The sequence below is a fragment of the Sphingobacterium sp. MYb388 genome, from assembly GCF_037479535.1.
GTDB classification, from domain to species: domain Bacteria; phylum Bacteroidota; class Bacteroidia; order Sphingobacteriales; family Sphingobacteriaceae; genus Sphingobacterium; species Sphingobacterium anhuiense.
The window spans coordinates 922,741-980,411 of record NZ_JBBGYV010000001.1 but is presented as its reverse complement, the minus strand read 5'-3'; the positions used below and the strand labels follow the sequence as shown (position 1 = coordinate 980,411).

The following is a 57,671-nucleotide window of genomic DNA, read 5'->3' as shown; positions in this document are numbered from 1 at the left end:
ACTGATTTACTCACAACTTTAATTGTCACAGCGCAACTTGGTTACTCCTTCACTGTTTTCATCCTGGGCAGCCCAATCTCATGTTCTTGTGGGTAAGGAGCTCTAAAAGTCATGCTGACATCTTCTCTCATACGTTCCTGCACTTCATACTTCTTTTCCTCATCATGTGAGTAACGTGGATCAGGAATAAAAGGCATCTTTGCCATCTTCGTTATGGTTATGGTCGGAAAATGGAAGTCCACTTCTACCGTTCCTAAGAGTAAATAGCATCCGCCCCCTTGAAAAGGATACCGTTCCAGACAGTCCGGAAAATGAGCCGTATCAAAATAATCACCATTGTTGTCCACCCAGGTTCCGAAATACATGATTCCCCTTTTTGTAGGTACATGCTTCCGTGAGATCAGATAAGCAAGCATTTTGACCTCCTTTTTATGATGTTGGATTAGATCTTTAGCCATCACTGTTCCCCTATACTTTGTCTGCAGCAGATCGAAGGGTGTACATGAGACCGGAAAACTTAAGATTTCTATCTCGTCAAAAGCATCCTCAAAGATGTTGCGTTTCAATTCCGGAAATTTAAAATGCTTGACAGGCTCCTCAAATAGGGTTTCAGCGCGACGTCCAGGTTTAAAATCACCGAGCAGCACCCTAGATTTTAACAATAGCTCATTTTTGGGCACACCGCTGAACCGAAAAGCTCCAATAAAGATCAAAATCTGCAAGGTTTCAATACCGATCGGAATACGTTTAATAAAATCTTCCAAAGAGCGATACTCCCCATTTCTGATCCTTTCTTCAGGAATCAACCGGCCAAGTTTCGCTTCCACTTTCTCCAGATGCATAAATCCCAGATAAATCTCATCACCATAGATGGTAGTCTGCTGCTCACTCCTGTTCACGCATGGATTCAGGATCTTGGCGCCAGACATCCGGGCCTCATGGATGTACACTTCCGTTCTGTAGAAACCGCCCATATTATTGATGACAGATACCATAAATTCAAGAGGATAATAGAGTTTGAGGTATAAGCTCTGGTAACTCTCCACGGCATAAGAAGCAGAATGCGCCTTACAGAATGAATATCCAGCAAAAGATTCAATCTGCCGGTAGATTTCTGTACTCAGTTCTTCCGGATGCCCCTGTTGCCTGCAAGATTCAAAAAAATCATCCTTTACTTTTTGAAGCGCCTTACGCGATCTGCCTTTTCCACTCATGGCCCTACGCAATATATCACCATCAGCAGCAGAAACCCCGCCATAATGGAGTGCAATTTTAATCACATCTTCCTGATAAACCATAATACCATAGGTGTCACCGAGCTGTTCTTCAAATATCGGATGAAAATATTCAAACTGATCTGGATTATTATGCCTAAAAATATATTCCCGCATCATACCACTTTGCGCTACACCGGGACGTATAATCGATGATGCCGCCACCAGCACCTTATAATTATCACATTTCAATCTTCGCAGCAGACCGCGCATCGCAGGACTTTCAATATAAAAACATCCGATCGTTTTCCCCCGGCTTAAAAATTCATTACATAGAGCTTCATCCTTGGAAAGCGTCGTATCCCTAATGTTTACTTTAATTCCCCGTTTTTCTTCCAATAGTTTCACCGTATCATTGATAGTCCCGAGTCCACGTTGCGACAGAATATCAAATTTATCAAAACCGATATCCTCCGCAACATGCATATCCCACTGCACGATCGGAAAACCTTTGGGAGGCATTTCAAGAACCGTAAAATTGGTAAGCGGTTCCTCAGAGATAATAATCCCACAGGCATGCATGCTGCGCTGATTGGGAAACTTTTCCAATAACTTTCCATACTCCTGCACTTTCTGGACCACCTGATCTTTAAAAATTTTTTCCGGATTTTTGGTCAGTTCATCGAGCTCCTCTTTCGGTAAACCAAATACCTTACCCATCTCACGAATAATGGAACGGTACTTAAATTCGACATTCGTACCACAAAAAGCAACATGGTTTTTTCCATAACGGTCAAAGATATATTTCAATATCATATCCCGCTCCTGCCAGCTCCAGTCAATATCAAAATCGGGCGGACTTTTTCGGTTTAAATTTAGAAATCGCTCGAAGTAAAGATCCAGTTCCAAAGGACAGATATCCGTTATGCCCAAGCAATATGCAACTATGCTGTTGGCTCCGCTTCCCCTACCCACATGCATAAAACCCATGTTGTTGCTATAGCGGATGATATCCCAAGTAATGAGAAAATAACCGCTGAAATTTAATTCATCGATCACCTGAAGTTCCTTTTCAACACGCTGTTTCGCTATTGCATGATCCTTGCCATAGCGTCTTTCCAGTCCTGTATAAGCCAGTGCTGTTAATTTATTGATATCGTGCTCCTTTGATCCTTTGTAGTGTCTTTTATTTCTCCGTGTGGTAAACGCAAATTCGAACTGGCATACCGAAAGTATATTTTTGGTATTCGCAATGATTTGCGGATAATGCTGATAAGCCTCCAATAGCGATTGTTCCGACCTCAAGTACTCCCATTTACTGCAAATTTCACTTTTCGGCAATTTCGACAGCAGCATATTGTTGTCAATTGCTCGCAGTATCCGGTGTAGATTAAATTCCTTTTTCGTTGTGAAAGTCACAGGTTGCAGGATCACCATCTTTGCAATCAGCGCCTGATACTCTTTACGGAATAAGCTATTCAGTTCTTCCTCCCGGATGCCGATATATTCATTTTCATGAAGTTGCGCAGGAATATTGCTTAAGGGATAGATCACAAAACAGTTTGGAAAATCAGGCTGTGCCGGCAGGTCAATCCCATCGCAATTATAGGAAGTCAAAACCCGGTTCACCTCTCCGATACCCTGAAACTCTTTTGCAATGGTAATATAAAGCAGCTCACTTCCTCTGCGAACTTCAATACCAGCAATCGGTTTGATGTTCTTTTCTTCACATTTCTTTTTGAATTCATAGATGCCCGAAATGGTATTGATATCCGTCAGCACAAGCTCCTTTAACCCCAAGACGGCGGCCTGCTCCACGAGCTCCTCTATGGAAAGTGTTCCATAACGAAGACTGTGAAAAGAGTGGCAGTTAAGAAACATAAGACAATTAAGTTGAAAAATTAAAACCTACTGCCCTCCCCACCGCATCACTGCCATAGCGCATTTTGATGGCATCCATTGCCTGATACAGATTGATAAGCTGTGTATTGTCTTCAAACAAATTCATTTGGTAACTTCCGTGCACCAGATCAGTAAACCGAAGTCCCACCAATCGAAGACGCATCCGTCTGGTATAAATTTTATCAAAAAGTTCTAAAGCGATCCTTGTCAGTGTATGATCTGCAGAGGTATAAGTGACACGGCATTGTTTCGTTTCCGTATCAAAATTAGAGTACCTGATCTTGACTACTACGGTGGAAGTCAACCATTTTTCACAGCGCAGCTGGTAAGCCAGCTGTTCGGCCATACCCGAGATGAGGCTTTTCACGACACGAATATCCGTGGTGTCGCTATTAAAAGTTCTTTCCTTGGAAATCGATTTTCTTTCCGAATAGGGCATAACAGGAGTTTCATCAATCCCATTTGCCTTTTTCCATAAATCGACCCCATTTTTCCCGATCATCTGCTGCAGCACCTCAACAGGAATTTCGGACAATGTACCTATTGTACGGATCCCAACTCGTGATAAGAGCTGGAAAGTAGCATTCCCCACCATCGGCATCTTTCTAATGGATAATGGATTAAGAAAAGAATGAACACCCACTGAAGGTATTTCACGATGACCATGAGGTTTGGATTCGCCTGTGCCGATTTTACTGACCGTTTTATTAATAGATAAAGCATAGCTGATAGGCAAACCTGTTTCCTTTTCAATTTTGGCTCCCAGTTCATTGGTCCACTTATAAGCCCCGAAAAATTTATCCATCCCGGTCAGGTCAAGATAAAACTCATCGATAGAAGCCTTCTCCATTACTGGAGCACTTTCTTCAATCACTTCTGTCACCGTATGGGACATCTTGGAATATAATTCCATATCCCCTTTTACTACCCTGGCCTGAGGACAGAGCCGTAATGCCATCTTCATCGGCATCGCAGACCGCACACCAAAAGTTCTTGCTTCATAACTACAGGAAGAAACCACTCCCCGATCCCCTCCACCAATAATCAATGGAATATCGTTGAGTTGCGAATTTACCAGCCGCTCACAGGATACAAAAAAGGTATCCAAATCCATATGTACAATCGCTCTATTCATTTCACTAAATTATTTAGTAAAAATGCTAATATTTTTCACATTTATCCTTACATTTGATGTGATTAATATTCACAAAATGTCAACACTATCGATTTTGTCTGATAATATCAGGTACCTCAGGATGCAGATACCCGGACTTACACAAGGAAAAATTGCTGCTGAACTAGCTGTTACAAGAGATTCTTATGCGAAATACGAAATCGGGAAAACGGCTCCACCACTAGATGTGCTCTTAGCGCTATCGCGCTACTTTCAGGTCAGCACCGATCAATTACTCACTGTTGATCTCAGGAAATATAAACTACAAGAAATATAGCGCTTAGCGACTCGGTTATTCACGCTCCGTACAGATAATAAAAACTTACGATTATAATAATATTTGGTTATAAAATGAGCTTATTCAAGAGTAATGCGGTTATATATAATCCAAAACCATATATAGCATGTGCCTGTAGGCTTCTTAATCGCGCCGTGACAGGCTTAAAAGTTTTAGATGCGGCGATGCCAAAACCAAACGCAGGCTGCATCATAAACCAAGGAGCAGCAGTAGTCGCAACTCCGACAATTATACAAACTAAAAATGTTGGTTGGTACAACCAGTCCAGCCCGCAGATCAATAAAAGTAAAAGCGCAAATGAAATACCGATGAGGTAATGTGCCATCCAGCCCAAAGCCCTTTCACCAGTGATTTTTTCAGCATGCACAATGTTTTTATGAGCGAAGACACCCTGTTTAAAATGACCTATCCAACGCCCTACAAGAGCATAATCCAAAGAGGGAATTTTAAAAAGCAGTTTTGATAAATAAAGCATACAAATCCATAAAAAACGTGACACCAACGCCGATAAATATGGAATAACTGATGTATTGTGATAGGATGTTCATGCGCTTGTTATTTTATAAAATTAATTTCTCTTTACTGATTGGCTGTATCCACTTTTGAGGTTATGATTTTCCTGTGCCATCATTCTAACATTTTAATGATTCAAAGTTAGCATGCTTCAACCGATAATAACTGACACATATCCTTGGGAAAACTGCACAAATCAAAGGAATCGCAACAGAGAACAGCAATAAACATTAACTTTATCAGGTTTAGATTATCATACTATGAATAGGGTCCTGTATTAAATTATATCCCATTCAAGTATATTGCCTCTTATCAGGATATTACCCCTCAAGCCTTAAGCGGCATATATAAGTACATTTTTTAACCTGAGTTCAGCGTTTACTGTAAAAAATACCAGAATTTTGTTCACTAATATATACAAGCATGATTAGAAAAATTAACATAACAGATTATCCCACTCTGATAAAAATATGGGAGAGTGCAGTATCAAATACACACGATTTTCTTAAAGAAGAAGATTTCAATTATTATAAAGAACATATCCCAAATTATTTTGAACATGTTAAACTATTTGGATATGATGACAATGGGACTTTAATTGGATTTATGGGGATTTCTGGTGAAAATCTTGAAATGCTATTTATTCACCATAATGCTCGCGGCAAGGGAATCGGAAAAAAGCTGGTGACCCACGGTATAGATCATTTCAAGATCTCCAAAGTGGATGTTAATGAACAAAATTTACAAGCCGTTGGATTTTATACGCATATCGGATTTCAGATACTGAACAGATCCGAAATTGATGGACAAGGCAAAGCATATCCGATTTTACATATGGGATTATAATCTTGCTTTTAACCCAAACGCCTCATTATTTTAGCGTAGTTTAGCTTGCCATAACAAAATGAAAAAGACCATGCGGATATGACCGAAGAAATACAACTCAAAAAAATAGATGAACTGATTCAAAATTTAGATTCTGAAACCTTATCCGCTTTAGAAAATATTCGAGAATTAAAAAGATATAAAAAAGGGGAATTTCTCTTACATCAAGATAAACTATGTCGGTATAGTTTCTGGATTGAACAGGGAATCCTACGAAAATTCTATTGGAATGATACGAAGGAAATTACAACCGAGCTTATTTTTGAACATGATATTGCGGTTTCATTTGATAGCTATGTACTTCAAAAACCCAGTAAAGAATTTATTCAAGCCGTCACAGATGTAACGGTTTACCAGACCGAGGCGCAATCATTTCAGATGCTTAAAGCAAAGTTCCCAAAACTGGTTGAACTTGATCTGATGATGACAGAATATTATGCGATGTGGCTCGAAAAAAGGTTATTTGAATTTCGAACACGCAATGCAACTGAGAGATACTTACAGTTACTCCGGCAACAGCCTCACATTATTCTTGAAGTTCCACTTACCTATATTGCTTCTTATTTAGGCATATCCATGGAAACACTGAGCAGAATCAGATCCAAAATTTGATTATTTGACCTAAATCAAATGGAATGCAGATTCAATCTTAGAAATTTGAATTTTCATTTAAACATTCAATATTATGGGTAACAAAAGTAGAATTATTGGGTTTGATTTAGCTAGAGCATATGCCATTTTTGGAATGTATATTGTCAACTTTAATATGGTGTTTGGGAATTATAACGACACAAGTCCGGTCGGAAAATTTCTATCACTTTTCAGTGGAAATTCAAGTACTATATTTGTCATGCTTGCAGGAATGGGAATAGCTTTGATGACCAATAGACCACATTATACGGCCGAAGAGAGGAAAAAACTAAGACATACTGTTTTAAAAAGAGCATTGTTCCTATTCGTTTTAGGATTGTTGCTCAGCATATGGTGGCCAGCAGATATCCTGCATTTCTATGGATTATACCTATTCATTGCCACTTTTCTTTTATTTTTACCCACAAGATATTACCTGATCGCTAGTATTCTATCAATCTTGGTTTTCCATGTGTTACTGCTTATTATTCCATTCGAAAAAGGATGGAACTTTGATACTCTTGAATATACCGATCTATGGTCGATACCGGGATTTATACGAAACACATTTTACAATGGCTGGAACAGTGTTTTTCCTTGGATAGCCTATTTTACCACCGGAATGTATCTCGGCAGATTAAATTGGACATTATTGATCACCAAAAAAAGGGTATTTCTATTAGGAGCAGCACTTTTTATACCCGTTACCATATTACAGATCTGCGCTCAAAATATTTTTACCAATAAAGAATTGATAGAGATCATTACTGCAGATTACCTTCCTCCCCTTTTACCATTTTTGTTGAGCACAATAGGTTTTGGACTGATGCTGATCGCAGGTTTCATGTATAGCAGTTCGTTTTTTTTAGAAAATAAATTTATCCAAAATTTAGCAATAACTGGACAAATGACCCTCACCCATTACATCGCGCACTTAACCATCGGAATGATTATTTTTTCACTCCTCTCCGGTAAACCCTATGGAGCAAAGATCAATCAAACAGATTCTGTACACCCCTTGTGGATATTAACATTCTCTATAGTATATTTTATCTTCAGTTACTATTTCAGCAAAATATGGAAGACAAAATATAAGAATGGCCCCTTGGAAACGCTGATGAGAAAAATATCAAGTTGATACCTGAATGGCGATACTGATTTAGCCTGTATTACAACCACATGGCCAATCCTCTGCAACATGCATTTTCCAGTTCCGACTTTCATAATGTGGTTAAACAATGTGGCGCTAAATACAATTTCTCTGCGTAGAATTTCACATTTCGTTCTTGTCTGGCATATTTTGTAACTTGTATCCAATAACTCAAAACAAACTAGGCGTATAAAAATACACCTATTAAAAAACAATACGATCATGACAGCATACAAAACAGTAAATATAGAAAAGTGGAACCGGAAGGAACACTTTGATGCTTATCGTGATGCGATAAAGTGCGGATTCAGTTTGACCGTTAAATTAGATATTTCAGCGGTTATTCCTTTTGTAAAAGAACAGGGATTTAAATTTTATCCTGTGATGATTTATCTGCTGTCAAAAGCCGTGAACCAACATCCTGAGTTTAAAATGGCAATGAAAGATGGTGACTTGATTATTTGGGATTCTGTAAACCCGGTTTATACCGTCCTTCATCAGGACACAGAAACTTTTTCTGCACTTTCTGTACCCTATACGGCCAGCTTCCAGGATTTTATAGCCAGCTATAACGCGGTCCTTCAAAGAAATGAAAACAATAGGAGCTTCCTCCCTGAAAAAGCTCCCAAAAATCATTTTAATATTTCGGCACTTCCGTGGATTCATTTTGAGAGTTTTAACCTCAATATTGCTGATTTTACGGACTATTTTGCCCCCAGTTTTACTTTTGGAAAATACCAGACGGAAGGAAACAAAATCCTTATGCCATTGGCCGTACAAGTGCACCATGCCGTTTGCGATGGCCTACATGTTGCCAAATTGATCAACACCTTACAGGAATTTTGCACGACCATTCAAAAACTTAAATAAAGCTAAAAAGATAATGAAATCGATTTTAATTTAGCTCGAAAAACATATGGATATTAGAAAAGCAACACCGGCAGATCTTCCACAGATAAAAATACTTTATTCCCTGCTATTTGAACAGCTGGCAAACTATGAACCGGATTACCTTCAGCCTGCCCTTCAGGATGAAGCTTTTCTTCAGCAAGTAGTTGCCGCAGCAGATAATTTTGTTGCATTCATTTACACTATAGATGGAGAGGCAAAAGGTTTTGCCATTGCAAAATTAGAGGAAAGCCCGCCCTATAATTGTTTTGTTCCGTTAAAATGCATGTATTTAATGGATATTGTGGTTGATCAGAATATGCGCGGAAAAGGAATTGGAAAAGCATTGATTGACCGCATCAAGCAATGGGCAAAAGAGCAGGAAGCAGATTATCTAGAACTAAGTGTACTGGCAAAAAACACCTTAGCAGAGGCATTGTATCTGCGTGAAGGTTTTGAAACCTTTAGTAAATCTATGCGAATGAAAATAAAATAGCAGGTTATTGATTTCAATAAAACGCTATCGTTAAATTAAAATATATGGAACGACTTAAAACCCTTAAGAATTTAATATGATAAGAATTGCTGTACAAGATGACTACAGTCATTTAATTGATATCTGGCTGGAAGCTTCAATAAAAGCACATCATTTTATAGATTCATCCTTCTGGATCAATAGCGCTCAAAAGATGAAAGATATTTATTTACCATCCAGTAAAACATGGATTTTGGAAGATGAATCGAATAGTATTAAAGGTTTTCTATCAGTCGTAGACGATCATATTGCAGCCTTATTTATAAGTCCTGCTCATCAAGGAGAAGGATACGGTTCTGCACTTCTGCAGTTCATAAAGACAAAATGTGATCAGCTTTCGTTAAATGTGTACGCCTTGAATGAACAAGCAATCCATTTTTATCAGAAACACGGTTTTCGGATTATCGAAGAAATGTTGGACGAAAATACAGGCGCAACAGACTGCCGAATGGAATGGATAAAGGCCAAATAATCTTAAAACAAAAATCTCACCCCTTATTCTTTATGAACTTCACTATACGCTCACTTGCAGTGTCACAGAAGTCAAGACCTGAATAATCCGGATTCAGCCCGCCAATAAATGGTACAGCCATAATAAATAGATTTTTAGTAGCACTTCCAAAAGCATCAAGTGCCTGAAAATGGTCATTAATACTCAGTCCCTTTACCTGCATATAAAAATTGTTAGTACTGCTTTTCACATGATAACCCTTTTCGTTAAAATACTTCTCCCCTTCAGCCTTATTCTTAAAATTCAGGTATCCTGTACTGATCAGACCTTCGTTTTTGATCCCTTCAAACGGCATGTCATTAAATTCCAATGGTTGTTGTCCTGTACCGTCAACATATAATTTATAATGCGTTTTCTTTTGTTTACCCTCAGTGTCCATGTAGCTATAAATGGCACCGAAATCATGATGAGGGTCTACCTGACTTGCTTTATCGACTTGAATATGGTCAATGACACCAGCTTCATACAAAGCAATAATTTCTCTGTAGGATTCCTGAGGCAAAGAAGCAATAATCACACTGATGAGCGGCAATAAAACCCTCCGCAACCGAAGCATATCTTCTGCAGAGAAGTGTTTAGCAGGATAGTTCATGGCATAGCTAAAAGCAGCCAGTTTTTCCTTCCAGGATATCGACTGCCTTCTGTCAATGGATTTTTTTGCTTCGAGATATTCCGCTCTAAAAAGCGTAAAACTGTCAAGTTCATTTCGGATGCGCAGCATTTCTTCCACAAACTCCTCAATCGTCATTTCTTTTATCTTTTCATAAAAAGCAGGATCACTTTTCTGCAACGGACATTTGAAATTTCGCTCAAAAACGTAGTTAAGATCTACAAAACCGTCATTTTTCTCTTTGTATTCATAAATCTCATCCAGTGTCATGGACCAGGATACCGCATAAGGTTCCTCTTCCGAATGAAAACGCAGTGCAGGTAGATAACCTCCTGTGGAAAATAAATGGATCGAAAAATTGGGCGATTCTTCATGCAGCACATAACTCACCTGATCATTCTCAACGATATAACGGCCGTTCAGACGAGATAATGTCTTTACGGCATCGACAGCAGTTAGAGAAGCACCCTTAATAGCGACCGGAAAATTAGTCATTTGATCAAATTTAGTAGGTGGATAGGGCGAATCGTACCAGCCTTTTATCTTTCCTTCAAAAGTTTCGGGCCAATAATGCCCGGTACAGATAACAACTATTTCAGCTTCATATTCATCATCAGTGGCCGTAAATACGGAGTAAAATTCATTTGCCCTGTCATATACCAGATCAATCACTTCGGTCTCGGTAAAAACGTCCACCTTTATTTTACGCTTGATGGCTAAGGCTATGTATTGGTGAAATTGATTTTCAAGATAATCCCCTAAAAGAAGTCTTGGTAAAACCTGATAGGGATTGGATTTACCATGCGCATAGTAATCCGGAAAATCAGTTCCAGCATAACGTGACAGATAAGTTGGGACGTCGTCAATTAATGCTGGAATTTCGTTGGCCGAAACATTGGCCAAGTGTTCCTTACGGGCCCCATATTTACCATAAGGCATTCCAACTCCCAAACGTTCATTTTTTTCGAAAATGGAGATATGTTCAACCGCAAGATTTTGGTTGACAATCTCCTTTAACATAAATAAAGCGGCTGGCCCCCCACCAATCAGCGCAATGGAACTTAATTTTTGATTGTCCATACAATTTAAGGCTATTGATTAATTTTATACGTCAACTTTCTACTGATTTTACTTTCCATCAAATATGCTATCGGCATACTGTGGAAGGTCGATTTTTACATTGTGTCCTACAGGTTATTTTCAGTTTCCCATGAGCTTTAATAATATTCTCCGAGTGATCGATCTTGATGATCCAAGTATTATGCTCTCCAACAATTTTTCCATGAGGAAACCTTAAAAAAAGGTAGTCTCGCTCTCCTCCTCATTCATGTTGAATAAAAGATCATATGGTCCAAATTTCAGCTCGACTATTGTTTCGCTAAAATTTTAAAAATAGGTTCTTTCCGGGAAATACCTCAATTCTTATAAACACCGCATCACATATTCGCAATGATAACAACGTATCGCTAGCAAAGTTCTGCTAACGGTAAAATCAAGTATTTGTGTGAAGCCAACAGGCATAAACCACCTATCCTAATAGTTTATACTTATTACAGCATCATTTTCTGCATTCCGATAACTTCGTCCCAAATATTTCACCCCAGCGATCAGATCTGGCACCTGCAATAGATTGCATCACCTCCGTATCCAGATCTATTCAGTTCATAACAATGAATTTATACAAAAAAAACATTTAAATTTACTAAAACCCCTAGCCTTGCGACTCTAATTTTGTACTGTAATTTAAAACTATTGAAAAATTAAATCGATATAAATCAAAACAGATATGAAGACAAATAATTCTTTGGTCGCCTATGCTTTACTGCGAGTAGCAATGGGTGTCAATATGCTGGGACACGGCTTAGCGCGTATTCCAAAACTTGATGCTTTTAGTGATAACATGGTGACCAATTTTCAAAAAAGCTGGCTTCCTTCCTTTTCGATCAAAATATTCGGACTGGCTTTGCCTTTCGCAGAATTCCTCATTGGATTACTGCTCATCATTGGCTTATTTACATATCGCACAAGTGTTGCTGGTGCTATCCTTATTATTTTATTACTATTTGGAAGCAGCACCATTGAAAATTGGGAAGCAATGGGTATACAAATGATTTATGCCTTGTTTTTTTACCAATTGATTACCCAAATAAATAATAACAGTTATGCCGCAGACCACTTATTTAAAAACAAAATTAGACAAAATGAAAGCAATAGGATTTAAAAAATCATTACCTATCAACGAAGTAGAAAGCTTCATTGAATTTGAAAAAGAAATAGTTCTACCAACAGGACATGATATTTTAGTAAAAATCGAGGCCATCTCCATCAACCCGGTCGATTATAAAATTAGACAGGGCGCCGCAAAAGACAACGTCTTGAATGAACCAAAAATCATTGGTTGGGATGCTGTAGGTACTGTGGAAGAAATTGGAGATAAAGCGACGCTTTTCAAAAAAGGAGATCATGTTTTCTACGCAGGAGACATTACAAAAGACGGTTCCAATCAGGAGTATCAATTGGTGGACGAGCGCATTGTTGGCTTTGCTCCACAAAAGATAAGCGTTGCAGAAGCTGCTGCAATGCCTTTAACGGCGCTTACGGCCTACGAAATTTTGTTTGACCGTTTACGACTGGATCCTGACAAAGACAAAGGTAAGTCCATATTGATTATCGGCGGTGCAGGTGGCGTGGGTTCCGTGGCCATACAATTGGCTAAAAACATTTTAGGATTACAAGTTATTGCAACAGCATCGAGACCAGACACAATTGAATGGTGCAAAAAGCTTGGAGCAGACTATGTTGTGAACCACAAAGATTTAGTGAACGAAGTCAGCAATACCGGTTTTGATTCGGTAGATATTATTGTAGATTTTGTAGATGTAAATCAATATTGGGATGCGATGGTGGCACTCATCAAACCACAGGGAAAAATAGGTTCAATCAGCGATCCGACAGAACCGGTAAACCTCCGCCAGCTAAAAGGCAAAAGTGTCAGCTTTCATTGGGAGCTCATGTTTACACGTTCCATGTTTCAAACAGAAGACCTGATAGAACAGCATCATATCCTAAACAAAATTGCCCAACTCTTAGATGCACGGACTTTACAGTCAACCCTTAATAAGACCATAGAAGGATTTACGGCAGATAACCTAAAAGAGGCGCACCGTCTATTGGAAAGTGGGAAAACAATCGGTAAAGTAGTACTAAAATTTTAACCCGAAATACAGATTACCCCAGCTTTATCACAATAGCATCAATAAAATATTTACAAAACGAAATAAAATGTTTACAAAACTTTTCGAATCCTATATCCTGAAAGGGATAGCATTAAAAAACCGTTTCCTGATGGCTCCGATGACACGCTCAAGGGCATCACAACCCGGCGATATTCCGAATGCTTTAATGGCAACATACTATGCCCAAAGAGCATCTGCAGGACTTATCATCACAGAAGCTACCCAAGTTTCTTTACAAGGAAAGGGCTATGCAAAAACACCTGGAATTTATACCCAAGAACAAATTGAAGGTTGGAAATTAACAACAAAAGCCGTACATCATGCCGGTAGCAAGATCTTTTTACAACTGTGGCATGTTGGAAGAGTTTCATCTTCCAAAGTTAACGGATTACAACCTATTGCACCATCGGCATTAATAGCAAAAGATACGAATGTTTATATATTTGATGGTGCACCCAATGGAGATGCTACTTTTGTACCTGTCGAAGAACCAAGAGAAATGACGCAAGAAGATATTGAGGTGGTCATTCAAGAATTTGCACAAGGAGCAAAAAATGCAATAGAAGCTGGTTTCGACGGAGTAGAAATTCACGGAGCTAATGGTTATTTGATTGATCAGTTTTTACGGAGCAACTCCAATCAAAGAATCGATGCGTATGGAGGTACTCAAGAAAACAGGATTCGATTATTAATTCAGATTACCAAAGCTGTAATTATGGCTGTAGGTAAAGAAAGAACAGGCGTACGTCTTTCTCCGTTCATTACTTTTAAGGATATGGACGATGCCGAAATACTTGATACAATTATGTTAGCCGCGGCGGAATTAAATAAATTAGATATTGCCTACATCCATCTCTGTGAAGCAGATTGGGCAGATGCACCCTTAATTCCAGAAATATTCAGATTAGAATTGAGAAAAAAATTCACAAATACCATCATCGTAACAGGAAATAAAACTCCTGAAGAAGGAGAAAAACTATTAGCAGACAATTTGGTTGACTTAATAGGTTTTGGAAGGAAATTTTTAACAAATCCGGATTATCCGCAACGTGTTAAATTGGAAGCTCCCTTAAATGACATATCAGACAATCATACTTTATTTGGAGGAGGCGATGCCCGAGGATACACAGATTATACTTTTATGAACTGATTCATACGAGCTGGATCGAAGGAGAAAAAAGATTATTGTGATTACAAAAGTGGAAGCATCCCTACTTCCACTTTTGTGGTTTTAGAAAGATGTAATCAGGCCAAAAGTAACATTTCGCCCCGGATTATAGACACCCAATGAGAGGTCGTGATGATCTAATCTGCCGGGTCTCAGACGGCTCAATGCATCGTAATATTTTTTATCAAGCAAATTATTTCCAGCAACATACGTTTGTATATTTAATCCCCTGATCTTAAATGTCGTTCCTAAAGAAGCATTTAACAAAGTATATCCTGACACACTGGTTTCAAATTCACGGTCTACGCGTCGTTGCGCAAAAAAGTTATCAATACCGACTTTCAAATAGCTTGCCGACAGTCCTTTTATTTCCGGGCTATATTTCAGGCTATTTTTGAACTGTCCTGCTGGAATAAAAGGTAAAGGTCTATCCAGGGTCTTATTTTTAGCATACGTGTATGAGAATATATTGTTAAAAGTAAGATAGCGGAATAAGGTTATATTAAAATCTCCTTCAAATCCATTCAGCTGTGCATCAACCTGACCGTACCGGTAAATTGCCATCCCATCGGCTGTTTCATCACCAGGCCGTGATGAGATGTAGATATAATCTTTGATCAGGTTAGAATAAAGACTGATACTTCCATTAAATATACCCCGATCGTAGTATATACTGATATCCGCCTGATAACTTTTTTCGGGCTTCAGAGCCGTATTACCGATTTCATACCGGAACGTTCCCTCATGGACACCATTTGAACTAAGTTCTGCCGGATTGGGAGATCGAAAAGCATTCCCTAAATTGGCTTTTAAATTAATATACGGACTCACTTGATGCGTTAGACCCGTAGCAAAACTAACGTTCGAAAAATGATTTTTATACTTTTCAAATGTTTCGCCATCTTTGACATATCCATCACCATCATTGACACGATAATCATAGCGCACACCAGCATTAACTGTTGTGTTATCCCAGGTCTTTTTAAGATACCCAAAAGCCCCCGCACCAAAACTCTGGTAATCGGGAAGCAAAAACTCAGCCCCTTTATTGGAATTTTTAGCATGTTCGGCACTGATCCCAAAAGCTGGCTGCCATCCCTGAAATTCATTGACAGTATACTTCGCATCAAGGGTTAATGTATGCAGATCCAAAAAGAGATTGGGAACAGGATTATCATGTTCTCGACGCTGGTTGTTCTGATAACCAAGATCAAATTTTAATGATCCCTGATCTAAAATAAGCTGATTATTCCAGGAAAGCTTTGTATGTCGGATATCCTGTTTCGGAAACTCCAGGCTTCTATTTTTAAAATCTCGATCCGTAAAACGATTCCCTGCCGCATCGATATAATTACCCTGGCTATCAAAAGCAGGTTCATAAAATCCAATATTATTGCGAAAAAAAGATGCGTTTACATGGGAATAACCCCAAGATTTATTAAGCCCAAACATGGCGCTGAAATTCGTTTCATTAAAACCTGAGTTTGGAAAATAACCTGTAGGGGTCTTGAATGAATAAGCATTTTTATAAGTTCCTCTTCCTCTCCAGACAAATCCATTTTGATTACCTGTCAACATAGCAGAACTGGCACTTAATCCGCCGTTGGTCGAATAATTGGATAATACCTCGCCTTTAACTTCCCCACTTTGCGGAACAAGGGGCTCCAAAAAATTGATCACCCCTCCTAGTGCATCGGATCCATACATCAAAGATGCCGCACCCCGCAATACTTCGACACGATCTGCACCATATTGATCGATCTCGATCCCGTGCTCATCGCCCCACTGATTTCCCTGCTGCTTGACCCCGTTGCTGATCGTCACAACCCGGTTGGATGATAGCCCCCGTATTACAGGCTTCGCGATAGATGACCCAGTCGTAATCGCCGCTACCCCCGGCACTAGCCTCGCCAAACCTTCTATTGCATTCGTCGCTGGCTCCAATAATTGCTGTTTGCCCACAACAGCGATTGAAGTGCTATTTTTTTTACTGCTTGAGCTGATCGCCGCACTCGTTACAATGACCTCATCTAGCGTTAAATTGCTTGGACTTAATGGAATTGAAAGTACATCATGACTACCCAAATCAATTTTCAAACTTCGCGTCTGGTAACCGACACCGCTAAATTCCACCAAATGTTGCCCCTTATATTTCGGGGGGATGATAAACCCACCGTTCTGATCCGAAACGAGCTCCAGCTTAAGGTCCGGTACTTTAATAGTAATCCCTGCTATCGGCGCCCCCTTTTTGTCATCCAAAATGCGCCCGGTATGCTTGCTGTCCGTCTGCCCGTAACTATTAAACGTAGCAATAACCGACAAAGCAAAAAATAAAAATTTCTTCATCATATATATTCATTACTTCATCATTATTAGCAATGACAAAGCATTTTAAAATCGTAAAAAACCAGAAAATGAAATGGTGCTACAGCACTATAGTAATATAATTGATGAAGATTGGGGGACCTCGCGGGAAGGTCGGAACTAAAGACTGCGAAATTTCATAAAGATCGATTGGAAATTTCCATAAAACACCCCACAGTGTAAAAAATGGATTTAGGTTATGATAAACAGGCCCTTCGGAAAACTCAAAAAGATAATCAGAACTAAAGGTCCGAATTTCATTCTCACTATGGTGATCATTCCCCTTCTTTGTAATCGGATAAGGATGCTTATGCTGTATAACTTCACCCGATTTTAGAACATGGATATGTAGAAAAAATATACTACAGACAATCCAATAGAGATACAAAAAAACGATAAGATTCGCTTTTAAACTTCTAGATTGGATTTGTTTATGTATCAGCACAAGGCAAATATACTAAAAAGCGTAATAGCAACAAAGTTGCTATTACGCTTTTTAGTATATTTCTTTTTACCTGTACAGCTTTTCGCGCAACACTTGAGTGCCTTAAATTGCTTTGAATGGAATTTTGCAGAACCTCAATTGTTCCTTTTCCAATTTTGAGTGTAATAAATAAGATTGGAAAAATTGTGATTTCAAGAGCTAACCCCGCAGGTAATGCCTTCAGCACATGCACTTATTTTTTAATACTCAACCAATCGATCGCATCTTGTAGCTCACGGAGTTCATAGCCCTTAGCTTCGCCCGGACTGATGTAACTAAAGGCATCCGTAAATTTTTCTACCGCTTTTTGATCGGTTACGATAGCCATCTTCTTCCAATCTGTAAAGTGCTTCACTCCTGCTACCAGATCCTGCACCCAGGCACCTGCAGTAAAGTTCTGCACATCGGTATCCAATACCAAAAGATAGTAGATCTCTTTATATTGATTGGCTAAGGATTCCAGGCCCGGCAATAAAACATCTTTTAAATCATCTTTGGTGACCTCTCCACTTGCACGAACGCCAAACACATGTTCAGGCAGATTTTGAATAACTTTAAGCATATCATGAACGTTATGTATACAAAAGATACAAACAAGGCTCCATTTAGTTCACATCGACTCTTTGTTATAATTTTTCTAAAGTAAAATCATCTCCGTAAACAGTTCCGGTACCAGCCTTATAAAAGTATAAAGTTGCCGTTGTTTGTGTCGCTCCCGTTGTAAAAGTAACGGAATTATTGCTGTATGCAGTTGTATTAAAGGCCGCATCGACAGCAGCGCCGCCATAACCTTTAACCCCAAGTAACACCTGTTGTCCAGCAGCGGCAACTTTACCATATCCAGAAAACCGATAGGTCGTATTAGGTTGCAGTCCCGTTAAATACTGTTCAACAGCATTTGCTCCCCCCGTCAATTGAATACATTTTAAACCTGTACGCATATTGGAATTAACAATCGCCGCATTGCCACCCCAAGAAGTCCAAGGCGAAAGTGTACCTGTTTCAAACCCACCATTGTAAAAGATAGGCAGATTATAAACACGTACATAATCCACTTGCATATTAAACGGCAAATCCGCGTTCGTAATAGCACCAGGCCAACCCGCTCCACCAGCTTGATTTAAAATTAAATAAAAAGGAACATCAAATGGCCATTGTTGCCAGGTCGCTCCAGTGGCCTTCGTATACGTATACTGAAGGGTATTATTAACAAAAAATTTGAGCGCATTCGGGCTCCACTCGAGACCATAAATATTATAGTCTGCTGCATTATAGTTTGTAGAATGTGTCGCACTGGTACCTCCCCCAGAACCTGTTACGGTCGCATTATGCACCGATTGATGCACGACCATCTCATTATTGACATGCTCCATAATATCGATTTCACCACATCCCGGCCATCCGGCATAAGCCGTTGCAGGTTCTGGCATCATCCATATCGCTGGCCACGAACCCCTTCCTTGGGTAAATTTTGCCCTGACCTCTACTTTACCAAAGGTCATACTGAATTTACTCTGTGATTTAACACCGCCACTATGATACGGAACCGGATCTGTTGGAATCACAGCATTGTCCATGCGCAGCACGAGATTATTACCATCTTGCGAAACATAATCAGATGTATGCGTCATATACTTGTTCCAGGCTACAGTACCGCGTTCGGCATAGCTCCATTTACTGTTGTCAAAGCCCCCTACCGTATTGAATTCATCCGACCAAATTAATTCATAATCGGATAAACTTTGTACGGAAGCGGTAATCGCAACCGCTTTTGTTTTTGACACATTTAACAATTGATCAGTTGATTGGTTCACATGTTCTTTGCTGCAGGATACATGAATACTGCAAACAGCTAGCAAAGAACCAGCTGCCATAAAATTTAGGGTTTTTCTGTTCATAATGATTATTTAAAAATTTAAAAAGTGCTCACTATAAATTGTAACTAGAAAATCCACTTTGATCACATTCTTTACGGTCTTATCTAATCTTACCCACGTTAGTTACAAGGTTATTGGTTATATTTATGTACTACATAATATTTCTAAGATACAATAAATTTTAGGATAACAACTAATTTTTCAATAAAAACTAGGGCGTATGGTGAATGCATTCCCTTTGCATCTGCATTGAAAGACAGCAATAAATTACAGGGATAGGTTTAAGCTATAATTTAAATCATTTCATCTTTTCCGAGATGCTTAACGACATAAATGACATCAGATTTCTCTCAAATAAATAACATAACAGCAAATATTTCCTTGCCGTTTACACGTTAAAATAAGAAATAGTTGTGGGGAAGAATGAAGATACAGAAGAGTAAAAATTAACCAAATAGAGCTGTAATAAACGTGAAAAGATGCTTTCCGATTAAGGAAGCATCTTTTCTTTATAATAACTGCAAAGCTTTGATGTTTGTTTTCACCAAAGCTTTATCCTTCTGAATACAAGACTAACCATTTAGCATTTTTACCGCCAAGATATATTTACACAGTCCGCGTTTTCCTTGATGATTGGTAAACCAGTCGCAGGTACATTGCTATTTGTCTCCAGCAATTATCACGGTATGTTTTACACCCGAACCTTCAACTCTGGCTTCGATGTAGCTTGGCGTATTTTTGACAAATTACGGTAGTTATATGGTGACAGTTCAGGTAAAAGCCGTATCACGATCATTAATCATCCAGCGCCTTGATAAAAGCAATGATTTTAGCCGTTTCCTGATCCGTCAATTCCAAAGAATCTGTCGGTAAAGTCTGGTTTTCCAGTGCAAATCCAAATTGCTTTCCACCACCTTTATTGTAAAAATCCATCACCTGCTCTAAGGTCGTGTAACCACCATTATGCATATACGGAGCCGTTTTACTACTGTTGCGCACAGTAGGCGTTTTAAAAGCATACTGCAATTGATCTACCGTACTATGATAACGACCTCTCCCCCTATCAGGATCCAATATTTTATTCGTATAATCTGTCGCCACACCTAGTACCTCAGACTCGGTCTTGCTATATTCAGGAGGAACGGTACCGTTGAACAAAGGTATAAAATGACAGGTCGCACACTTTCCCTTTCCAATAAACAGGTTAAAACCATCCCGCTGTTCCTGCGTCATCGCCTGCTTATCCCCTTTCATGTACTGGTCAAATGGCGAACTGAATACAGACAAAGAGCGGACATAACTTGCTAGTACATTTTGCAGTTGCCAGCCCTCGATTGTATCGGTCTGATAGATTTTTTTGAAGTCACTGCTATAGCTATGCTCCTTATTGAGATGAGCCGCTATTTTCGTCATGTCACCATGCATCTCATCTTTATTTGTAATCACATCTACACTCTGTCCTTCTAGGTCTTCCCTACGCATATCCCAGAATTGACCATGCTGATAATTGCTATAGGAAATAGACGGAGTATTACGATCCATAGGTATTCCTGACAGTGCCATCGGAACTTTCAGTCCATCAGAAAATGCTTTTTCAGGATGATGGCAAGAAATACAGGAGCGACTCTGATCACCAGAGAGCATATTTTCACGAAACAGTTTAGCACCTAGAGCAACCTTTACTCCGCTCATTTTGTGTTTTTCCGACGGCGCGAAAAAATCAGGATTGAATGCTTTCTCACTAAATAGGTTTGAGGCTTCGGGATTTATCGGGTGGTTTACATCTAGAGGAACAATACCTTCTGTAGTACGAAAATCAAATAAAGCATCAGACAGTCGATTAAGGTGCAAATCGATAAAAACCAGATAGTCAAAACTGTCTTTATCCTTTACCTTGTCCAATTCTTTATTGGCGGCTTTGATGAGGTTCAGGATATAATCAATTTTATCCCCATTTTTTACGATTGGCTTGATCATTAAGAGAGCATCTCCGACACCGTTAAGCGCAGCTATTGATTCTTTCAGTCCGTGACCCGATACTGGAGTATCAAAACCTGTAATTCCCAACGTCGTGACCCTGAAAATTTGATTACGAAGCGCTTCCATAACCTGAGGAAGGGATAGCGTATTTACTTCAAAATAAGTGTCAATCGCTAAAGATTTGTTCTTTAATTTTTTTAAAAACCGTAAGGTTTCCTGTTGCTGCGAACCATCATATGCCGGGTAAAAATACTCCTCTAAAGTCTGTAAACCTTCAGCTTCAATAACCGCATTTTCTTCAATCTCAATTTCATCCAGATTGGGCCCATTCAAAAAACGTGCAGTCTCGGGCATAAAATATGCAACTGCCCATTCCATCGATTTATAATTCGACCGTATGCTATCAAATTGAGACTGTAAATTTCTCGACGGATCTTTCCGCTCCACAGAAGCTATAAGCTGATCAATCTGCTTTTCAAAATGCACATTCTGTTGCAAAACAGAAGTTCTCAGAAATTCGAGATCCTTATCGTTACCCTGAGTATTTCCTTTGCACATAACAGCTAACAAGGCAATAGCAAACAGACCATATACGATCCAATTTTTCATTCTATTTTTTCTTTAGTACACTATTAAAATGGCTTCAATCAATCGTAATATCAATCTACATCACCATTTATGACGTTAAAAAATACAGGTATCCTACAACAAGAGCAGGATACCTATTTATAAAGATTTGACGAGATGTAGAATGCTATTTTTGTACATTACGGATAAGCACAACCTGCCCACCTTCTTTGCTAATAACAGCACCCGATCCATCTGCATTTGCAAATTTATCGCTCTGCCAAGTGTGTGAGTGAATATTGACCGCAAAGGTATTCGGTATCCCTACCAGATGCGATACATCAACCATAGCACCAAATTCCCAAGAACCAAACTTATTCAGATTGCCACTCTGGTTATAGTTTTTTTGCCAGTCAGCATCGTTACGGTTGTGCTTCATATTCAACCAAGGTTTATAAGTTTTAGTCGCCATACTATATTGCCAGATATAAGAATCATGCTTAGCATCCGTATAATAAGAATCGCCGTCTTCCTGAATATACACGTAGTTCTCCGTTACACACAGGTTATCGGGATTAATCAGGTTGTTACCTGGATCAGAGTCACCCTCAGCGATTACTTCCAGCTTACCTTTCAGCATATCTTTCGCATCCAGATTCAGCTTATAGACACGCCCCCACATTGTCAGTCCTTCCGTCGGAGTACTACCGTTGGCAGACTGTCCCGTTGCAGTAAAGTAAATCTCTCTTCCATTGTTGGCCCCTTTTCTGTAATCAACATCTTCTACACGAGAAAAGCGAATGGCATTGTTGTCCATGTTCTTTTTGTTTATCTCTTTACCCATTAGATTCTTAGCATTGGGAATCTCGACAAACTCAACCTCATACGAGCTACCTTTTTTGATATTCGTTTCCGTAAAATCGTTGTTGGTTCTCTTTAAAGCGTATAGTTTTCCATTATCCAGATCACCCTGTTTATCGGATACATACATGATCAACTGTCCTGCAGACTGATGGCTAGAGCTGTACGACTGATCTTCACCGATCAGAATGTACGTTTTACCATTAGATATATCTTTGGGAAGCGGTACTGCATTTTCCATAGAAGCTTTACCTAGAGCAGGTTTAACCCGATTTTTATCAGAGCGTTGTGCTGTCGAAGCCACAGGACTCAGTTCGTGGACCATACTTTCTTCACCCGATTCACCTGCAGTTAAGAAAGCAGAAAAACCATGCTCTTCGGGAGTAGCCAGCGTGGCAGAACAAAGTCTTGTCGTGCCACCAGTACCATCCATAATATACTCACCTTTAACCGGTTTAAAATTATTATCTAAAAACACCCGTGATACAGATTGCGTAATCTCATGATTAGTGATCATCAAAAAACCATTTGAATTCGGATCTTTCATAAATCCGGCACCATCTGGTTGTCCTGCAAATACAAATTCCGGAGAACCGGCAAGTTTATCCGAACTGGAAATAAGCGAAGTGATATTCAGATTTTCAAAGCCAGCCATCCCATACACAAAAACGGGTTCTTTTGAATAATTATCCACATGGGCTACAGGAGGTTTTTCCGCATTGTCACCGATCTTGTCATTATCGTTACAGCTAACTGCACCACCTACTGACAGTAATAAACTTAGAATATTAATTGGTTTTCTTCTCATGCTGTAAAAGTATCATATGCACATTACCCCTACATTAAATTCATTTTAAATAAAAAAATTGTTGCACAGCGATTAAAAAGACTGTCTATCTTAGCAGACAACAGGTACATCTACACTTGTTATCGCAGGGAGTAATTCTTTAAAACACAACGATCCTGAGATCGGTCTATTTACTTCTACACAGGATAAGCCTTCAATCTCAGACATGAAATATTTTGTGTTAGATTTATTTAAAATGCTAAAAAAAATGCTTTCCAACTAAGGAAAGCATCTTTAATTAATAATAACCGCGAAGCTTTGATGTTTGTTTTCACCAAAACTTCAGCTTTCTGAATACAAGACTAGCCATTTAGCATTTTCACTGCTAAAATATGTTTACACAGTCCGCGTTTTCCTTGATGATTCGTAAACCAGTCACAGGTACATTGCTGTTTGTCTCCAGCAATAATCACGGTATGCTTTACACCCGAACCTTCAACTCGGGCTTCGATATAGTTTGGCGTATTTTTGACAAATTGAACACCATCTGTTGTCACTAATTTCTGTGCATTCTTCAATCTTGGATTTAGAGCAAGAATACGCTCTGTCTTGAAGGGCAATCTGCGGTAATAATGCTGATGATCGTGCAGATCATACCCGAGTAAACCTATTGAGGAAAGGGAACCTGTCAAGGTATCCATGGATGCAAAATCCACATCGTGTTCTATCGCTAATAAAGTCGGATCAAAAAGTGCATTGGACTTGAGCAGGCTGTTCACGGCATGTACCCATTCTTGAGGCACCGCCTTGACCATATTTTCCAATACATTTCCTTCCCCTGAAAAACCACGGTAGTTATCGGGCGATAATGCCAACGAAAGTCTGATCTTACCAAAATCGGCAACAAAGGCACAACTCTCGCCTCCGTCTTCCTGATAGACGATCAACTTTTCCGCATAAGGCAAGATTCCCTCCAATAAACGCAAGCGCTGTACACCGCCTACGCGTACTGATCCCGCTGTTGCAATAGGTGAAAACACAAACCTGGGCCCTCTTTGGCTCAGGAATAACTCACCTTTCACATTCCCTTTTGGAATGCCCTGAAACAGTTGGATAATCTGTATTTTGGACAAACTGTATTTTTCTTGCATACCGGCAAGATAAAGCTGTACAGAAGTCAATCCTTTGATCCATCGGGGTGGTAAAGTGACTTTCTTTTCCACTACTTTGGTTTTATCGGTACTGATGGAAACCTCTTTACTTCCGACACCCAGCACCATTTTCTCCGTTTTTTTAACGGCATTTAAAGCATTGAGCATAGGCTCATTAAAGTCTACATTGGTCGTACCACTGCTGATAAACTCGCCATCAATGGCATCTTCAAGCAGGTCAACCCGTGCATACACACCATTGCAGGAAGAGAATCCTTCAAAGCGGATCTGATCTGTACCAGCAGATACAATAGGATCCCGTAGGCTCGGGGGTACCGGTCCAAAACTAGACTGCACCACTTTGGCCAATGTCAATAAGCATTTTGAAGTTAATAGCGGATCGGTAATACTGCCCCAGAAAAAACACGGAACAGCACTTACCTCACTTAATTCGGACTGGTGGGCAAGCACCAATTGCTGCATTCCTGATTGCTGTACAAGTGTTGAATTATTGCTGTAGCTGAACGCTAAATCTGTAATTGCCATGTCTTATTTGCTTAATTTTTTTAATATCGGTTGTAATGATTTAAAAACCATTAATTTCTCAAATACCTGCTTCATTTCAATGGAAATTTCCTGATTTTCCTTATGTACCAGATCATAATATAGTTCAATCAGTTTCTTGAAATTAGTCGGCATTTTTTCAGCTATAGTGTAATCCAGGAGCATCTGATTGATCACCTGCATCAAAGCATTATTATGTTTGGAAGAGATATCCCGGCACTGCCCCAAAACCTCCTCTAATCTTCCTAATGGACCATAAGTATGACTCATCAGGATGCCCAGGAAATGCCCCAGATCGTGAACCGGTAATCGATGCCTATCGATGGCCGTGATGAGCACTTCTGTAGCCATGGCCCGAACTTCTTTTTCTTTGTTAAAACATGAAGTCGCTAAAAATAGCACCGACTGCCGATCAAAGTTAAAGAAATCATACATCATTTCCTGCAAATAGCCGATCGGCGTCTTTCCACCTTGATCACATTTAGCCGCTAACCCCAAGGTCAGAAACAAAGAAAGACTTTCGGTATTCTGAGGCATCACACTATGCATGTAAGAGATATCATCTTTATACAGATAATAACTATGCAAACTGTCCTTGCCCCGTTGATAAATATCCTTGTGGTAAATAAAGGTGTGCGGTTCTTGTTTGAAGTTTGGAAAGTGGAAACTTAATTTTTCACCATCATACACCATTTCTGATTTTTTAGTCTGATAATTATATCCCTGATAATAAGAAGGTGTAAACGTAAGCTCCGGTTGGAAAGGCGCTACGGCAAAGGGTATGTCTTTCAAATTTTCATCTTCAAATTCCGGAAAAACAGCCTCTGGATAATGCGTCCGGGCAACAGTAGCCCAAACACCCAGCCAGCCCACATGCGCATTATCGGATGAAGATAAAAACTTTTTGACCCATGATTTTTTTTCAATTTTCAGTTCGTCATCAAATCCTAACGCATAGGTCAGAACTGCTTTGACCTGACTGTCGTTTATCTGATCGATCAACGCTACAACACCATCCAGATCTTCCCGAACCGTACGGCTCAAAGCGATAGACAGATCCAATAAATCTAGGGCTACGCCTTTATCTTGATAATCTAAAATACGTTGTACCACTATTTGAGGAGCAATCCAAAAAGGTTCATGCGTCGGTAAACTCAATAAAGGCAATTGAATTTCTTTTGCGATATGGCGCTGTAGCTGTGTTAACTGCTCTCCGATCATACTCGCCCATTTGGAATAGTTTGAGTATCGATCCGTATTCTGATAGATCTTATTCGGCTGGAAGTACATATTTAAAAATACCCCAGAAAAGTGCTGAAACCATTGCGATTCCCGGTAAACTTTCTTAAGCTGATTGATATAGGGATCCAGCTGCTCCTTATAATCCGCCGGAAAAGTCGCTCTGTGCAAGACCCAGGCATTCATCAATATTTCCATCTGAACGGCATCTGTACTACCGATGACCTCTCCAATTTTAAACAAAATATCATTCCAACTCGCAGGATAAGTAAAAGGCTGCTGGAGTTTTTTTTCGTTCACTGGATCAAAAACATATTCCTCTCCAGTACTGATCAATAATTCAATTAAGATTTCCTGTTCAGTATAGCTGGATGCCACCATTAAATTTTTTAAATCTGCAGGAATACTTCCCAGCATTTGCGCACTGTAAAGGGTAAGTTTTTCTGTAAGCGCTTCTATCGGATCTTTCTGATGTTTTAATATAAATTTCGCCGCTCGATCCTGCAATTGCAGATCCTGGACCATAAAGATATCGGCCGCCTGAAGAATAAATTGTTCTTTTACTTCGGGACGGTTTTTAAGCAATTTATCAAATTGTACCAGTAGCGTTTTAAGTGCCGATTTAATATCATTGCGCATAAAAAGACCCTCAGACCAGGTTAGAAATTCTTCCAATCTAAAGTCAGCATGTGCAAAATAAGGTTTTAAAGTATCGACGACGAAATTGATCACCGCACTATTTTCAGCATGCAGCAAGGGGAAAAATAACTCCTGATGCTCCAGTAACATTTTCTCATCCACGCCTATCCGATCGATCAATTTTCTAAAATAACTCTTCAGGTTAATGTTCCAATTTTTGGTTTGAACCTCCAACGCACTTGTTAAAATAAACGCTTTATCAATTTTATTATCGGCTAGCAATTGATCAAATATCTTATCCCAGGTCAGTTCATTGACCTGATTTTCACACCTATAATTAGAGTAAACCGTATGGATAGGTGTTTCATAATCAAAAACAAGTGGAATATCGCGCTGTATGGTCAATTCGTCTGTTGTAAAAAAACTCAGTAAAGCAGCTGATGGATTATGGAGTCTTGACATCGAATTTGCGTAAACCTCCGGTTCAAATTCCAGAAACCCCTTACTTTCCGCATACCTTAAAGTATCATAATCAACAGATTGCCACGTATTTTTACGCACGTATTGCAGCAAATATGGTGTCAGCCAATTGGGTTTGGCATACGTTAGAATCTGGTCAACTTCAGGGCTTCGCACTTGATTGATTAATTCGATAAATACATCCCAGCTAGCGGCATCCGAACCGCTAAAGGTCGCTAAAGCCAATAATTTGACCATTCGTTGCTGCCCCTTTGTCCCGCGTATACCCCAATCATACTGTGCCTTAGACTTAAACAAAGGATCTTTGGAGAGATCCACATAATCAACCCAATAGCGTTTGGCAGCACGAATCTCCTTTTTAATAACCTCTAGATTCCCACTTGCATATTCTTCCAGATAAGGAATAATATCAGATACACTTCCTTTACTGATGATCTCTTTAATACGCTTCACCGCTTCTTCTTTACGCTGCGCTGAGGCGTTAGGTTTCCGCACAGTTCCATCTTTTGTAACTTGTGGCGCTACTTCTACAGTTCCATCCTCCGAATATCCTTTCTTAGTTTTCTCATTAATAAGCTTCTCCGCATCCCTGAGACACGCTTCTTCACTATCAAATGTTTTATCTTTTGATTGCCCAGCAGTACCATTTCTACCATAAGTCACTGTATGTGTTGCACCGTTTGTTTGTATTTCCCAGAATTTATCAGATGTACCGTCAATGAATTTTAGATGCTTAAACATAATTGCCTTTACGAATTGTTAAACCTTTATTGTCAAAACTAAATATATAAAATTTTGACAGATTAAACATCAAATATAAATTTTAGAGAAAAGAAAACGTGCGTTTGAAGCTATTTAAATCATCAAATAACAATAATCGAAGAGTGCAATTACGGATTTAGAATAAAATTTACTTTATTTTAAGATATTCTTTTGTTCCTATTTGAGATTACCGTTAAAAACCTTGATACTAAGCCTCTCGCTGATTTAATCTACCCGGATTGGTCAGACTTTCTTAATAAATGATATAAAATATGTACTTTGGCTTCAATAAAATTTGGTACATATGTCCATCAGTGAAATTGCAAAACATTTAAACGTATCCAAATCGACCGTTTCATTGGTCATCAATGGAAAAGCAGAGAAAAGCAGGATCAGTAAAGTACTCACAAAACGTGTTTTAGATTATATTGAAGAAATTGGTTACAAGCCAAATGCATTAGCGAAAAGCTTAGCAACAGGCAAATCTCGGACCATTGGTCTCATCGTTGAAAACATCGGTGACTCATTCTTTGGTCCAATAGCCTTGTACATTGAAGAATATTTACGCCAGTACGAATATCAAGTACTTTACAGCAGTACTATGGGCAATAATAAACTTGCTGCTGAAATCATACAGACCATGATCGATAAGCAAGTTGATGGCTTAATTCTGGCGCCCACAGACCATATCGAGAAAGAAGTAAAACGCATCGTCGACAGCAATACACCTATTGTGCTGTTCGACCGAAAGATCTTGGGCATTGACGCCAATTATGTGGGCACCAATAATTATGAAGCCAGCAGCACGGCAATTCAACATCTTTTAGAACAGGGATACCGGAACATCGGAATGGTCACCATCAATTCGCAACAACCGCAAATGCAGGATAGACTACAGGCCTACCTCACCACGCTCGATCAGCATAGCCTGAAGCCACATGTGTGTTTAACCAGTTTCAGCAAAAAAAAAGAACATGGTTGGAAAGAGATACGCGAATGGTTAGACAAAAATGCGCATCTTGATGCGCTTTATTTTAGTACCAATTACCTCTGTGTGATGGGTATAAAAGCCCTTCAAAATCTTCAAAACGAACGTCAATTAGCCTTCATCACTTTCGATGACCACGAAATATTTGAACTCGTACAACCACCAGTTTCCTGTATCCGCCAGCCTCTGGAAAAAATCGCAAAAAGTATCGTACACATGCTCATGACCCAATTAACGGCCAAAGAAAAGTGTATTGCAGAAGATATTATCCCTTCAGAATTACAAATTCGAAAAAGTTCTTTGTAAAAAAATTGGAGAATTTATTTTAATTCTCTAGTTTTACAAAAATAGCAAAACCGGTTTTGCTAATTATTCTTAATCAACCATTATAAATCATGCTTACTCAAATAAACTTGGAGAACTCCTGTTGCCTTATGATCGGCAATCCCTACTTCCTTTTCATGGCTCAACAAATACTGCACTATGAAAGATAACATTACAATCTGTATCGATATCGGCGGTTCACACCTGACGGCAGCATCCCTTAAAAAAGAAAGAAAACAATATTTTCCCATCAAAGAGATGCAAGGTGATGTGGACAGTGCAGCAAGCCGTGATATTATTTTAGCGCAGTGGGACCAAATCATCCAATCGGTCTGGAACAGTGAACATGAAAAAATTGATGCCATGATCGTCTCTATTCCAGGACCTTTTGATTATGAAAATGGGATCTGCCTGATGGACGGCATGCATAAGTATCAGTCCCTATTGCAGATGGATATCAAATCTCATTTTATGAAACAATATGGTGTCTATGGAGAAAATATCAAATTTATCAACGATGCAAAAGCATTTCTACTGGGCGAACTTTATCACCATAACCTGCAAGACAAACGGATTGCAGGTCTAAGTCTTGGGACAGGTTTAGGATCGGCTTTTTACACCGACAAACAGGTCAGCGACCTAAATTATGGGTCGGCACCATTCCGTACAGGTATAGCCGAAGATTTTATCTCCACCAGAGGTATACTTTCGCATCTCAAGCAAAATGGAACAGATGGAATAGCGCATATCAAAGCGCTGGTCGACAACGAAAAATTGATTCAGGAACGGACAGCAGCCTTTTCATTTCTTGCAGAAGCCTTAGTCGATTTTATCAAACTCCACATCCTTACGCTTAAACCAGAAGGGTTGATTTTAGGCGGAAGTATTGCCAAATCGCATCACCTTTTTCTCCCGGCCGTTCAAAAAGAAATCAACATGCCCATATATGTTGCCTCATTTAACAGCTGGAATTTATTTTTAGGATTAGCAACCTCACTTAGCTTATGAAAAATGTTTGGAAGTTTTCATTAATAGCTGCCCTAGGCGGCTTTTTATTCGGTTTTGAAACTGCAGTAATTTCAGGTGCCGAACAGATCATTCAAAAACTGTGGCAACTCGATGCTTTCTGGCATGGACTGACAGTTTCCATATCACTAATCGGAACCATCGTGGGCGCTATTGTCGCTGGCCGTTTTTCAGAACGTTACGGCCGAAAACCCGTCCTGAGCGCCATCGCACTTTTATATCTGCTCTCGGCCATTGGCTGTGGTGCCTCCCCTTTTTGGAGCTTGTTTCTACTCTTTAGATTCCTAGGGGGCCTAGCCGTTGGTATCAGTTCGGTGGTCGGACCTGTTTATATTTCCGAAATATCACCGGCCAAAGACCGAGGTAAATTAACAGGGCTCTTTCAGATTATGATCGTAAGTGGGATACTTGTGGCTTATTGTACCAATTTTCTTTTTGCAGATACCGGGGATCATGCTTGGCGGTATATGCTTGCCATCATGGCTTTACCTGCCGGAATCTTTTACGTACTCCTGAAAAAAATTCCAGAAAGCCCACGTTGGCTCGCTTTACATCGCAATATCGATGAAGCAAATGCCGTATTCCATACACTGGGACAATCGGCTCTGACACAAACGCAGCAGACCGAAAATACCCGTCATTCACCTTCTCTGTGGCAGAAGAAGTATTATAAACCGATTGCTTTTGCCGTACTTCTCGCATTTTTTAATCAGATGACCGGTATCAACGCGATCCTGTATTACGCTCCCCGCATCTTTGAAATCGCAGGTTTTGAAGCACAGCTCAGTTACCTCCAACCGATCTTTATTGGAGGCACCAATGTGGTATTCACCTTTCTAGGCATGAGTATCATTGACAAATTTGGTAGAAAAAAATTACTCTTGACAGGAGCAGTGGGCATGTTTATATTCCTAATGCTTACCGCTTTCGGTCTCAAATCAGGCCATTCCACCTATCTCTTGTTTTATATCATTGGCTTTATTGGGGCATTTGCACTATCGCAGGGCGCTGTAATCTGGGTATTTCTTGCAGAAATATTTCCTAATGAAATACGCGCCAAAGGTTCTTCACTCGGAAGCACGACACACTGGATATTTGCCGCTATCATTTCCTGGATATTTCCTGTTATCGTAGAAGGAGGAGAAAATGGCGGATTCTATATTTTTCTCTTTTATGGAATAATGGTCGTTCTATCCTTTATTTTCATCCTATTCCTTCCTGAAACAAAAGGCAAAACCCTAGAAGGTATTGATCAGAATACGAACTAACATACCCATAAACAGAAAAAGGGGCAACATACACGTTGCCCCTTTTTTATTATCAATGTTTTCGGTCTTTTTCGCCTGTACATGTAGATCGATATCCTTTTACTCTTTATCGAAATACATTTTTCAAAAAAAATATTCAAAATAATAGGTTATTTCAATAATATATTTAAATTTGTTAAACCGGTTTAGTTATACAGCAAACACGGTTTAGCAATCTAGCTAAAATAACCAACATATAAACTTTTATTCACTATGATTAAAAAGTCAAAATTATTCCTGGTTTCAGGTATACTGCTATTTGGGCATGCCCCTTATATAGCAATATCGAAACCTACTTTCCTCAAATGGACGGCTGCCCAGCAAGCTGTGCAGGGGAAAGTCATCGATGAAAACGGCAAGCCTATTCAGGGAGCTACCGTACTTTTGCTTGGAACCACCACAACAGTGGTGACGAATCCAGAAGGAAGCTTTTCCGTGCCTGGAAAAATTGGAGACCGCATTCGTGTCACCTACATAGGCTACCAAAATGTTGAAATGCGCATCGAAAGCAATGTCATCAGAGTTCAGATGACTGCAGACAGTCAATCGCTCGACGAAGTGATTGTGGTCGGTTACGGCACTACAACCCGTAGATCTGTTGTAGGGGCAGTAGATCAGATCAATGCCAACGCCATTGAAAACAGACCTGTTGCCAACGTTACCCAGGCGCTACAGGGTGCCTCTCCAAGTCTCAACATCCAGCAACGAAGCATGGATCCCAATGACAACACCATGAACATCAACATCAGGGGGATTTCCACCATGAACAGTAACGGTCCACTGGTTGTCATCGACGGTCTGATCTCTGAATCCGGAGCACTCAACAAACTCAATCCAGCAGATATCGAAAGCGTATCTGTACTAAAGGATGCCGGTTCAGCTGCCATTTACGGTTCCAGATCAGCAAACGGAGTATTGCTTGTGACAACAAAATCGGGAGTAAAGAACCGGGCACCACGCGTTACTCTATCTGCGATGGCCGGTATTCAAGATCCTAAAATCCTTTTTTCTCCTATTGCAGGCTACCAAAATGCCACCTTGAAAAATCTTGCCTTAACGAACATTGGTTCAGACCCTGAGTTCACTCCCGATCAGATCATGGATCTCTACAACCATCGCGATGAGGAAGAGTGGAATTATGACCGGATCATGCAGACTGCACTGCAGCAAAATCATAATGTCTCCATTTCTGGTGGTGGTGAGCATTCGACCTATCTTTTCTCCGGAGGCTATCTCAATCAACGGAGCAATTTTGTCGGTAACAAAGACTATGGAATCGAACGCTTCAACCTACGCTCCAACCTCAGCAATGAATTTGGAATCTTCAAATTAAGTAGTATTTTGGCCTATTCCAGAAATAACGGACTGAACACGACAGCTGGCAATGCCATCATCAATTCCTCCCGTATCCCCTCCTACTATTATTATCGGATGCAGGCCGACAATGGCCGCTACCTGATCAATAATGCGCTGACCGATCAGAATCCCTTAGCCGAATTAAGGGAAGGTGGATACCAGAAGAAAGACAATGATTATTTCAATGCCAACATTGCGTTGGATGTGAAACTCATGGAAGGTTTGAAATTGCGCGGGGTTTTCGGTGCAGAACTCACTTCAGATCACCGGTACATCCGACGGATTCAGGTACCGCTGTATTCCAGTGCGGACGCAGAAAAACCTTTGGTATATGTCAATTCAACCCGTAATACCGAAGACTTTAATGAAAAAGTATCCATGCTCAACTATCAATTGTTATTGGATTACAACCGCACCTTTGGCGATCATGAATTCAAAGGTCTTTTCGGGGCTACCAATGAGTCTTTTACCCGCCGGCAAAATGAAATCAAATTGCAGTTCACCGATCCGATCTTAGGTACACCAACCACAGGAACCATCATCGATCCTTCCAGTAGAACCACACCCGAAGGCACCGAAGAGACGAGCATTACATCACTCATCGGAAGATTAAACTATGCGTATGCCCAACGTTATTTTATGGAAGCCTCTTTCCGTTACGACGGCTCTTCCAAATTTGCCAAGCATAACCGCTGGGGCTTCTTCCCATCGCTATCGCTCGGCTGGCGCATCTCGGAAGAGGGTTTTATGGAATCCTATAAAGAACGTGTCGGTGATCTAAAACTCCGTTCTTCATACGGTATATTGGGAAATCAAGATATTCCTCCTTATCAGTACCTCACCCGCTATACACCGGTCAATAACAGTTACGGCTTCAACAACGAAGCTGTCAGTGGAGCTGGGTTTACTTATGCCAATGAAGACCTGCGCTGGGAAAAAACGCATAATTTCAATATCGGATTAGATGCCTCATTCTTTCATAACAGTCTGACCGCCAGCTTCGATTATTTCCATAAAAATACAAGTGATATCCTCATCACTCCAACGATTCCATCAACATTTGGAACGGGACCTGCCAAGACTAATATTGGAAAGATGAAAAATCAAGGATGGGAATTTGTACTGTCCTACAGAACGAAAACCGGTGAATTCCAGCATAATTTCATGGCAAACATTGGAGACTCACACAATGAGGTGACTTATTTTGAAGGAAAAGAGCAGTTCTCCGAATCCGACCGCATCCGAAAAATAGTACGCGAAGGACTACCTTTTAATTCCTACTACGGTTATAAAGTTCAGAACTATTTCAAAAATATACAAGAAATTGAAACCGCAGCATTACCAGTTGGCGTTGCCGCTTCGGATTTGCAACCTGGTGACGTCCGCTATATTGACCGCAATAATGATGGTGTCATAGATTCCAAAGACCGATTTGTCTTGGGCAATGCCTTTCCTCGTTACACCTTTGGATTTACATACGACCTCACTTACAAAAACATCGATTTCAGCATGTTCTGGCAAGGTGTGGGCAGTAGGGATATGATGGTAAGGGGCGAATTGGTCGAGCCGTTCCACGAGAACTACTCCTATGCCATCTATCAGCACCAGCTCGATTATTGGACACCGACCAATACGGGAGCAGCATGGCCAAGGCTCACGGCCGCAGGCTCAGCATCGACTACGAACAATTACCAAACGGAATCAGATATCTTCTTATTCAACGGTAAGTATGCCAGACTGAAAAACCTGCAGATCGGCTATTCCTTGTCATCGAACTTCGCAAGCCGCCTGCATCTGCAAAAGGCACGGATATTTGTGAACGCCCAAAATCTGCTGACACTGAGTCTCAACTCCTGGATCGATCCGGAATCTTCAGAATTTGATGGCAACATGTCAGGGGCAGCAAACAGCGGACGAAACTACCCGACATTAAAATATTACGGTTTAGGAATAGATATTCAGTTTTAAAAATAAGAACATGAACAAAATTTTAAAAATGATGGGTATTACTGGTTTCGTGGTGGCTTTCACAAGCTCTTGCAACAGCATGGATCCCGTCCTGACAAAAGAATTTACAGATGCCACCTATTGGGAATCTGCAGCCAATGCCGAACTGATGGTTAACATGGCTTACAATCAAATGTATTCTGCTGATAAAATGTGGAATGACGAAGCACTCAGTGACAATATCTACGAGGGACGTTCGGCAACCGACCAACGGCTGATCCGAAATGGTTTGGCTAATCCAAACATGCCACGTTTCGCCTCGGAGTGGTCCGATGCCTACGGTGGATTAAAGACCTGCCATGTATTTTTGGCCAATTTGGATCGTGTCCCTGATGGCAACGAAGCCTGGAAAAAAAGAAAATCAGCAGAAATCCGTTTTATACGCGCTTTCATTTACTTTCGTCTTGTCAACTTTTTCGGAGACGTACCATTTTTCACCTCCGATATTACCTTGGCAGAATCAGAAACAATCAAGAGAACCCCTAAAGCAACTATACTTGCCTTTATCCATGACGAGCTCTCCGCCATCAGCATGATGCTTCCAAATCGCAATGAATTAGCTTTAAGTGACCGCGGACGAATCACTAGAGGTGCGGCAATGGCCTTTCAAGCACGAGCATATCTATATGAGAGCAATTGGCAGAAGACAGCTGATTACTGCGACAGTCTGATGCAAAATCAGGGTGTCTACGGCACTTATGCCCTATTCAATAGCTATGAAGGTCTTTTTCAGCCCGCCAATGAATACAATCAAGAAGTCATCTTAGATTATGCTTATGTTCCGGGTAAAAAACAATGGAATAAACTTTACGATGCAGCCCCCCTATCTGCCGGTGCTCGCCTCAATGCTTATGCGCCACTTCAAAGTTTAGTCAATAACTACTTAACCACAAAGGGTATTCCGATAACAGAAGATGCTGCCTATTCGGACAACAATCCCTATGTTAATCGCGATCCCCGTATGTCGGCAACGATTGTCTTCCATGGTGGCAAGTGGACCGACTTTAATGGAACGATACGTACCATCTATACAAAACCAGGTACAGGAAGCAACGATACCGAAAAAGCAGATGTATATATAAATGCTAGTGCAAATTCCTCCCCAACAGGTTATTATGTCAAGAAATATTATGATCCATCCGTAACCCAGGATTACAACTCAGGCCTCAATATCATTATGTTCCGTTATGCCGATGTCCTGTTGATGTATGCCGAGGCGCAGCATCAATTGGGTAAGATGGATGCCAGCGTCTGGAACCGTACAATCCGCCCCATCCGAGATAGAGCCAAATTTACAGCAGCATCAGCACTCGATTTCCCTACAGGAATAAGTGCGGCAGCACTTACTACCCTGATTCGTAATGAACGTCGAAGCGAGCTCGCACTGGAAGGCTTACGCTATTACGATATCGTACGCTGGAAAGCTGGAAAAACTTACTTAGACGGTACCGTCACCGGAGCAAAATTCGCCAATGGCAACTCGGATTATATCCGCCTTGATAACCGCAGGTTTGATGACAGCAGAGATTACCTCTGGTCGGTACCACGTGCCCAAATGGATCTGAACAAAAATTTGTTACCCAATAATCCGGGTTACGCAAACTAATTTAATCGCATAAAATCATGAAAAAAACAGCAATATTAATCTGGCTTGCCGCCGTTATAGCCACCTTAGGATCTTGTAAAACCGACAACATCGCCTATACAGATGTACAGGTCACAGCAGTCGACAACTTATTTGAACCTTTCGACAATAAAGCCGTTAAACTGGTAAGCGCAGCCTCTGCATCACTCTTCTTTGAATGGGAAGCGGCACTGACCGAAGACGGCGGGGCTCCACAATATGAAATCGCCTTTGATGTCGTAGGTGGAGATTTTTCAAAACCGCTCTATAAACTGACCTCAAACAATAAAGGCTATGCGACCAATGCCTATATCACCCATAAAGTGCTCAATTCAGTTGCTTCCCTTGCAGGAATCAATCCGGGAGAAAGTGGTGATGTACAATGGACGATTGTCACTTCCCGTGGTATCAACCGTGTTATTTCACCCGTAGTGCGTAAACTCAAAATCTCAAGCCTCGAAGGATTTGCCGATATTCCAAACGAACTGTATGCTACAGGAGAAGCTTCCGAAGGTGGAGCTGACATCGCCGCTGCCCTTGCTTTTAAACAGACAGCCACAGGTGAATTTGAAATCTACACCAAATTGGAAGCTGGTAAAAAATATGTTTTTGTAGATCGAAAAGATAACGATGCACGCCGCTTCTATTCAGACAACCAGGTCAAACTAAAAGAAGCAACCGAAGATCTCGGTATGGAAGTTACCAAAACTGCGGTATACCGCATCCAAGTAGATTTCAATGTAGCGACCATCAATTTTACTGAAATCAAATCGATCGGTCTTTGGTTTTCGCCAGATAATAAAATTATGTTCAACCTCCCTTACCAAGGCAAAGGTATCTGGTCAGGTACCGGGGTCATTGCTTTCAAGCAAGAAGGCTGGGGAAAAGATGAACGCTACAAATTTCAGTTGGAAACCGTGGCCAACAATAAAAGTGTGATCGAGCAGTTTGGGGCAAAAAATCCAACCGACAGCCGTCCAACGCCTGCCAGTGATCCAGCATACTATTATATTAAATTGCTTAAAGCAGTTACCCAATGGGATGATAAATGGAAATTTGCAAGTGAAGTGGACGGCAAGTCGACAACGGTTAGCGTCATTTTACAAGGAGATAAAGAGTACACCCATCAAGTCACCGTCAACTAACGCATTATGATGAAATCAATGTATATAGGACTGCTCGTCCTCAGCTTGTTCAGCCTCAACAGCTGCAGCAAGATCAACGATGAATATCAGTTCAACGACGAGCTGGATATCACGTGGGATCAGATGGCGCAACAAACTTCAGATGAACTGATCACCCAATTTTGGAACAACGAAGGCTATTTTAACTATGGAAGTGATGGCTCAGATCTAGGTTTCCAGTACTGGCCCAATGCACATGCCATGGATGTGGTCATCGATGCCTATCTCCGTACCCAGGACCCCAAATATAAAGACTACTTCGCCAAGTGGTTTGAAGGTGTCAAAAAGAAAAATGGCAATACGTATGAAAATGTTTTCTATGATGATATGGAGTGGAATGCACTGACCATGCTCCGCCTTTTTGAGATCACAAAAGAGCAAAAGTATATGGATGCAGTTTTGCACCTCTGGAATGATATCTTAAAAGCGTGGAATACCGAATATGCCGGCGGCGGATTAGCCTGGCGCAAGGATATGCTTTATTCAAAAAATGCCTGTTCCAACGGACCTGCAAGTATTCTTGCCGCCCGGTTGTATAAACTCACAAAAGATGAGCAGTACCTGGATTGGGCCATCCGCATCTACGATTGGCAAAAAGAAACCCTTTTTGACAGGGCTACAGGTGCGGTATACGACAATATCAATGGCGAAACCGACGTCATCAATATGACTGCCCTCACCTATAACCAAGGGACATTTGTAGGAACAGCAGTGGAACTTTTTGATATTACGAAAGACCCTCTTTATATGAACGATGCACAAAAAGCATCCAATTATACGATGACCAAATGTATCGATGCCAGTAATAATGTCCTCCGCAATGAAGGAGATGGAGATGGAGCCCTGTTTAAGGGAATCTTTGTACGTTACTTTATTGAATATTTGAAAAGAGATGGTATTAACGAAGCCTTTCGGTCAAAATTTGAGAACTTCATTCGTAACAACGGAAAAGTCGCTTGGCAGCAAGGGCAAGATACGGGGATCCTACTTTTCAGCCCATCATGGACACAAAAACCACTCGGACAGACACAATTAACGAGCCAGTCCAGCGCTGCTATGCTTTTTGAAGGACTGGCATCATTTGAAAAATCAACTAAAAAATAACGAATATGATCAAGCAAATCGTTGGAACAGGGATCGCCCTGTTAATTACAACAGGTCTCTATGCACAACAAGCCAGTGAAAATACCGCTTATCAACGAGCGGTTAAAAGCCTGCAGATAATTGAAAAACTTTATGGTGTAGCAGATGGCAAGCATCTTTTCCGCGAAGTTTATCCTTTTGACCAGACTTACAATGCGAGCTATCTTGGAGATGGAGATAATAGCAAGAAATCAAACCCCTACTCCTATCTTTGGCCATTTTCAGGAAGCTTATCCGCTTACACAGCACTTCTTGAAAAATCAAATGATCCAGAGATCAAAAAGCATATTGACCAAGAGGTGCTTCCGGGACTTGAGAATTACTATGATAAACGTCAACCTGCAGCCTACGCCTCCTATGTAAATAGTGCGCCGACATCAGACCGCTTTTATGACGACAATATCTGGCTGGGTATTGACTTTGCTGACCTCTATTTGCAAAGTAAAAATCCTGCATATTTAGCAAAGTCAAAGGAAATCTGGACTTTTGTAGAAAGTGGTATGGATGACAAGCTCGGTGGTGGTATCTATTGGTGCGAACAACGAAAAGAATCTAAAAACACCTGTTCCAATGCTCCTGCGGTCGTTTATTTACTTAAATTATATGAAGCAACACAAGAAAAAAAGTATCTTACGCAAGCCGTTACACTTTATAACTGGACGATGAAAAATCTCGAGGATCCGGCCGATCACTTATATTGGGACAACATCAACCTGAAAGGGGAAATTCAGAAAACGAAATATCCCTACAATACAGGACAGATGATCCAAGCAGGTGCCTTGCTGTATAAGTTGACCAAAGAAGAAAAATATCTGAAAGATGCACAGCTCTCAGCAAAATCAGCATTGGCTTATTTCTTCTATCCCGCAGAAAATGGAAAGGATAAAACTGCAAACTATCTCGTACTTAAAAAAAGCGACAATTGGTTTATCGCCATCATGTTGAGAGGATTTATTGAGCTTTACCACCAAGATAAAAACAGCCAATACATCCAAGCTTTTCATTCCAATTTGGAACATGCATGGAAAGCCATGCGAGACAAAAATGGATTATTCGGAACAGAGTGGACTGCAGATGCAAAACCTTCTGATCAGAAATGGCTATTAAATCAATTTGCCCTTGCTGAAATGTATGCCCGTTTATCACAAGTGCCAGACACCCTAAAGTAAATATAACAGATATTCATGCTCTGCATCACAGCAAAAAGCCCGGTCGAAAGATTGGGCTTTTTGTTTTAGCGTGCAATTTGACACTGAACTAAAAATACAGGAAGATGAATCAAATAACATACCGTATTGATATCTTCCCTTACCGACTAAATGAACGGTCGCATCTATTAAGTAAAATGCCCAATTCGCCTGGAGCTTTGCACTCGGCACTACTGTTCATTTAAAAATTGCTTTAAAGTAATGAAGAATAATTCCAGTTGATCTTCATAGGCGACATGTCCTGCAAAAGGAATATTTAAAAGTGCGGCATTATCTATACATTCTGCAACTTCGAAAACACTTTTTCTAGAAAATAAATGATCTTGGTCACCTCTTACAATAAGTGCTGGACAATTGATTTCACTCACCCTTTCATTTGGAAATCCCGTTTCGGTTTTATCCAGCCATAAGGCTACCACTGATTTTATAAGCTTCTCAAAATCAGGCTCAGGATTTAATTTCTGATAGAGATTAAAACTATCTGGAAACTTTTCTTTCCAACCGGCAGCCGTTACATTCAAAAATATTTCTTCGGTTGCTAATAGATCTTTAATGTTCCATGTAGCGCCTATAGTCACAATTTTTTTGATTTTTATAGCATTTTCAATTGCCATTCTGTACGAAATAATTCCACCATCACTAAATCCAATAATTATAATATTATTGATGTTCAAGGACTTTAACAAAGCCTCAATATCAGATTGCAAAAGTTGATAAGTTAGCTTGTCAGATCCAAGTGAAGATTTGCCCTGTCCTCTGCTGTCTATCCCAATTATCCTAAAATCATCTGCTAAAAGTGGAACCAAAACATTAAAATCCTCCATATTTCCTACCCCCCCATGAAGAAAAATTATTACTGGTTTATCAGGATTCCCTATTTCTTCATAGTAAATCTTAGCTTCGCCGGTACAGAAGTACGCCCCCTTTTGATGGTCAAATGTATTCATAAATGTCTTTTTATAATTTTTTTTAGGTGAAGCTCAACTTTCTATTTATTCCTATTCTGATGTTTCTTTGTATCCACTCATCCGCTAAAATACCAAATTCATTTAAAAGATATTTTAATGCAAAAAGTTTTTTTACATACTTCTTCATCTGCACACATGCCAGTATAAGGTCCGGCTGGTTTGAAATAAATGCAAGCATATGAAAATTGTTATATATTTAATAGACATCTGGTCTTTATTTTGTTTATACTGCAACTCTTATGGTAAATTAAGATAATATTTCACATAAAAACACTCCCGTACAATACACCCCACCGGCACTTAAGCGTAGAAGCTTTTTACTGCTGTTAAAAATTTCTATAACAACTGTAACAATAGATTCATAATTCGAGAGTTTAACTAAAAAAAGCTAACTTCATCATATTACTGATCTTCTGGGCTGTATGTAAATTAAGAATTGATTAAGTAAAAAGATACGAATTAATTGAAGCTTTCATATGACAAATAAATTTCTCTTATTATTATCAACTTATCTTTTTGTAATTGTATTAATTTTTATTGATTGTTCCTCGAGTTTTTCTCAGACGGTACAAATAACCGGTAATAGCGAAATATCTGAAGGGAAAGTCATCATTTCTTTTCTTACAAAAAATGGATCGCAGCTAGATTCAATACATATAAGAAACGGAGTCTTCGAAAAGATCATTCCTAAGAGCATTAATGAAAAATATAACATCAGATATGACAAAAATGAGTCATCTTACGATTTTTATATTTCCGAACATGTAACCCATCTTTATTTGGCAACGAATATTCCTCATTCAAAGGTGAAAAATCCATCCAATGCACAATTAGATCAGATCCGATATAATGAACTATTCCTTGATCTTAGAAAAGAGATCGCGCTTACAAATCAACAGCTATCTCATTTTCAGAAAACAAAAGTGTATACAGATTCTATTATCCATTTAGCAAACAAAATGGACTCACTCGAAAATTTGAGAATAACCGCTGCATTAGCCTATTATAAAAAACACCCTTTTTCATTAGCAGCATTAGAGAGCCTAGAGATTTTAATAAAGAGAAAATATGGAAGGGAACGTTACAAAGAGTTTAAACCATTATTTAATTCAAATAATAAAATTTTAAACAGCAACACTAATTATAAATCTATAAAACAATTTATCACCATTTTAGATGACTATCACATTCAAAATAGTGTCAAAAATTACACTGCATCTGATATTAACAGCGATATCATTCATGTTTACCAACTGGCTAAGGATAAGATCCTGTTAATTGATTTTTGGGCGAGCTGGTGTATTCCTTGTCGGGAAGAACATCCACAACTATTAGCATTAAGAGAAAAATATAAAGATAAATTTGAAGTATTATCCATATCCATTGATGAGGATCTTGTCAAGTGGAAGAAGGCTATTTCTGAAGACAAAATAGGCGTTTGGAAACACCTTTCTTATAAGTCAGGTAATCTACAAAATATCAGACGTGAACTCCTCGTCTTTTCTGTTCCGCTAAGATTACTGATAAATGAAAAGGGAGAAATTCTGAATAGATGGGAAGGATCCGACGAATTATTTATAAAAGAAATAGAACAAAAAATCCAGAAATTAATTGAGATTTAGCAAAAACAGATTATAGAACATGATATATATGAAAAAACTAACATTACTTGTCTTCTTATTGTCCATCACTACGATCATCTTTGGACAAGAGGTTGTAGAAACAAAAACTGCTACTGAAAATCCTGCTCAACATCAACAATATACTTATGCATATATTGTAATTAAAGGAAAATTTCTATCAAAAAAACTTAAGGTCAATGTTGATCTTGGTGAAACTGAAGAACAGCTTAAAGCTGGTAAAGAATATTCAGAGTTTCTAACGAATAAAATGTCATATGCCGCCATTCTTAATCATATGGTTGATCATGATTTTGAATTGGTTGAAACATTAGATTACACCACTGTAACTTCTGGTGATGGCGGTACATCTGGAATTGTATTTGTCATGAAAAAGAAGTCCGAAAAGAGAAAATAACCGTGATCTAAACTTTAAAAAATATGAATGACAAAAGTGTAGGGACAAAAGTTAAGGATATCAGTCATCACATGCTATTGAACAATGTCTTATTGAAATATATAGACATTACTGATACGATCAATATCCATAAACTACGCACAGACCCCGAGGTCAATAAATTTATGAAACGAGATCTAAACCAATCCCTCGAAGAGATTCAATTATTTATCAAAAAGCGGATGGATACAACTCATTATTTTACGATCAACATGAGAGATACTCAACAATTTGCAGGTACAATTACAATATGGAGGATCAATATTGAAAAAAAATCCGCAGAGCTGGGCTATGCACTGCTACCTGAATTTCAAGGCCAAGGTTTGATGAGTAGCGCAATACAGCTGGTCCTAAACTATGCTATTTCTACTTTAAAGCTCAACCATATCGAGGCAAAGACAGTTCGAAATAATATAAAGTCCCGTCAACTCCTAGAAAAGAATGGGTTTATCCTATTGCCTGATGTGATTGATGAAAATAACTCGGACAATGTGATTTATACATATAGCATGAAGCAAAACTGATTATAACTAAATATGAAATACCAATTTACATTACCGAACTTTCCGGAGTCAATCTTTGAAATGAAATATTCAACTTGGTTTGGTGAACAATCGTTATACAAAGACGATGTACCCATGGAGCGATCAACGGAAAAAGGAAAACCTTTTTTAATTCCGACTAAATCAGGAGAAATTTTAAAGGCTTATCCCAAAAAAGACTTTCCGAGTATTGTCCAAGCGCTAGAAATCGATCAGAACCAGCACAACATAGTAGAAAAACTGAAGTTGTACGATTTTGCTATTGCACTACTACCCTTCTGTTTGGTTTTTATTTTTAACGGTAAAAGTATCTTCATCGCAATTGCACTCGTAGCATTTCTAAACAATTTGGATATCCTAAGAACTAATAGCACGCAAAAGAATAAATATCTAAAAGTGATCGTTCAAACAGCGGTGATCACTGCACTTTATTTTGTAGCGATACAGTTGTTCTAAGTTTGATAGAGAGGCTACCTTAAGAGGAATGCTATAATACTTCTGCATTCGACAACTCATCAAAATAAGAGATGAAGAAGAATTCGCTCTTTTCCAATAGTCAATTTCTAAAAGAATATCATTCTAATAAATACGATCGGATCGCGCATAGTCTTTAGCAATGATTTAATTACGATGATGAGGACCTTCTATACACCGATATATGCGAGATAACCACCTACTAACATAAATACCACAAAGATAAAGAAAGCACGGATGATCACCGCTCTCGTATTGATTTCCTTTTTCATATTTCAAATATTTATTAAGTTTACTGCGCAACTACTAATGCACCGATTCCTGCTAAAAACACTGCTTTTCAATGATGTCTACAATCATTTTCCGTCAAACATTATATCGACAATCTGTACCTAAAGTTAATATATAAATAATTTAAACCCAAAAAAATCAGACCTATTTATAAAATAACACTTTGATTATTTAAGATAATTGTTGAATTTGGATCAAAACAAAAAACATTCATGTAGATAAAACAAATGGATTAAATGCATAACTATACTTAAAATGGGAAAGAAAAATATAGCTTTTTTTGAACAAGAGCACTTTAATAAAATAAAGGAATATAGATTTACTCCAGACCCATTTCTTCAAGAATATGTCAAAGAGTTTATGATAGTGGAAACTCCTGATTTAGTAAATTTAGAAACGCTTCCCAGCACATCAGTATCATTGAACTATATTTTGAATGGTGCAGTCACATTGAAGCAAAAAAATCAGGAGGTGATCGATTTACCCAAAGCTTTCGCTTTTGGGATCGCCCGCACTTCACTCCATTTTGAATTCTCAAAGTGCACCACTTTATTTGTCATTATCTTTAATCCCGGGATGGCATCCGCATTGATTAATACCCCCATAAATGAGTTTTTTGAGACATTTATACCATTTGATAATTTTTTTAACCGGCATCAAATTTCCTGCTTAAATAAAATTTTCTCTAAAAAAAATGAATACGAACTGATGGTCGAAAAAATAGAAAGGTTTCTGCTTGTGGAATTATTGTGTGCCCATACGGATGGCATTATCAAAGAAGCGATCCGTGAAATTATTGACTCCCAGGGTTCTATTCCGATCAAAAAACTATTAGGTCAACTGCAGATTAGTAGAGACTCATTTGAAAAAAAATTCAGAAAACAAGTTGGCACTTCACCAAAACAGTTTTCAAACATTGTGAGATTTAGAAATTTATTCGAAAATGATCACAAGAAAACGAATTTAACTGCAATCGGGTTAAATGCAGGATACTATGACCAGTCTCACTTTATAAAAGATTTTAAAGCCATTACGGGCAAAAAACCATCATCTTTTTTATAATCTCTAATCCGTACTTTACGTCATCAAGATTAATATATCTTGATTGGTAACCACTCCACTTCCCGTACTGTTTCATTAAAATGGATATGCCCCCTCTCCCTTACGAACTCGACATGGTGTTCCCTACGCTTATTCTAACCTGTCAGCTATAAAAAATGATATTTTACAATTTTACACTACTGCAATTTTCGTTCTTTGTTTTGTCGGCCTCCATGTTGTGCACACAGGCTAAGCTGGAAAATAGATCAATTATTAAGGATAACTAAAAATAAACAAGAACAAAATTCAATTTAAGATGAAAAAAAATGCTCAGTTAATAGTCGGATTTTATGCAGGGATAGTAACGATTGCTTTTCTAATGCTTTTTTACTCGTTCAATACATTACATCAAAAGTTTGATGAGATTACAGTCAAACGGATCAATATCGTTGATGATAAAGGCGTAAATAGGATGATTATTTCCAACCAAGAAAGGATGGAGCCACCGATTTTATTCGGAAAAAAATACAAACGCGCATTAAATCCTGCAGGTATCATATTTTATAATGAAAAAGGAGATGAATGCGGCGGATTAGCGATTTCAAAAAATCCGGAAACCAATACTTACGCTTTGGCTTTTGACTATGACAATGCGGATGCAATTGGAATTTTAACACAGCAAAGTAATAAAAACAATCACTATAAATCAGGTATTGTCATCAATGATAAGGATCTTGCTGGTAAAATTGGTGGAAATACGAATAGAATTAATTTAATGACTGACAATGGAAATTCAGGTTTAGTCATTAATGGTCCAGATGAAAAACCACGTATCATCATATCGGTTGACAGTCTGGGCAATCCTCTGTTTAAAATCCTGAATAACGAAGGTAAATTAATTAAAGAAATCAATTCTTCTGAGTAAGTTGTCCTGCTTATACTAAAAATACTATTTTTGATACATACAGCGGGAAACAGATTAATTTTGTAAGTTCGATGTCTGAAGCGATAAGAAAATAAATGGGCGAATTGAATTGAAGCAGCATGGCAATGAAATCAATTTTTTTGGAACAGATGGTGGAGATACCAAGTGGACAGATTGCGTTACGCGATGACAGAACAAAAGAGAAGTGGACGGTAAACATTAAACCATTTCTGCTTCTCAAATTTCCTGTAACGCAGGAACTGTATGTTGAAGTCACCCATACTAACCCAAGTACTTATATCGGAAATTCCCTTCCTGTTGAAACCGTAACATTCAAAGACGCTGTGATTTTTTGCAACAAGCTCTCTTCTCTAAACAAATTAGAACCATATTATAAAATTAACGCTGAAAATGAAGAAATAACCTATGATGAAACAGCAGCCGGATTTCGCTTACCAACAGAAGCAGAATGGGAGTATGCCTGTAAAGCAGGAACAACTGGAGTTCGATATGGCAAATTAGAATCAATTGCATGGTATAAGGACAATTCAGAGCATAAAACTCAAAATGTAGGACAAAAGGCCCCAAACCCCTGGGGACTTTACGATATGTTGGGCAATGTATGGGAATGGTGCTCCGATCTATACGATACCGAGGTATATGGGTCCTACCGTATTTTCCGCGGTGGCGGTTTTTGTGACACAGAAAGGAGCGTAATGGCAACAACACGCAGAAGAAGTCATCCGTCAAAATTTAAAATTGACGACCTAGGATTTAGAATTGCGAAAAATAGTTAGTATGTATTAGAAAAAATTTGATTGTTTCTGAGGTAAGCAGCACCAAAGGAGATCGGAAGTCCAGGACTACTAAAGTCTTTTTTAGCGTCGATATAATCTAGAACCTCTTCTAACATCCTACTAGAGTCAACATCAATTACATCTTGGCTACCGAGCAACGCTACCCGGAAGGTGCAATTGGCCAAAACACCTTTTTCCTGATTTGACAGTTCCTTCCTTGTCAAAATAGCAGATAGGGCATTTTTCACTTGAGATGCATCTAAATTGGATTCAACAAGAACAATCGCCCTGCGACCAAAAGAAAGGGTATTCACATAAATAAGCTCATTGCTATTATAGCGGTCAAGCAGTGCATTATTAGTTTTAAATTTACCTTCGGCAGGTAGATCCATTTCAGCAGTAAAAGCCACACGCTCCATATTTACAGCGAGTAATGTTTGTGGTTTTTCATCAGGATCAGAAACTGAAAACCAATCCGCTACATCAATCTTCTGACCAAAGTAATGCGCAACATCTCCATAGCTCTTCAAGTCTTTGATACTAAAGGAGAAGCTGTTTTCACTATGAGGAACGCTATTTGCAATCTGCTGTGCTTCCTCAATTACATTATAAAAGGCTGCTTTTTCAGATTTGATGATTTTACTCTTTAACTTAATCCCTCCAAAACTGACAACAATATCATCCTGAATAATCGGCAAGACATCGTGAGTTTTAGTATTGATTAAACTTTCTTGCAGCAACGCTCCCAAATAAAGTTGATCAGGAGATTTTGCAGTAATTACAGTAGAATTTTGATCTTGAGCAAATACAAAAATTGATAACATCATTCCAATGAAGGAAAATAAAATATGTAATGGCGGGTATTTTATCATAACAAGTCTAATTATATAAGAGGTCAAACGTCAACCAGGTTAAGCTGGACAACTGGTCTGTCTTCGAAAATAGAGGATCATCCAAATTCATATGATATTCCTGACCAAGGACAAGTCTGGTTGCGGGTGTTTGATCCTTTTTTTTCGCATAAAACGTCATGTTTAATTTGAAATCTTTCTCGCTCGATTTTTCTCCTAATTGTTTCCACGATTGCTTATCTCCTAGCTGAAGATACAGCTTGTCCCCCTCCCATTTTGATTTGAATTTTTCCACGATATCAAAAGGCTTTAACAGGAATGTGGAGTCATTTTTAAACACGATTGCTTCAGGAATTGAAAATGCGATCCGGTCACCAAAATAATTTTCAATCTCACTTTCTTTCAGCGGAGTAACATCTCCAGAGCTGATTACATGATTGAAGACTGCAATTTTTTTAGAACCTAACGTTAGTTTTATATCTGGATGGGTAGTTGGCGGCTCTATTATTGGATTGATAATTTCTTCATTGCTTTTGCAACCATTCATCACAAAAAATAAAGACATTAAATACAAATATTTCATTTTATCAGATTTGGTTAGCAAGAGTTTCACAATCGAATTCGTTGATTCTGTATGTTCCAAGAATCGAAGAAGTAACCTTAATTTTCTCAAATATAGGAAAAAATATATATTAACAAAATTTGTCGAAGATTAGATGGGGATAACAAGTAGCAATATTCAAGAACATATTGCTTAGGACAACACATAGACTGTAAAATCTCCGTCGGAACTGGTTTCCATATCCTAGAAGGCCGTGATCATTGCTGCTAAAGCCAATGAAGATATTTTAAATTAATTTTCCAATGGTGATTATTGCATTTTCAGTTTTATTGCTCCACAACGGACAGTAATTTATCCTGATATAATGGTGATAAAAATCTGAGGTTGAAAAGATATGTCCGGGACATATCCCAATTCCCTTACTTAAAGCCTCCTGTTGCAATACAAATGCATCTCTATTTTCAGGAAGTTCGATCCATATACTCAAGCCACCTTGGGGCACAGATAGCCGAATCTCTTTCGGAAAGTAGGTTGCTATAGCACTTAGATATTTCATCATCTGCCCCTGCAGTTCGATTCCTAATTTCCTGATATGACTGTCGTAATGCCCACTCTCCAAATATCTTCCTATTGCATCCTGTAGTACGGGATTTGTAGATATATTAGAACCGAATTTTAATTTTTCCAATTGTGACTGATTTTTTCCAGCAGAAACCCAACCGATTCTAAATCCTGGAGCTAAAGTTTTAGAAAACGAAGAGCAATACATCACATTATTGTAGGTATCAAATGCTTTTGCAGGTAATGATCTTGAAGTCTTAAAATTTAATTCTCCCAATGAATCATCTTCGATTAATGGAATATTCTCTTCACCTAAAATCCTGACCAATTCTATTTTTTCGGTATCGGGCATACATGCACCCGTTGGGTTATGACAGGTAGGCATAAAAATACAGGCAACAATTTGATGTATGGACAATGCTTCTTTTAAGGCTGGTATGGAAAGTCCTGTAACAGGGTCTGTAGCAATTTCTAAAGCTTTGAGGCCTCTGCTTTCAAGACTTTGAAGAATACCATGATAAGTAGGAGATTCGACGGCAACAATGTCTCCAGATTTGGTTACCGCATCTAAACATAGATTGATTGCCTCCATACAGCCATTAGTGACAACAATATCATCTATGGCAAGTGACACATTCCATTCCATCGTTCGTCTTGCTATCTGCATGAGTAGCCTGGGGTGTCCATCCACTAATGGATACTGAAAATTATCACTACTCAGATGTGTTAATGATGCATTTACGGCTTTATTAAGCTTCGTCAGCGGAAGATATTCATTTACAGGTGCTAGAATCGAAAAGTTTATAATGCCATTCTCTTTAGCATTCTTCATCATTGCCGTTGCCATTGATGTAATCTCTACTGAAGCAGGTATTGCTGGTTTCAGATTTTTGTTTGAGTTTCGAATAGCATCTGGTACTGTATTGATGATATATCCAGATCTCGGTCTTGAAATGATCAAACCCTTTGCCTCCAAAATTGAATAAGCCTGAAAAACAGTGTTCATGCTCACAGCCATTTCCTTACTCAAAGTCCTGACAGAAGGTATTTTATCACCACCTTTCAAATTTAGTTTAGAAATTGAATCCTCTATCTTACGGGCAACCTGTTCGTATAAAAAGCTTTTACCTGCCATAGCCAAAAATAAAATAAAATAAAATAAAACGTATGCAACCATTTAACTGATAACAATCCTAACAAAGAACTATAAAAATATTGACTCTTTCATCTGATCTCATTTTTTTTCACCAATCTGACTCTGTTTTCATTTTTATAATTTAGAGACCTTTGTATTATAAAATTAATAATATGTCTCAAGAACAAAATAAAATGAAAGCTTGGCAATTACATGCCTTCGGTTTGGAGAACCTCACTTTAGATACAGTTGCTATTCCAACACCTGGAGAAAACGATGTACTGATTAAAGTTGGTGCTGTATCGCTTAATTTTCGGGACAAAGCCATAGTAGATGGAATCTACGAAGCGGAAATGATCCCAAAACCCCTTATTCCTGTATCGGATGCAGTGGGAACAATTGTGAAAGTTGGCGCCAAAGTAACCCGATTTAAAGTCGGAGAAAGAGTTACCTCCCATCTTTATTCAAAATGGATTGATGGTGCCCCCGCTCCCAATGAACCTGACTTTTGCTTTGGTGCACCTTTGCCTGGAGGGCTTGCTGAATATATGATTATTCATGAAGAATCAGCAGTTTTGGCGCCTGAAACATTAAATGATGAAGAAGCTTCAACACTTCCAATTGCTGCTTTGACAGCCTGGTATTCGTTGGTTACTTATGGGAATCTTCAACCTGGAGAAACTGTTGTGATCCAGGGAACAGGTGGAGTCTCTATTTTTGGAATACAGATCGCTCACGCTTTAGGTGCGCGAGTTATTGTGACAACAAGCAGTGATGAAAAAGGACAAAGGGCAAGAGAATTGGGTGCTGACGAGATTATCAACTACGTAAAAACTCCCGATTGGGCAAAAGAAGTGCAAAGATTGACCAACGGTAAAGGTGCGGATCAATTATTGGAAGTGGTCGGTGGAGAGGGCCTCAACGACTCTGTTGAAGCAACTAAAGTTACCGGACAGATTGCTGTTATAGGTTTCCTTGCAGGGCAATCTACCCATCTTGATTTGATGCGTGTCATTTTTAAACAAACAAAAATTCAGGGAATAGCAGTCGGTAACAGAACAGCTTTCGAAGAAATGAACAAAGCTTTTGACAGATATACGATCAAACCCGTTATTGATACCGTATATTCTTTTGAACAAGCTGTCGAAGCTTATAAACATTTGGGACGTGGTGCCTTCGGTAAAATTGTCATTAAAATCAGCTAATTAAAACATGCTACAATGACATCAGTAATATGATCTAATTTGTTTAGAGATCATATTGAAAAGCTACTCAACCACAAGAGAACAATGATAAGTGATTCTTTAGGTTAAGTAGCTTTTTGAAATCAAGTAATATTTCAGTACATCCACAATAACTTTAATTTGACTTCTGTTTACCTGAAAAACTACGCATCAAAATTGAATGAGAAAAATCGAATTTCTTTACCGTTCTACGACAGCCTTTACCATTTCTCCGTTTTGATCGACAATGCGACTATCTGTTCGCCATAAAAGGTACCACTTTCTAAAAGTCCCTATAAATACGAGAAACATTAACAGCATAGCCAAAATGGCTAATGAAGCCAAAAGCATCTGTCCTTTCGGTAGATAAATATCCACGATCTGCAAGTAACCAGCCCAAAAAGTAATAATAGCCATGAATACTCCCGGTAGAGCAGTACATAAAGCATATTTACCCCTGTTCATTCGGAGCAGCATGGTCGTACAGACAATCAATCCACAGGCTGCCAATAGCTGATTACTGATTCCAAATAATGGCCAGATACTACTGACATTCCCTGTATACACTAAGTATCCCCACGAAATCGTAAAAAGAGCACTGCACAACCAAACACCTGGTTTCCAATCTTTATCTTTAAATGCAGGAATTACGGAACCTAACATTTCCTGTAAAAAGAAGCGCCCCACGCGGGTACCTGCATCAATTGCTGTCAAGATGAATACCGCTTCGAACATGATGGCAAAATTATACCAATAAGCCATAATATCATCCATAAAAGGTACCTTATCAAAAATATGAGCCATCCCCACAGCCAAAGAAACTGCACCACCAGTACGTCCATGCAGATCCACTCCTATCCTATCTATAAAATGAGGTAGATCTACCGTATGAAGTTGCGGGTGAAGTTTCAAAAATTGTGCGTAATCGTCTACAGGTGTATTAATCGCAAAATAATCGCCTGGCATTAAGGTACAAGCCGCAATCAAAGCCATCAGTGCCACAAACCCTTCAACAAGCATGGCGCCGTAACCGACAAAAAGTATTTCTCGTTCTTTTCCTAACATTTTAGGAGTAGTACCCGTTGCAATGATCGCATGGAAACCAGAGATAGCACCACAAGCAATGACTATAAAAATAAAAGGAAGTACCGGACCACCAATAACGGGTCCGCCACCATGGATAAAACTCGTCAATGCCGGCATCTGAAGCGTTGGATGAACAAATATAACCCCAACAGCAAGCATCAATATCGTTCCAATCTTGAGGTAAGTAGAAAGATAATCACGGGGCACTAAAAGAAACCAAATGGGGAGTACGGAGGCGAAAAAACCATACACCGCGATTGCGATTGAAATCGTTTTTACATCCCAATCAAACAGATCATGGACGAACGGAATTTCCATAAGCCGGTGGCCCCCAATAATACCCACGAGCAGTAAAATACCACCCAGTACACTCGCGAGTGTCACAGACCCAGGTCGATAACGCATCAGTAACCCCATAAATATAGCGATGGGCATTGTGAGTATGATCGTAAACAAAGACCAAGGAGCTTCATGCATAGCACTTATGCAAGCCAAAGATAAACCTGCAAGGGTGAGGATAAGGATAAATAAAACGGCGATTCCTGCAATTCCACCTACAACAGGTCCTATTTCTTTTGACGCAATCGTCGCCAAACTTTGTCCCTTATGCCGCACCGATGCAAATAAAACAACCATATCGTGCACCCCACCACCCAATACACAGCCGATTAAAATCCACAAAGTACCGGGAAGATATCCAAATTGTGCCGCCAGTACAGGTCCAACAAGTGGACCTGCAGCAGCAATAGCTGCAAAGTGATGACCAAACAATACCTTACGGTCAGTCTTCACATAATCGTGCCCATCAGCAAACTCAACTGCCGGTGTTGGTATGGTATCGTTAAGCCTTAAGACCTTTTTGGAAATAAAAATCCCATAAAAACGATATGCGATTGCAAAGATCAAAAGCGAAACAAAAACCAGCGTTAAGGCATTCATATTGTTCAAGTCCATCATAAATCAAGTTAGCATATTATTTTAATTTTCATTTTCTGCCAAAATCTGTCCCGAAGACAACAAGTGTTTTTTCAAGAGTTCGTAATCTACATTTTGCACAACACCATCATGGTTAAGCGCTAAAACGGCCGCCCAGCCAGCACTCTGACCCAGAACCATAAATACAGGTTCCATGCGAATGGAACCAAAAGCTATGTGCGAACTTGATACACAAACGGGCACTAATAGGTTCGTGCATTCATCCTTTTTGGGTAATATTGATCCAAAAGAAATAGCATAAGGCTTCGGAACGTGCACGCCGATATCACCTTCATTTTGTACAGTGCCCTCTTTGGTAATATACCGCTGCACGTTGTGCGAATCTAAAGTATATGAACCCATACCGATCGGATCGGAAACCGACCGTGCTCCCAAAATATTCTGTTCAATGGTAACATACTGACCAATCATGCGTCTAGCTTCACGGATGTACAATTGGTAAGGCCAATTCCCATTATCAGCAAACTCATCTTTCGCCAATCCCCACGTAGCCATTTTATCCTGAACAGCCTTCGGTACCGATGGATCATTTGTCATAAAATAATATAATCCCATTTGATAATCTTTATGCTGCTGTACGATAGCTTTCCGTTCCTCATAACTTGCTTCGGGATAGTTATAGTTCATTCCTATAAAATCAGTACTGAACGGTCCATGGTTATTCGCATCGGTCTTATGGTTTGGTACCAAATCAAACTTTTGGAATGTCTCATCCCAACCATTTTCATAGAGACGCTTGAGCAATTCATAATTTTCGGCCTTATAGCGTGCCGGTTTCTCGAAAGCTACCCTATTGTTTTCACTATTACTCAGACACATGCGGAAACAATAAGCTTGCAATTTGTGATCGGCACTTCCATTAGGCCCTGGTACCTGATCAGAAATACCATAGAGCAGTCCGCTACTTGGCTTACCTACTATCTTATAAGGACTTATCGGACTAGAAAAGTGATGACGATGGTGGAAAATACCAGCCTGTACACCATTCCACTGTTCACCATACTGTTGATTAGATTCACGACCTATCGTATAGCTCACCTTTGCCAATGCCATGAGATCACCTTCATAGGTCGCATCGATAAAAATCGAGCCTTTATAAACGGTACCATCTAGCGTCTTAATGGATTTTATTTTTCCATTTTGCATCTGGATACCCTCGGCCCGTCTATCCAAATAGACTTCCCGTATTACGGTAATCTGATTTTCCTTTATCCAAGATTCGAAAATACGTTCAGCGACATGAGGTTCAAAAATCCACATCGTCTGATGTGCGCTATCCATGGCAACAGTGCCCTGTCCTTTATTACCGAAAGATGATCTGGTCTGCCATCGCCAACTCGATTGCTGGGAATAATGATCAAATACATCTTGGTAAAATCTTTTAGCCAAACCGCCTATAACAGCTTTATTCCCAGTATCTGTAAAACCCAAACCACCTGAGCTTAAACCACCCAGATGCTTATCTGGTGATAGCACAATAACAGACTTACCAGCTTGTTTAACTTGTAATGCTGCGGTGAGCGCAGCGGGAGTCCCTCCGTAGATCAATACATCTACGGTTTTCTCATTAGACTGTGTAAACCCATGTTGCACATCTAATAAAAAAATCAGTAAAAACCATATATATCGCATAGCCACTAGTTTTGGTCAGAAATAGGTACCCATATCAAAGCATTAGCTGCCAATACACCCTGAGCATTAGAACGAATCTCTACATAAGGTTTTTTAGAGCCACTCTCAAACGTATATTCGCCCACTTCTACCCATGTACTGGTCGTCTGTCCTTGAATATTGACCTCCTTAAAATTAATATTTTTTTCAACAAATTGCTTACCTGTGAATACCTTGAATAAACCAGATGCGGCACTTTCAGCCGTTTTCGGAAAATAGCTATACAACTTATACTTACCAGCGACAAAATCTTTCCCAGGTGAAAATCGAGCAGTTGCAGCGGGATCGCTATGTGCTTCTTGATAGCTCATACCATATCCTTTTTTCGCAGATTTAATCCATTTGCCACGCAATTCCACCTGATCAGTGTTTTCCACTTGAATAATATAATCAGCTTGACGACCATCGGCTTTAGCGTTAGTCTGCAAGACTTGACGGATTCGATTGACATCGACATCCTGAACCGATAGCTTCTGGTCTATGGCAAGGCATGCAGCCACAGCTGCTGATTGTGCCAATACCATAAATACAGGCTCCATGCGAATCGATCCGAAGGCAATGTGACTCGCAGAAAGGCACACAGGTACCAATAAGTTATTGATCTCTTCCTTTTTAGGGACAATAGATCTGTATGAAATTGGAAATGGTGAAAACCCTCCGACTTCAACATTACCTTCATTTTTAACCATTCCGTTTACAACTACGCGGTCACAATTGTGCGAGTCCATGGTGTAAGCAGCAAAACCGACCCCATCGTTTACTGTCTCATTTCCCTGACAATGATGTTCGGTCATGACGACATCACTAATCATCCTACGGGCTTCACGCACATACAATTGTGGCGACCAATGTCCATTATCTACATATTCGTCCCGGGGGTATCCCCATTTTTTAAATTCATCCCGAAGAGCCACGGGTACAGAAGGGTCATTTGCAACAAAATATAGTAATCCCTTCGTGTAATCTTCATGCGCTTTGATAATCTCCTTTCTTTTGAAATAATCAGCTTCAGGGTAATCCCAGTTCATCCCGATCATATCTGTTGAAAAGCCATTTCTATTGTTAATATCGGTCTTACCATTGGGCATTAGACTCCAGATAAAGACATCTTGAATACTTTTCCAGGGTTGAATCTCTTTTTGCCTTTTTAAGAGCTCATACTTAGCCGGATCATAATGATCAGGCTGAGTAATCGTAATTCTATTCTGGGGGATATTGGTTAGTGCAATTCTATAATTATAAGCTTGAACCTTCTTGTCCCCTGTACCATTTACCTTTACACTTTCATCGTTTATTCCCCAAAGAAGACCACTTTCAGGGTTCCCTTTAACCTTATACGGGTCTACTCCATCCGGAAACTGGTGTCCATCCAACAATTGCACCCCATTTATAGTCTCTCCATACGTAGCATTTGACTCCCGCCCAACGTGATACGATACACCTGCCTTGGCCAAGAGGTCACCCTCATAGGTACAGTCCATAAACATTTTGGCGCTGACAACGATCTGTTGGTTATCTTTGCTTTCACTAGGTGTCACAGCTATTGATTTAATCAATCTATTGTCCGTTTTCACCTCCACCAGTCTATATCCCAGCATTTGCTCGGTAGTCGAATTACTCAGATAGTTTTTAAAGACACTTTCAGCCACTTTTGGCTCAAATATCCACTGTTCAAAACCATTGTAATATTTGCCTATTTTACGATAAAAATCCAACGCCACCCCAGTGACGACATATTTGTTCCCGATATCTGTTTGTCCCAAACCACCAGAGCTGAGACCCCCGATTCGCGTACCTGGGTCGATCAAAAGAACCGATTTACCAGCATGCGAAGCG

General features: G+C 39.4%; 45 protein-coding genes (1 of these 45 running past the window's edge). 26 read left to right on the top strand and 19 right to left on the bottom strand.

What is annotated here, in order from left to right; genetic code table 11:
- Window positions 1-41: 41 nt before the first annotated feature.
- Window positions 42-3,095, bottom strand: coding sequence for a DNA polymerase III subunit alpha (locus WH188_RS04335; RefSeq protein ID WP_132771327.1), 3,054 nt, complete (start codon window positions 3,093-3,095; stop codon window positions 42-44).
- A gap of 7 nt (window positions 3,096-3,102) precedes the next feature.
- A complete protein-coding gene (gene dinB, locus WH188_RS04330) occupies window positions 3,103-4,251 on the bottom strand; it encodes a DNA polymerase IV (protein ID WP_132771326.1) in 1,149 nt (382 codons plus the stop codon).
- Window positions 4,252-4,327: 76 nt separating this feature from the next.
- On the opposite strand from dinB, the gene WH188_RS04325 reads away from it, so the two are divergent.
- A complete protein-coding gene (locus WH188_RS04325) occupies window positions 4,328-4,567 on the top strand; it encodes a helix-turn-helix domain-containing protein (RefSeq protein ID WP_206368172.1) in 240 nt (79 codons plus the stop codon).
- 67 nt (window positions 4,568-4,634) lie between these two features.
- Here the strand turns inward: WH188_RS04325 and WH188_RS04320 are convergent, their stop codons facing one another.
- Entirely contained in the window at window positions 4,635-5,063 is a 429-nt protein-coding gene (locus tag WH188_RS04320; RefSeq protein WP_206368170.1) for a DUF2938 family protein, read from the bottom strand.
- A gap of 461 nt (window positions 5,064-5,524) precedes the next feature.
- Between WH188_RS04320 and WH188_RS04315 the strand changes: the two genes are divergently transcribed.
- The 6 genes from WH188_RS04315 (at window position 5,525) to WH188_RS04290 (ending at window position 9,661) form a co-directional block, all read left to right on the top strand.
- The gene (locus WH188_RS04315; RefSeq protein ID WP_132771324.1) at window positions 5,525-5,947 is read left to right on the top strand and encodes a GNAT family N-acetyltransferase; all 423 of its coding nucleotides are present in this window, start codon (window positions 5,525-5,527) and stop codon (window positions 5,945-5,947) included.
- Window positions 5,948-6,025: 78 nt separating this feature from the next.
- Window positions 6,026-6,598 carry a Crp/Fnr family transcriptional regulator gene (locus WH188_RS04310; RefSeq protein WP_132771323.1) on the top strand — a complete coding sequence of 191 codons (573 nt, stop codon included), beginning with the start codon at window positions 6,026-6,028 and terminating at the stop codon, window positions 6,596-6,598.
- Window positions 6,599-6,671: 73 nt separating this feature from the next.
- A complete protein-coding gene (locus tag WH188_RS04305) occupies window positions 6,672-7,754 on the top strand; it encodes a DUF418 domain-containing protein (protein WP_132771322.1) in 1,083 nt (360 codons plus the stop codon).
- 234 nt (window positions 7,755-7,988) lie between these two features.
- Entirely contained in the window at window positions 7,989-8,636 is a 648-nt protein-coding gene (gene catA, locus WH188_RS04300) for a type A chloramphenicol O-acetyltransferase (protein WP_132771321.1), read from the top strand.
- Window positions 8,637-8,682: 46 nt separating this feature from the next.
- Entirely contained in the window at window positions 8,683-9,150 is a 468-nt protein-coding gene (locus WH188_RS04295; protein ID WP_132771320.1) for a GNAT family N-acetyltransferase, read from the top strand.
- 76 nt (window positions 9,151-9,226) lie between these two features.
- Window positions 9,227-9,661 (top strand): N-acetyltransferase, encoded by a 435-nt coding sequence (locus tag WH188_RS04290; RefSeq protein WP_132771319.1) that lies wholly within the window; start codon window positions 9,227-9,229, stop codon window positions 9,659-9,661.
- Window positions 9,662-9,677: 16 nt separating this feature from the next.
- Here WH188_RS04290 and WH188_RS04285 read toward each other — a convergent pair whose 3' ends face one another.
- Complete coding sequence (locus tag WH188_RS04285; RefSeq protein ID WP_132771318.1) at window positions 9,678-11,390, bottom strand: FAD/NAD(P)-binding protein; 1,713 nt, start codon at window positions 11,388-11,390, stop codon at window positions 9,678-9,680.
- A gap of 706 nt (window positions 11,391-12,096) precedes the next feature.
- Here WH188_RS04285 and WH188_RS04280 point away from each other — a divergent pair.
- The 3 genes from WH188_RS04280 to WH188_RS04270 all read left to right on the top strand — a co-directional run bounded on the left by WH188_RS04280 (window position 12,097) and on the right by WH188_RS04270 (window position 14,696).
- Window positions 12,097-12,531, top strand: a complete 435-nt coding sequence (locus WH188_RS04280; protein WP_132771317.1) for a DoxX family membrane protein — start codon at window positions 12,097-12,099, stop codon at window positions 12,529-12,531.
- Window positions 12,512-13,525 carry a zinc-binding alcohol dehydrogenase family protein gene (locus tag WH188_RS04275; protein WP_339423354.1) on the top strand — a complete coding sequence of 338 codons (1,014 nt, stop codon included), beginning with the start codon at window positions 12,512-12,514 and terminating at the stop codon, window positions 13,523-13,525. The genes WH188_RS04280 and WH188_RS04275 overlap by 20 nt, the downstream gene beginning before the upstream one ends.
- 67 nt (window positions 13,526-13,592) lie before the next feature.
- Window positions 13,593-14,696 carry an alkene reductase gene (locus WH188_RS04270; protein WP_132771315.1) on the top strand — a complete coding sequence of 368 codons (1,104 nt, stop codon included), beginning with the start codon at window positions 13,593-13,595 and terminating at the stop codon, window positions 14,694-14,696.
- Between the two features lie 81 nt (window positions 14,697-14,777).
- On the opposite strand, the gene WH188_RS04265 is transcribed toward WH188_RS04270, so the two are convergent.
- From WH188_RS04265 to WH188_RS04230, 8 genes are all read right to left on the bottom strand, one after another.
- Window positions 14,778-17,063: a TonB-dependent receptor gene (locus WH188_RS04265; protein WP_237682703.1), complete on the bottom strand. Its 2,286-nt coding sequence runs from the start codon at window positions 17,061-17,063 to the stop codon at window positions 14,778-14,780.
- Between the two features lie 446 nt (window positions 17,064-17,509).
- Window positions 17,510-17,749 carry a hypothetical protein gene (locus tag WH188_RS04260; protein WP_207902466.1) on the bottom strand — a complete coding sequence of 80 codons (240 nt, stop codon included), beginning with the start codon at window positions 17,747-17,749 and terminating at the stop codon, window positions 17,510-17,512.
- A 6-nt stretch (window positions 17,750-17,755) separates the two neighbouring features.
- Window positions 17,756-18,124, bottom strand: coding sequence for a SpoIIAA family protein (locus WH188_RS04255; RefSeq protein WP_132771314.1), 369 nt, complete (start codon window positions 18,122-18,124; stop codon window positions 17,756-17,758).
- 64 nt (window positions 18,125-18,188) lie between these two features.
- Window positions 18,189-19,460 (bottom strand): family 16 glycosylhydrolase, encoded by a 1,272-nt coding sequence (locus tag WH188_RS04250; RefSeq protein ID WP_132771313.1) that lies wholly within the window; start codon window positions 19,458-19,460, stop codon window positions 18,189-18,191.
- Between the two features lie 774 nt (window positions 19,461-20,234).
- Entirely contained in the window at window positions 20,235-22,028 is a 1,794-nt protein-coding gene (locus WH188_RS04245; protein ID WP_132771312.1) for a cytochrome-c peroxidase, read from the bottom strand.
- A gap of 145 nt (window positions 22,029-22,173) precedes the next feature.
- Window positions 22,174-23,655 (bottom strand): hypothetical protein, encoded by a 1,482-nt coding sequence (locus tag WH188_RS04240; protein ID WP_339423353.1) that lies wholly within the window; start codon window positions 23,653-23,655, stop codon window positions 22,174-22,176.
- A gap of 341 nt (window positions 23,656-23,996) precedes the next feature.
- Window positions 23,997-25,331 carry an SWIM zinc finger family protein gene (locus tag WH188_RS04235; RefSeq protein ID WP_206368168.1) on the bottom strand — a complete coding sequence of 445 codons (1,335 nt, stop codon included), beginning with the start codon at window positions 25,329-25,331 and terminating at the stop codon, window positions 23,997-23,999.
- Between the two features lie 3 nt (window positions 25,332-25,334).
- Window positions 25,335-28,448 (bottom strand): DUF6493 family protein, encoded by a 3,114-nt coding sequence (locus WH188_RS04230; protein ID WP_339423352.1) that lies wholly within the window; start codon window positions 28,446-28,448, stop codon window positions 25,335-25,337.
- A gap of 325 nt (window positions 28,449-28,773) precedes the next feature.
- Here WH188_RS04230 and WH188_RS04225 point away from each other — a divergent pair, with 325 nt between their 5' ends.
- The 8 genes from WH188_RS04225 to WH188_RS04190 all read left to right on the top strand — a co-directional run bounded on the left by WH188_RS04225 (window position 28,774) and on the right by WH188_RS04190 (window position 40,597).
- Window positions 28,774-29,763, top strand: a complete 990-nt coding sequence (locus tag WH188_RS04225) for a LacI family DNA-binding transcriptional regulator (protein ID WP_168126023.1) — start codon at window positions 28,774-28,776, stop codon at window positions 29,761-29,763.
- Between the two features lie 177 nt (window positions 29,764-29,940).
- Window positions 29,941-30,789, top strand: a complete 849-nt coding sequence (locus WH188_RS04220) for an ROK family protein (RefSeq protein WP_168126022.1) — start codon at window positions 29,941-29,943, stop codon at window positions 30,787-30,789.
- Window positions 30,786-32,075, top strand: a complete 1,290-nt coding sequence (locus WH188_RS04215; RefSeq protein WP_168126021.1) for a sugar porter family MFS transporter — start codon at window positions 30,786-30,788, stop codon at window positions 32,073-32,075. Before WH188_RS04220 ends, WH188_RS04215 begins: the two co-directional genes overlap by 4 nt.
- A gap of 252 nt (window positions 32,076-32,327) precedes the next feature.
- Window positions 32,328-35,438, top strand: coding sequence for a SusC/RagA family TonB-linked outer membrane protein (locus WH188_RS04210; RefSeq protein ID WP_168126020.1), 3,111 nt, complete (start codon window positions 32,328-32,330; stop codon window positions 35,436-35,438).
- Window positions 35,439-35,466: 28 nt separating this feature from the next.
- Complete coding sequence (locus tag WH188_RS04205; RefSeq protein WP_339423351.1) at window positions 35,467-37,083, top strand: RagB/SusD family nutrient uptake outer membrane protein; 1,617 nt, start codon at window positions 35,467-35,469, stop codon at window positions 37,081-37,083.
- Between the two features lie 17 nt (window positions 37,084-37,100).
- Complete coding sequence (locus WH188_RS04200; protein WP_168126018.1) at window positions 37,101-38,246, top strand: SusE domain-containing protein; 1,146 nt, start codon at window positions 37,101-37,103, stop codon at window positions 38,244-38,246.
- A 6-nt stretch (window positions 38,247-38,252) separates the two neighbouring features.
- Window positions 38,253-39,389 carry a glycoside hydrolase family 76 protein gene (locus WH188_RS04195; protein WP_315398483.1) on the top strand — a complete coding sequence of 379 codons (1,137 nt, stop codon included), beginning with the start codon at window positions 38,253-38,255 and terminating at the stop codon, window positions 39,387-39,389.
- Between the two features lie 5 nt (window positions 39,390-39,394).
- Complete coding sequence (locus WH188_RS04190) at window positions 39,395-40,597, top strand: glycoside hydrolase family 76 protein (protein ID WP_339423350.1); 1,203 nt, start codon at window positions 39,395-39,397, stop codon at window positions 40,595-40,597.
- 209 nt (window positions 40,598-40,806) lie between these two features.
- Here the strand turns inward: WH188_RS04190 and WH188_RS04185 are convergent, their stop codons facing one another.
- Window positions 40,807-41,583: an alpha/beta fold hydrolase gene (locus tag WH188_RS04185; RefSeq protein WP_132771301.1), complete on the bottom strand. Its 777-nt coding sequence runs from the start codon at window positions 41,581-41,583 to the stop codon at window positions 40,807-40,809.
- A 497-nt stretch (window positions 41,584-42,080) separates the two neighbouring features.
- Between WH188_RS04185 and WH188_RS04180 the strand changes: the two genes are divergently transcribed.
- The 7 genes from WH188_RS04180 (at window position 42,081) to WH188_RS04150 (ending at window position 47,750) form a co-directional block, all read left to right on the top strand.
- Window positions 42,081-43,226, top strand: a complete 1,146-nt coding sequence (locus WH188_RS04180) for a TlpA family protein disulfide reductase (RefSeq protein WP_132771300.1) — start codon at window positions 42,081-42,083, stop codon at window positions 43,224-43,226.
- Between the two features lie 28 nt (window positions 43,227-43,254).
- The gene (locus WH188_RS04175; protein WP_339423349.1) at window positions 43,255-43,641 is read left to right on the top strand and encodes a hypothetical protein; all 387 of its coding nucleotides are present in this window, start codon (window positions 43,255-43,257) and stop codon (window positions 43,639-43,641) included.
- Between the two features lie 23 nt (window positions 43,642-43,664).
- Complete coding sequence (locus tag WH188_RS04170; protein ID WP_132771298.1) at window positions 43,665-44,204, top strand: GNAT family N-acetyltransferase; 540 nt, start codon at window positions 43,665-43,667, stop codon at window positions 44,202-44,204.
- Window positions 44,205-44,216: 12 nt separating this feature from the next.
- Entirely contained in the window at window positions 44,217-44,678 is a 462-nt protein-coding gene (locus tag WH188_RS04165; RefSeq protein ID WP_132771297.1) for a hypothetical protein, read from the top strand.
- Window positions 44,679-45,242: 564 nt separating this feature from the next.
- Window positions 45,243-46,049, top strand: coding sequence for an AraC family transcriptional regulator (locus WH188_RS04160; RefSeq protein ID WP_132771296.1), 807 nt, complete (start codon window positions 45,243-45,245; stop codon window positions 46,047-46,049).
- Window positions 46,050-46,344: 295 nt separating this feature from the next.
- On the top strand, window positions 46,345-46,953 hold the full coding sequence (locus WH188_RS04155; RefSeq protein ID WP_132771295.1) for a hypothetical protein: 609 nt from the start codon (window positions 46,345-46,347) through the stop codon (window positions 46,951-46,953).
- 125 nt (window positions 46,954-47,078) lie between these two features.
- Window positions 47,079-47,750 (top strand): formylglycine-generating enzyme family protein, encoded by a 672-nt coding sequence (locus WH188_RS04150; RefSeq protein ID WP_237682702.1) that lies wholly within the window; start codon window positions 47,079-47,081, stop codon window positions 47,748-47,750.
- On the opposite strand, the gene WH188_RS04145 is transcribed toward WH188_RS04150, so the two are convergent.
- From WH188_RS04145 to WH188_RS04135, 3 genes are all read right to left on the bottom strand, one after another.
- Window positions 47,747-48,622: a thiol-activated cytolysin family protein gene (locus WH188_RS04145; protein WP_339423348.1), complete on the bottom strand. Its 876-nt coding sequence runs from the start codon at window positions 48,620-48,622 to the stop codon at window positions 47,747-47,749. The genes WH188_RS04150 and WH188_RS04145 overlap by 4 nt on opposite strands.
- Window positions 48,623-48,629: 7 nt before the next feature.
- A complete protein-coding gene (locus tag WH188_RS04140) occupies window positions 48,630-49,184 on the bottom strand; it encodes a hypothetical protein (protein WP_168126012.1) in 555 nt (184 codons plus the stop codon).
- A 265-nt stretch (window positions 49,185-49,449) separates the two neighbouring features.
- Complete coding sequence (locus WH188_RS04135) at window positions 49,450-50,859, bottom strand: aminotransferase-like domain-containing protein (protein WP_339423347.1); 1,410 nt, start codon at window positions 50,857-50,859, stop codon at window positions 49,450-49,452.
- Between the two features lie 173 nt (window positions 50,860-51,032).
- Here WH188_RS04135 and WH188_RS04130 point away from each other — a divergent pair, with 173 nt between their 5' ends.
- Entirely contained in the window at window positions 51,033-52,064 is a 1,032-nt protein-coding gene (locus WH188_RS04130; RefSeq protein ID WP_339423346.1) for a zinc-dependent alcohol dehydrogenase family protein, read from the top strand.
- Between the two features lie 219 nt (window positions 52,065-52,283).
- Here the strand turns inward: WH188_RS04130 and WH188_RS04125 are convergent, their stop codons facing one another.
- The 3 genes in view from WH188_RS04125 to WH188_RS04115 are tightly spaced (at most 21 nt apart) and all read right to left on the bottom strand, a layout consistent with a single transcriptional unit that may run on beyond the window.
- Complete coding sequence (locus WH188_RS04125; protein WP_243655444.1) at window positions 52,284-54,125, bottom strand: carbon starvation CstA family protein; 1,842 nt, start codon at window positions 54,123-54,125, stop codon at window positions 52,284-52,286.
- 21 nt (window positions 54,126-54,146) lie between these two features.
- Window positions 54,147-55,796: an FAD-dependent oxidoreductase gene (locus tag WH188_RS04120; protein WP_339423345.1), complete on the bottom strand. Its 1,650-nt coding sequence runs from the start codon at window positions 55,794-55,796 to the stop codon at window positions 54,147-54,149.
- Window positions 55,797-55,801: 5 nt separating this feature from the next.
- A protein-coding gene (locus tag WH188_RS04115) for an FAD-dependent oxidoreductase (RefSeq protein ID WP_339423344.1) crosses the window boundary here: on the bottom strand, window positions 55,802-57,671 show its 3' portion. Its footprint extends 131 nt past the window's final position; 1,870 of the gene's 2,001 nt are visible here — the last part of the coding sequence; its start codon lies beyond the right edge, outside the window; its stop codon occupies window positions 55,802-55,804.

What these genes read in the sequence shown, in the direction of transcription:
- WH188_RS04195 (WP_315398483.1), top strand. Translation starts at nt 38,253, where the DNA reads ATGATGAAATCAATGTATATAGGACTGCTCGTCCTCAGCTTGTTCAGC.
- WH188_RS04315 (WP_132771324.1), top strand. Translation starts at nt 5,525, where the DNA reads ATGATTAGAAAAATTAACATAACAGATTATCCCACTCTGATAAAAATA.
- catA (WP_132771321.1), top strand. Translation starts at nt 7,989, where the DNA reads ATGACAGCATACAAAACAGTAAATATAGAAAAGTGGAACCGGAAGGAA.
- WH188_RS04305 (WP_132771322.1), top strand. Translation starts at nt 6,672, where the DNA reads ATGGGTAACAAAAGTAGAATTATTGGGTTTGATTTAGCTAGAGCATAT.
- WH188_RS04230 (WP_339423352.1), bottom strand. Translation starts at nt 28,448, where the DNA reads ATGTTTAAGCATCTAAAATTCATTGACGGTACATCTGATAAATTCTGG.
- WH188_RS04295 (WP_132771320.1), top strand. Translation starts at nt 8,683, where the DNA reads ATGGATATTAGAAAAGCAACACCGGCAGATCTTCCACAGATAAAAATA.
- WH188_RS04120 (WP_339423345.1), bottom strand. Translation starts at nt 55,796, where the DNA reads ATGCGATATATATGGTTTTTACTGATTTTTTTATTAGATGTGCAACAT.
- WH188_RS04180 (WP_132771300.1), top strand. Translation starts at nt 42,081, where the DNA reads ATGACAAATAAATTTCTCTTATTATTATCAACTTATCTTTTTGTAATT.
- WH188_RS04150 (WP_237682702.1), top strand. Translation starts at nt 47,079, where the DNA reads ATGAAATCAATTTTTTTGGAACAGATGGTGGAGATACCAAGTGGACAG.
- dinB (WP_132771326.1), bottom strand. Translation starts at nt 4,251, where the DNA reads ATGAATAGAGCGATTGTACATATGGATTTGGATACCTTTTTTGTATCC.
- WH188_RS04215 (WP_168126021.1), top strand. Translation starts at nt 30,786, where the DNA reads ATGAAAAATGTTTGGAAGTTTTCATTAATAGCTGCCCTAGGCGGCTTT.
- WH188_RS04190 (WP_339423350.1), top strand. Translation starts at nt 39,395, where the DNA reads ATGATCAAGCAAATCGTTGGAACAGGGATCGCCCTGTTAATTACAACA.
- WH188_RS04205 (WP_339423351.1), top strand. Translation starts at nt 35,467, where the DNA reads ATGATGGGTATTACTGGTTTCGTGGTGGCTTTCACAAGCTCTTGCAAC.
- WH188_RS04135 (WP_339423347.1), bottom strand. Translation starts at nt 50,859, where the DNA reads ATGGCAGGTAAAAGCTTTTTATACGAACAGGTTGCCCGTAAGATAGAG.
- WH188_RS04155 (WP_132771295.1), top strand. Translation starts at nt 46,345, where the DNA reads ATGAAAAAAAATGCTCAGTTAATAGTCGGATTTTATGCAGGGATAGTA.
- WH188_RS04310 (WP_132771323.1), top strand. Translation starts at nt 6,026, where the DNA reads ATGACCGAAGAAATACAACTCAAAAAAATAGATGAACTGATTCAAAAT.
- WH188_RS04235 (WP_206368168.1), bottom strand. Translation starts at nt 25,331, where the DNA reads ATGGCAATTACAGATTTAGCGTTCAGCTACAGCAATAATTCAACACTT.
- WH188_RS04130 (WP_339423346.1), top strand. Translation starts at nt 51,033, where the DNA reads ATGTCTCAAGAACAAAATAAAATGAAAGCTTGGCAATTACATGCCTTC.
- WH188_RS04210 (WP_168126020.1), top strand. Translation starts at nt 32,328, where the DNA reads ATGATTAAAAAGTCAAAATTATTCCTGGTTTCAGGTATACTGCTATTT.
- WH188_RS04125 (WP_243655444.1), bottom strand. Translation starts at nt 54,125, where the DNA reads ATGATGGACTTGAACAATATGAATGCCTTAACGCTGGTTTTTGTTTCG.
- WH188_RS04140 (WP_168126012.1), bottom strand. Translation starts at nt 49,184, where the DNA reads ATGAAATATTTGTATTTAATGTCTTTATTTTTTGTGATGAATGGTTGC.
- WH188_RS04240 (WP_339423353.1), bottom strand. Translation starts at nt 23,655, where the DNA reads ATGAGAAGAAAACCAATTAATATTCTAAGTTTATTACTGTCAGTAGGT.
- WH188_RS04165 (WP_132771297.1), top strand. Translation starts at nt 44,217, where the DNA reads ATGAAATACCAATTTACATTACCGAACTTTCCGGAGTCAATCTTTGAA.
- WH188_RS04245 (WP_132771312.1), bottom strand. Translation starts at nt 22,028, where the DNA reads ATGAAAAATTGGATCGTATATGGTCTGTTTGCTATTGCCTTGTTAGCT.
- WH188_RS04265 (WP_237682703.1), bottom strand. Translation starts at nt 17,063, where the DNA reads ATGATGAAGAAATTTTTATTTTTTGCTTTGTCGGTTATTGCTACGTTT.
- WH188_RS04325 (WP_206368172.1), top strand. Translation starts at nt 4,328, where the DNA reads ATGTCAACACTATCGATTTTGTCTGATAATATCAGGTACCTCAGGATG.
- WH188_RS04160 (WP_132771296.1), top strand. Translation starts at nt 45,243, where the DNA reads ATGGGAAAGAAAAATATAGCTTTTTTTGAACAAGAGCACTTTAATAAA.
- WH188_RS04250 (WP_132771313.1), bottom strand. Translation starts at nt 19,460, where the DNA reads ATGAACAGAAAAACCCTAAATTTTATGGCAGCTGGTTCTTTGCTAGCT.
- WH188_RS04280 (WP_132771317.1), top strand. Translation starts at nt 12,097, where the DNA reads ATGAAGACAAATAATTCTTTGGTCGCCTATGCTTTACTGCGAGTAGCA.
- WH188_RS04320 (WP_206368170.1), bottom strand. Translation starts at nt 5,063, where the DNA reads ATGCTTTATTTATCAAAACTGCTTTTTAAAATTCCCTCTTTGGATTAT.
- WH188_RS04290 (WP_132771319.1), top strand. Translation starts at nt 9,227, where the DNA reads ATGATAAGAATTGCTGTACAAGATGACTACAGTCATTTAATTGATATC.
- WH188_RS04285 (WP_132771318.1), bottom strand. Translation starts at nt 11,390, where the DNA reads ATGGACAATCAAAAATTAAGTTCCATTGCGCTGATTGGTGGGGGGCCA.
- WH188_RS04200 (WP_168126018.1), top strand. Translation starts at nt 37,101, where the DNA reads ATGAAAAAAACAGCAATATTAATCTGGCTTGCCGCCGTTATAGCCACC.
- WH188_RS04275 (WP_339423354.1), top strand. Translation starts at nt 12,512, where the DNA reads ATGAAAGCAATAGGATTTAAAAAATCATTACCTATCAACGAAGTAGAA.
- WH188_RS04170 (WP_132771298.1), top strand. Translation starts at nt 43,665, where the DNA reads ATGAATGACAAAAGTGTAGGGACAAAAGTTAAGGATATCAGTCATCAC.
- WH188_RS04335 (WP_132771327.1), bottom strand. Translation starts at nt 3,095, where the DNA reads ATGTTTCTTAACTGCCACTCTTTTCACAGTCTTCGTTATGGAACACTT.
- WH188_RS04145 (WP_339423348.1), bottom strand. Translation starts at nt 48,622, where the DNA reads ATGATAAAATACCCGCCATTACATATTTTATTTTCCTTCATTGGAATG.
- WH188_RS04270 (WP_132771315.1), top strand. Translation starts at nt 13,593, where the DNA reads ATGTTTACAAAACTTTTCGAATCCTATATCCTGAAAGGGATAGCATTA.
- WH188_RS04255 (WP_132771314.1), bottom strand. Translation starts at nt 18,124, where the DNA reads ATGCTTAAAGTTATTCAAAATCTGCCTGAACATGTGTTTGGCGTTCGT.
- WH188_RS04175 (WP_339423349.1), top strand. Translation starts at nt 43,255, where the DNA reads ATGAAAAAACTAACATTACTTGTCTTCTTATTGTCCATCACTACGATC.
- WH188_RS04225 (WP_168126023.1), top strand. Translation starts at nt 28,774, where the DNA reads ATGTCCATCAGTGAAATTGCAAAACATTTAAACGTATCCAAATCGACC.
- WH188_RS04185 (WP_132771301.1), bottom strand. Translation starts at nt 41,583, where the DNA reads ATGAATACATTTGACCATCAAAAGGGGGCGTACTTCTGTACCGGCGAA.
- WH188_RS04220 (WP_168126022.1), top strand. Translation starts at nt 29,941, where the DNA reads ATGAAAGATAACATTACAATCTGTATCGATATCGGCGGTTCACACCTG.